The sequence below is a fragment of the Thermobrachium celere DSM 8682 genome (genome assembly GCF_000430995.1).
In the GTDB taxonomy this organism is placed as follows: Bacteria; Bacillota; Clostridia; order Clostridiales; family Caloramatoraceae; genus Thermobrachium; species Thermobrachium celere.
Window position 1 is genome coordinate 639,568 of sequence record NZ_HF952018.1, and the last position, 57,671, is coordinate 697,238.

Sequence of the window (57,671 nt, forward strand, 5' to 3'; positions counted from 1 at the left end):
TTTTGTTTTTATTGTATTGTAATTAAAAATAATTTATTTAAAGAAATTATAGTGAAAATATATTATTTTTTTCTAGGAGATATTTTGTTTATTTTTTTAATTATTTCAGCAATATCTTTAAATCCTCCTAAAAGAATTATTTCTGATAAATTATATTGAAGGAAATTAATTTTATTTTTTGTTTTTTCATAACATAAGAATTTTTGATTAAAAAGAAAAATTAGAGTAGTTTGTTTGTTTTTTAAAAAGAAATTTAGAATTGTTTAAAAAAATAGCAGCAAAACATGGAAATTTTCACATTTCACTTGGGTGGCACTTTAGTGTGTTAAAAATATTCAGAAAATTTCAAGAACAATTTAATGCTATAATATTATTAGAAAATTTCGAACATTAAGGTGGTGGTGGGTTTGCATAAAATTATAATCGATGGGGAAAATCTAACGATTGAAGATGTTATTAAGGTTGCAAGATATGGATATAGGGTTGAGATTGCAGAGGAGGCCAAAAGAAGGGTTAAGGCTGCAAGAGAGGTTGTAGATAGGTTCGTTGATGAAGGAAAAGTTGTTTATGGAATTACAACAGGATTTGGGAAGTTTTCAGATGTTGTAATATCCAAAGATGAAACAAAGAAACTTCAAAGAAATTTAATTGTATCCCACGCCTGTGGAGTAGGAGAAGAGCTCCCACAGGAGGTTGTAAGGGCAATAATGCTTCTTCGTGCAAATGCATTATCAAAAGGTTATTCAGGTGTTAGGCTTGAAACTCTAGAAACCCTTGTTGAAATGTTAAATAAAGGTGTTCATCCTGTTATATATGAAAAAGGCTCCCTTGGTGCAAGTGGGGATTTAGCACCTTTATCACATATGGTTCTTGTTATGATAGGAGAAGGTGAGGCTTATTATAACGGTGAAAGATTGTCAGGCAAGGAAGCACTAGAGAGGGCAGGAATAAAGGAAATAGAACTTGTAGAGAAGGAAGGGCTTGCACTTATTAATGGAACTCAGGTTATGACAGCAATAGGAACACTTGCAGTATATGATGCATTAATGCTTTCAAAGGCGGCAGATATTGTTGCATCTTTAACAGTTGAAGCATTAAGAGGAATAACAGATGCATATTATTATAAAGTACATGCTGTTCGTCCACAAATAGGACAACAAAAATGTGCTCAGAATTTAAATAGGATTTTGGAAGAAAGCAGAGTTACAACTAGACAAGGTGAGCTTAGAGTACAGGATGCCTATACATTAAGATGTATTCCGCAGGTACATGGAGCAAGCAAAGATGCTATTGAATATGTAAAAAAGGTTGTTGAAATTGAAATAAATTCAGCAACTGATAATCCTCTAATTTTTGCGGATGAAAACAGGGTAATTTCTGGTGGAAATTTCCATGGACAACCTATGGCACTTGCAATGGACTTTTTAGGAATTGCGGTATCGGAGCTTGCTAATATATCAGAGAGAAGAATAGAAAGACTTGTAAATTATCAGTTAAATGATCTTCCAGCCTTTTTAACCAAAAGGGGAGGTCTAAATTCAGGTTTTATGATAGCACAATATACAGCAGCATCACTTGTTTCAGAAAACAAGGTGTTAGCACATCCAGCTTCAGTTGACTCAATACCATCTTCAGCAAATCAAGAGGACCACGTCAGCATGGGTACTACAGCAGCAAGGAAGGCTAGAAGTATTATATATAATGTAAGTAAAGTTTTAGCAATTGAATACCTAGCAGCGTGCCAAGCAATTGATTTGAGGGGAATGTATGAACTTGGCCGTGGTACTAAGGTTGGTTATGAACTTTTAAGAAATCATGTTCCAGTTTTAGATGAGGACAGAATTATGTATATTGACATAAATAAGGCATCAGCTCTTTTAGAGGAGCTTGTTATAAAAGTTGAAGAAAAAATAGGAGAATTAATGTAGGGGGGTAATTTATGAGAGAAATAAGAGCACCGAGAGGTAACAAGCTAAACTGCAAGGGTTGGCAGCAGGAGGCAGTATTAAGAATGCTTATGAACAACCTTGATCCTGAGGTTGCAGAAAAGCCAGAGGATTTAATTGTATATGGAGGAAGAGGAAAGGCAGCAAGAAACTGGGAATGCTTTGATGCAATTGTAAATTCTTTAAAGAATTTAGAGGATGATGAAACACTTCTTGTTCAATCAGGAAAGCCAGTTGGTATTTTTAAGAGTCACAAGTGGGCACCAAGAGTTTTAATTTCAAACTCAATGCTTGTTCCACATTGGGCAAACTGGGAATATTTCTGGGAATTAGAACAAAAGGGGCTTACAATGTATGGTCAAATGACTGCAGGTTCTTGGATATATATTGGAACTCAAGGAATACTTCAGGGAACATATGAAACTTTAGCTGCAGTTGCAGAAAAGCACTTTGGAGGAAGCTTAAAGGGAACAATTACATTAACTGCTGGTCTTGGAGGAATGGGTGGAGCTCAACCACTTGCAGTTACTATGAATGAAGGTGTTGCACTATGTATTGAAGTTGACAGAGACAGAATTGAAAAGAGAATAAATACTAAATATCTTGATGTATATTATGAAGATATAAATGAGGCATTAAATAGAGCAATTGAAGCAAAGGAAAAGGGAGAGGCTATCTCAATTGGTGTATTAGGAAATGCGTCAGATATTCTTCCAGAGCTTGTGAAAAAGGGATTTGTTCCAGATGTTTTAACAGACCAAACATCAGCCCACGATCCACTTAATGGATATGTTCCAGGTGGAATGAAATATGAAGAGGCACTTGAACTTAGAAAGAAGAATCCAAAGGAATATATAAGACTTGCAAAGAAGAGTATGGCTCGCCATGTTGAAGCAATGCTTGAGATGCAAAGACGTGGTGCTGTAACATTCGATTATGGTAATAATATAAGACAAATGGCCTACGATGAAGGTGTAAAGGATGCCTTCAACTTCCCAGGATTTGTTCCAGCATATATAAGACCTTTATTCTGTGAAGGTAAAGGACCATTTAGATGGGCAGCACTTTCAGGTGATCCAGAGGATATTTATAGAACTGATGAGCTTGTTTTAGAACTATTCCCAGAAAATAAACATCTTGCAAGATGGATTAAGATGGCAAGAGAAAGAGTTAAGTTCCAAGGACTACCATCAAGAATCTGTTGGTTAGGATATGGAGAAAGAGCAAAGTTTGGACTTGCATTAAATGAACTTGTAAGAAAGGGAGAGCTTAAGGCACCAATTGTTATAGGACGTGACCACTTAGACTGCGGTTCAGTTGCATCACCAAGACGCGAAACAGAAGCTATGAAGGATGGTTCAGATGCAATTGCTGACTGGCCAATATTAAACGCTCTAATTAATGCTGTAAATGGTGCAACATGGGTATCAGTTCACCATGGTGGTGGTGTAGGAATAGGATACTCAATCCATGCTGGTATGGTTGTTTGTGCTGATGGAAGCGAGGAGATGGATGTAAGGCTACAAAGAGTATTAACAAGCGACCCAGGTATGGGAATATTAAGACATGCTGATGCAGGATATGATGAGGCAATCGAGTTTGCAAAAGAAAAGGGCGTAAAGATACCAATGCTTAAATAGGAGGTTATAGGATGGCTAAAATAGTTGAGTGCGTTCCAAATTTTTCAGAGGGAAGAGATAAGGAGAAGATTGAAAAGATTGTAGATGAGGTAAGAAAAGTAAAGGGAGTAAAGCTTCTTGATTATTCTTCAGATGCAGACCACAATAGAACAGTTGTAACCTTTGTTGGGGATGTTGAGGGAGTTATAGAGGCAGCCTTTAATATGACGAAGAAGGCCTGTGAGCTTATTGATATGAGAACTCATACAGGTGGACATCCAAGAATGGGGGCAATGGATGTTATACCTTTTATACCAGTAAGAGAAGTTACTATGGGGGATTGTATAGAGATAGCAAGGGCTGTTGGAAAAAGAATTGGAGAAGAGTTAAATGTTCCTGTTTATTTATATGAAGAGGCAGCAACAAGGCCAGAGAGAAAGAACTTGGCAGATGTGAGAAAGGGGCAGTACGAAGGATTTTTTGAAAAGATTAAAAATCCAGATTGGGCACCAGACTTTGGGCCAAGTGAGATGAATGAAAAGAGCGGATGTACTGCGGTTGGTGCAAGAGTTCCACTTGTTGCATTTAATGTAAATCTAAATACACCAAATATAGATATTGCAGATAAAATTGCAAAGACAGTAAGATTTATAGGTGGAGGATTAAGGTTTGTAAAGGCAATGGGAGTAAAGCTTGAGGATAGAAATATTACTCAAGTATCAATGAACCTTGTAAACTATGAAAAGACAGCAATTTATAGAGCCTTTGAAATGGTTAAAATGGAGGCGAGAAGGTACGGAGTAGAAGTTGTTGGAAGTGAGATTGTTGGGCTTGTTCCAATGAAGGCACTTGTTGATTCTTTAGAGTACTACCTACAATTAGAGAACTTTAGTATTGATCAGGTTTTAGAGCATAGGATTGCTGAATAGGGGTGGTACTTTGGATAGAATTTTACTCAAAAATGGGAGGATTGTAACTGTAAAATCAAAAGGTCCAAAATTTGGCGAGGAAATGGCGGACCTAAGTGTTATTGAGAGAGGTTATGTGGTTGTTGAGAACGGTATTATATTGGATGTTGGTAGCGGGGAAGGATTAGATTATGTAGATGAAGGAACAGAAGTTATTGATTTAGAGGGAAGGACAGTACTTCCTGGGCTTGTTGACAGCCATACACACCTTGTACACTATGGTTCAAGGGAGAATGAGTTAAAATTAAAGCTTGAAGGGGCAAGCTATTTGGATATATTAAAACAAGGCGGGGGAATTTTAAGTACGGTTAGAGCAACAAGGTCGGCAAGCTATGAAAATCTTTATAAAAAAGCATTAAAGAGTCTTGATTTGATGCTTCTTTGGGGAACAACAACCGTAGAGGCCAAGTCAGGATACGGATTGAATTTTGAAGATGAAGTAAAGTGTCTAAAGGTTGCAAAGGAGATAGAGCATCCAATTGATATAGTAAGTACTTATCTTGGAGCACATGCAATACCTGAAGAATATAAGGGGAATGTGGATGGATATATAGATTTTATGATTGAAAAGGTTATGCCCTATGTAAAAAAAGAGGGACTTGCTGAATATGTGGATGCTTTTTGTGAAGAGGGGTTTTTTGATATAGAACAAACAAGAAGGGTTTTAAAGGCAGCTAAAGAATTAGGATTTCAAGTAAAATTACATGCAGATGAAATTGAACCTATGGGTGGTGCACAGCTTGCAGCAGAGCTTGGAGCAGTTTCTGCAGAACATTTAGTAGCTGTATCAGATGAAGGGATAGATGCAATGAAGGAGGCAGGAGTTATACCTATCCTGCTTCCTGGAACTTCCTTTTATTTGAGGCTCAAAAGATATGCACCAGCAAGGGAAATGATAAGAAGAGGGCTTGCAGTAACTGTTGCATCAGATTATAACCCAGGTACATGTCCAACAGAGTCACTGCAGAGTATAATGGTATTTGCATCTTTAGGAATGGGACTTACACCACAGGAGGTAATTTCGGCGATTACAATAAATGCAGCTTATGCAATAGGACGTGGAAGTGAGGTTGGAAGTATAGAAAAGGGCAAGAAGGCAGATTTGGTTGTTATGAATGCCCTAAATGAGAACTACATCATTTACCATTTTGGAATAAATCATGTTGATATGGTAATAAAAAATGGTAAAATAGTAGTTAGAGATGGTAGACTAATTTACTAAGGGGGATTGTTATGAAGACTTATCAAAATACAATAGAAAATTTTTTAACCGACCTTGCTTCCAGTTCTCCTGCTCCAGGTGGGGGTGCAGTAGCAGCACTATCTGGTGCGCTTGCTGCAAGTTTGTCATCAATGGTAATTAATTTAACAGTAAATAAAAAGAAGTTTATGGAATATAGTGATGACATAAAGGAAAAGTTTAATCAGTATTTAGGAAAGTGTGAAGAGCTAAGAAGAGAGTTTTTAGAATATATTGATAAGGATATTGAGGCGTTTAATCTTGTTATGCAGGCCTATAAGATGCCAAAGGATACAGATGAGCAAAAGGCTGAGAGGAATAAGGCTATACAAAACGCTTTAATTGAAGCTTATAAGGTTCCATATTCAGTTGCAGAAAGTGCGTATAATATGTTTGATATTGTGGATTTTATAGCGGAATATGGAAATCAAAATGCCATAACTGATGCAGGGGTTGCAGCAATACAAATACTTGCGGCAATTGAAGCAGCCGTTTTAAATGTGAGAATAAACCTTGGTGGCATAAATGATGTGGATTTGGTAAGTGATGTTGATATGAATTGTAAGAGGCTTTTAATTGAGGCAGGGTATAAGAAGGAAGAGGTGCTTAAAAAAGTTTACAGAAAAATATAAGTGCCACCCAAGTGAAATGTGACATTATCCTAGAAATGGAAAATGTTTTTTTAAAAGTATCTACCTACTAGAAGTGTGTAGGCTTTTAAAGGTAGATACTTTTTTTGATATGCTCCCTTTATGGTAGACAGATTAAAAATGTAAAACCTGTTTACCATAGAGAGGAGTATATTTTTATGAGAAAGAAAGGCGTATACGATTTTGATATAAAACTTAAAAGTGTTGAAGAATATTTAAATAATATTAAGACAGCAAAACAAATATGTCGTGAGATTGGTGTAAATAAGAAAGTATTTTTAAATTGGGTAAGGAAATATAAAGTAGAAGGAGCAAAAGGGTTAATAATTAAAGATTCTAATAAAAAATATTCAGCAGAATTAAAAATAAAGGCTGTTGAAGATTATTTCAATAGCACTCTATCTCAATTTGAGATATGTTCAAAATATAATATTTCTTCTTATGGTGTTTTACAGAGTTGGATTAAGAAGTATAATGGTCATAAGGGGATTAAGCTCTCTAAAAAAAGGACAGGGGGAAAAACTATTATGACCAAAAAAACTACTATTTCTTTTGAGCAAAAAGTAGATATAGTTAGATATTGTGTTGAGCATAACCATAATTATAAAGAAACAGCTAAAAAATACAATGTATCATATCAACAAGTTCGTAGATGGCTTGAAAAGTATGAAAAAGGTGGAGTTGAAGCCTTACAAGATAAAAGAGGTAAGAGAAAGTCAATTAATGAAATGTCTGAAATAGAAAAATTAAAAGCAGAAAAGAAGCTATTAGAAGCTCAAAATCGCAGATTACAATTGGAGAATGAANTCTCAATTTGAGATATGTTCAAAATATAATATTTCTTCTTATGGTGTTTTACAGAGTTGGATTAAGAAGTATAATGGTCATAAGGGGATTAAGCTACTCTAAAAAAAGGACAGGGGGAAAAACTATTATGACCAAAAAAACTAACTATTTCTTTTGTAGCAAAAAGTAAGATATAGTTAGATATTGTGTTGAGCATAACCATAATTATAAAGAAACAGCTAAAAAATAACAATGTATCATATCAACAAGTTCGTAGATGGCTTGAAAAGTATGAAAAAGGTGGAGTTGAAGCCTTACAAGATAAAAGAGGTAAGAGAAAGTCAATTAATGAAATGTCTGAAATAGAAAAATTAAAAGCAGAAAAGAAGCTATTAGAAGCTCAAAATCGCAGATTACAATTGGAGAATGAATTCTTAAAAAAATTGCGAGAATTAGAAAGGGGATGGTAAATCATAGCGTTAGCTATGAAAACATTTATATTGTAATAAAAATGTTTAATGAGGAAGGTAAAGCTTCCATAAGTGAGCTTTGTGAAATTGCAGGAATACATCGTAGTAGCTATTATAAATGGTTAAAAACGAGAAAGAGTAAAAGAGAAATTGAAAATGAAAATTTAATTGAATTAATAAAAGAAGCTTATGAAGAACGTGATGGAATACTTGGCTACCGCCAAATAACTATTAAAATTAGAAGAGAACATAATTTAAAAGTAAATCATAAACGCATTTACAGATTGATGAAATTAATGGGTTTACAGTCAGTATGTCGCAGAAAAAGATATCGTTATATTAAATCTACTCCTGACATTACTGCTGAAAACATACTAAACAGAAACTTTAGAGCACAGAATACGTGTGAGAAATGGCTAACAGATGTTACTGAGCTTAGATATGGTAATGGTAAAAAGGCTTATCTTAGTGCAATATTAGATTTAGGAGACAGAAGTATAGTTTCATATGTTATTGGACACTCAAATAACAATGCACTTGTTTTTGAAACTTTTGATGTTGCAATCAAATTAAATCCAGGTGCAAAACCTCTAGTTCATAGTGACAGAGGTTTTCAATATACGAGCAAAGCATTCAGAGAAAAGCTAGATAAGGTTGGAATGAAACAAAGCATGTCGCGAGTTGGTTGCTGTTTAGATAATGCTCCAATGGAAGGTTTTTGGGGTATACTTAAGGCTGAAATGTATTACTTACGTAAATTTGAAACATTTGAGGAATTAAAAATAGCTATTAAAGATTATATCGAATATTACAATAACAAAAGATACCAAAGAAGATTAAACTGCATGTCTCCGTTAGAATATAGAAAATACCTATCCAATATAAATACATAAAAAGTGTCAATCAAACGATTGACACTTTGAAGAAGATTTACATTTTTCAACTGTCTACTTGACAGGGTGCAGTTAATTTTACTTTTTAAAGATATATATGGGAAATTTCACATTTCACCTGGGTGGCACTTTGGTGGAATATTTTTTTTAGAGAGGTAATATATTGTATTGTAGTCCAAAAGAAATAAAAATGGTGTTGGGGGGATTAGGATGTTTTATTGTACAAGCTGCAAAAGAATAGTTAAGGATGGAGGAGTTTGTGAGTTTTGTGCAAGTCAACAGTTGAAGGAGCTTAAATTAGATACTCCTGTAAATGTAGTTGGAACAAAATTAAAGGGAAGAGTATTAAAGGTTTCAGACGATAAGGTTAGGCTATTAATTAGGGATGATTCAAATAATAGATTTATTAAGGAATATAGCTATAAAGAGCTTAAAAAGATATTATAATTTAATTTAATATAGGGATTTTGAGTGCCATGAATGGTTGTTTTGTATAAGCATGTGATTTAAATAATACACAGCTTATGCATTTAATAAAACTCTTCATGGCACCTTTTATGTTTATTCCAATAAAAATTAAATACTGTCTAAAAAAATTAACAGACTGAGTACGAATTTTGGTAAAGCTGAAATTAATAACTTTGATATATTTTAAGGTAAATGTCTTGTTTATTAAAGTTTTGTGTATGTAGTATTATTCTCTCTATATAAAATATATGAAAAAGTAAAACAACAAATATTAGAGGAAAATTAAATGTGACCTTTAGGTTTATGGAATATATAAAAAGTGTCAATCGGATGATTGACACTTTTTGAGGGATTTGAATTATACAAATATTTGTTTGATAGCTTGGATTAAACTTATTTTTTGTGTTGGGGTTATCAAGACTTTAAACAAAAATAAGTTGATGGTAGAAAATTATTAATTTAATTGGAACAAAAATGGAAAATGTCACATTTCACTTGGGTGGCACTATGGGAGGGCAGTTAGGGGTTTGAATTCGTAGCCCATCTCTTGAAGTTTATCAATTATTGTTGGGAGAGCTTCTGTATTGCTCTTTGATACTGCATGTAGCAGCATTATTTCACCATTATGGCATCTATCTAGAACTCTTTGTATTGTTGTTTCAACTGGAGGTTGCTCATTAACAAGCCAATCCTTATGTGCAAAGCTCCAAAAGATTGTCTTATATCCTAGCTTTTGTGTATAGTATAGTGATAGTTCACTGTATTTTCCCATTGGTGGTCTGAAAAATTTTGGCATATCCTGTCCTGTTACTTCTTTAAAGGCAATCTCAGTATCTTCAAATTCTTTTTTGAATTTCTCAAAGTCCAAAGCTTTCTGTGGCATAGATGGATGTGTTGAGCTGTGATTTGCTACTATATGCCCTTCTTCTACCATTCTTTTTATTAACTCCTTGTTTTGTAGTATATACGGCCTTGTTACAAAGAATGCTGCTTTTACGTTTTTCTCCTTTAGAATATCAAGTATCTTACTAGTATATCCATTTTCATATCCCTCATCAAATGTTAAATATATTTCCTTTTTAGATGTGTCTCCTAAATAATAGGCATCATATTTTTTAAATAGTTCAACTATCTCCTTTGGCATGTATTGTGGTTTATGATCCTTTATAGGTGGAGGGCCGAAGTCAATTTCCTTGTTACTTAAGTTTGGTGCATTTACATTTATGTCATCTTTGGTTTGTTCGTTTGATGGTTCTTCATTATCTGTTACTGTTTCTTTGGTTTCATCTGTGCTTTGATTATCTTCTTTAGGCGTGTTTTCATTATCCTTTGGTTTATTATCTGTCTGGTTCTGATTATTTATATTTTCATTTGATGTTGTATTATTGGGTAGGTTGTTGTTAATTGACTGTCTATGAATACATGATGAAAAGATCAGCAGTAATACTAATATTACTGGAAGTATTTTCTTCATTCTGTTGCCTCCTTTAATATGTTACTAAGTATATTTTGTGCAAATTTCTGTGCTTTATCTTCAATGTTTTCAACTTTTTTAATTTCACCCATATCATTTGCTATTTCCATTATAGCAAAATAGGGAGGCAGTATAAAACCTTTGTTTACATTTAGTGCACCGATAAGCTGTTTTGCAACAGAATCACTTCCAGAATTTCCAGACACAATAACAGAAAAGAGCATTTTATCGTAAAATGGATTTCTTCTATATAGGGCAGTTATTCTATTTATTAATGCACTTAAATTTGCAGAAATTGCATCATTATAGTTTGGACAAATAAATACAACAGCATCAGCATCTTCAATGGCAGGAAATATTTCTTTAACAATTAATCCTCCATAAAAACAACTTTTTTGTTTTGAAAAGTATATGCAAGTTTTAAATGGACATCCAATGCAATCCTGTATTGTACCATTTTCTACGTGGTGTTCTGATATAGATAGTTTACTTAGGTGTTTTTTAATCATATACCACAATGTTAGGGTGTTTGATGTATCTCTATGGCTGGCATGCAGTACAGAAACTTTTGGTTTATCTTTTTTTATCATTTTAAAGTTGAAAAATCTATCAGATAGTCTACCACATAATGTATAACATATTTCTTCAAGGGGCATATCAAGGGTTTTCTGCCATGTTTTGAAGTTTAAAAATCCTTCAATTGCTTCAACAACAGGGTGGCCTAAAAAGGTACATCCTAAACTGTTGCATATAAATATAATTTGTTGAGAAAAGCTCTTTGTGTATAGTTGAGAAGAGCTTCTAATCAATATGCATGCAATAGATCCCATTAATGCATCTTTTCCTTGTAAATAGATTTTATTTAGTACTTCAAGTATATATGGACAAACCCCAATGTTATTTAGTTCAACAGCAAATACTATTTTTTTGTTCTGAAGATTTTTATGCCTTTGAGGGTTGTATTCCTCAAAGGCATTATCCTTCATAAAGGATTTTATCATGTTGTTTAATATTTCAGATTTATTCAATGAGGAGATAAGTATTGTATCACACATTAAATTCTACCAGCCTTTCATAGCTATTTTTAATTCTTTCAAATAGCTTGCTATCTAAATCTCTATAGCTTTCAATTTGCACTCCGTTCTTAGTTATTCTATTTTTTATTCCTAAGAAGGTTCCACCTAAAGAAACGGTACTATAATGCCATTCACCCTTAAGGCATGCATGTATTGAAAGGGCTCCAGATGAAAGGGCAGGAGCTATATATGGTTTAAATCCAGTTTTCCTAACTTCAATATTTGCATTCTTAGTTTGTTCAGTTAAATTTAAAGAGAGTTCATGGTTATATTTTTTTATGCTATCTGCTATAACAAGCTCACTGCCGTGGGGTCCAAAGGCCCTTCCTTCATCACCAAAATATTCAATACCTAATTTTTCTGCAAAGTATTTAGCCCTTGCATACATAACACCAAGTCCAAAACCTTTTATATTGTCAGCTGGAAAAGTATATTCTTTATTAAGTTCAACGAGAGCTTTTTTACATAGGTGGTCAACAGGGTCAGATACAATAAAGAAATATCCATTATAGTTCACTTTTTTTGCAGCTTCAACATACCTTTCTATTATTTCAGCATTTCCTTTATATTGAACAATCCTTACATCAATATCTTTTATTGATATGTCTGGAACTTGTCTTGTTATGCAGAATATAAATACGTCACAGTCAAATACTTCTTCGTATCCTATTGGTTTTACTTTAGGTAATTCAATATTATTAGGGTAGTTTATTTGGTTTAATTCGTATTCCCATCTTTTTACTTTATTTTCATCAAGATCAAAAATTCCAATTTCAGATATAATGTCATATCCTAAAAGTTTAAGTCCAATTGCAAGAGTTCCACCAACATCGCCAAGTCCAGCAATATTAACTTTGTATTTGTTTTTTATAGGACTTTGTTTGTACATATATTGCCAATCTGAAAATGTAGTGTTTATTGAAGATAGTTTTTCTTCATTAATTAATTTTCCTAAAAAACTTGAGTCTTCTTTGTATAAAATGTAATTTATGTCTTCATCATCATTTATTTGTGTAATTGAGTTTATTATCTGTTTAAATTTTGTTTTATGTTTATCGCCTTTTTTAAGGAGATAAACGTGTTCAGCATTATATAATTCTTCTTTTGATGCAGTCTCAAAGTTAAAGCTATGATTAGATATGAAAATGTCCCCGTTATATTTATATATATTCATTATATTCCTCCTACTTTAGTATTGGTTCTAGTTTTTCAAGTTGCTCAAGGTCATTTTTAAGATATACAGAAGGGGAAAGTGTTAGGTCATAGTACATAAACTTTCCATGGTCTGGATATCTAGGATAAACTAATGCATCTCCAATGTTTTGTAGCGTTAAGCTTCTTTCATTTATTGTTTCATACTCAGATTCTATTGCTTCAAGAAGCAGTTTAGCATTTTGTATACATACCTTTGATAGGTTATATATATCCTTTGTTGAAGCACCTTTTAAGAAGGTTGGAACGGCGTAGGGAAGAATTAAATTAACTGAAGGTATTAAATTTCTTTGAGGATTTTTTCCTCTAAAGAGTGTATCCCCGCCAATAAAGGGGTAGAGGGCATCTTCATAAAACCATGCTCTAAGCTTTGGGATAAAGTATGCACTGTCCACCTCTCTATTTTGTATGTCCATTATTTCTTTACCTTGGCCAGATAATATTCCCACTATAATTTTATGAACGTTTACCTTTTCATTTTTTAGTATAGGATCAATTGCCTTTATTCTATATCCCTTATGAAGTATGTCGTCTACTAATATTATTGGCCTATCAAAGCAGGCTATAGTTTTAACTTGAAGTTCAAGGCTTAAATAGTTTGGATATGGACCAATTTTAAATGTTTTAAGGTTAGGGTTAAAAAGCTTTTCGGTATGTAGAGCCTTTGTAACAGTATTTGGAATTATATTTCTTTTCAATATATTTCCATAGGGTACACACATCAATGGCCCCAATGTTCTAGGTGTAAGCTGTGTGGTTGGAACTCCATTTTCATTGCAAATCTTTTGAACAAGCTTTTTATATATTACGTCCCTTTCAAAGATCAAAACTAGATGCCCAGGATACAGCTTTGTAAGTGCGTCCTTTAGGTTTTCGCGTGTTTTATTAATTGCAAGTTTAACACTCTTTGTATTTCTGTAGGGCTCCTTTATTATTGTTTCAATATCAAGAAGTAGTGTAATTGGGTAGTTCATATTAACTGCATAGCATTTTGTAAGTATATCTTCAGATTTAACTTGAATAAATCCATTTGAGAGCAATAGCTTTTCTATATTGAAGTTTTCTCTTATGTCTATAGTGTTTTTGTATATAGCATAGTCGTAGTCCTTCTTTATGCAGAAGGATAGGGTTTCGGTTAAAATAAGTTGAGGAAGTGCATCAATTGTAGAATTTTTATCTACATAAATTCCATCAATGCATATAATTCTACCTACAGCATTTTCTCTTAGAAAGTTTGAAATCATAGTATCGTTTAGTTCAATATAAAAGGAGTTTGAACGTAACCAATGGAATGTACTAAATCCTATAATATTATCGTTTGTCTTATCAATTGCTATAAGTATTCTTGCTGATGGCTTTGAAAACAGCTTCATTATTTTTTCTTTAACTACATAGAAATTGAGTTTAAGTAATTTTGATAGTTTTTCAACAACAGCTTCTTTGTATTCCTCAATAACTTCAAAGTCAATAGGAGAGGTTGTAAGTACAGATTTATATTGAGGTTCTCTTCTGTAAAATCCATTTTCATATATATATTTTTGAACAAGTGGATCCACTAAATTGGATATATCTCTATTTTCATCTATACTTTCTCTTATTTGGGTTGAACTTATATCTTCATACTGTGGAGGAAGGTTTAATTTAATTATTTTTCCTTCTATATTATTTAAAGCCTCTTCAAATTTTTCTTGGCTATATTCATTTATACTTCTTCTTTCAAATATTATGTGATTTAAGGTATGAATAGAGTCAGCTGTTTTTTCCTTTTTATAGGCAGATGCATTAATTATAACGTCGCTTCCAACAACTATATAAACTTCATATTTTGAGAAGATGTCCTTAAGTTTTCTAATATCCTTAGGGTTTGAAATGTTTATAGGTTGTGTTTCTGGGAATATATATACGTTTCTTTCATCAGCTACAGAAAGGCTAGCAATGGTTCTTCTTATATAATTTGGCAAAGCCTTCTTAGACCAAGAAAATTCATCTATTGCAAGATATACTTCAAATCCTAAATCCCTTATCGCTCTTGCAATTTCCTTATGGCCTAAAGAGAATGGGTCAAAGGTTCCAGGCATGAATGCAATTTTATTTGGTATATCAAGTTTTATTTTTGAAATAGTGTTTTGTTCTGCTATAAATCTATAAATATGGTTTAGGGCAGCCGAATTTACAAGAAATAATAGTTCGTCCTCTTCAAATTGTCCAACTATTGTTAAAAACTTTTTTGCTATCAAATTAAATATTTCTGTTTTATCCTCTAGAGAAAGTTCCTTTGATCCAAATACAAATCTGCCTAAGCAGTTTAATGCAAACTGCCTTATCTGGTTGTTGTAGTTTATAAGTCCACTTAAAATTATTGAAATAAGCTTGTTTATTATCTTTTTATATTCTTCTTCCTTTTGAACCCCTGTTTTGTAAATGTTAATGTTTGAAAGGGCAACAGAGGAAGTTTTAAGTATTAATGATGATATTCTTGGGTTTGATGTTTTAATTTTTTCATATGAGTCATCTAAAAATTCATTAAGTTCAACGGTAGGTAGATATAGTATTATTCTTCCAAGGTAGTTTGGAATATATTTTGTAAACCTATATCCTTCCATTTCAAGGGCGCGAACAAGTTCGACTGCTATTTCATTTCTTTGATCCATTGGAAGATACTTTATTATGTTTAGAATTGATTCGCCAGCTTTATTTCTAACAGCCTCTACTGCACTAACCTTTAAAAGATTACAGAAGTGTAGAGCTGTTTGAAGCCCTCTCTCCTTTATGTTTTTTAATGCATAGTCAAGAAGTATGTCTATTTGTATCTTTTTAGTTATCCAACTTGTTGCTGTTTTAAGGTTGCTAAGGAATATATCTGTAATGTTATCTAGGTTATTAAGGTAATATCTTAGATAGTCGTTTATTACCATTTTGTCTAGGTTGATTTTTTCGGCTATACAAAGTTTAAGATAGTTTTCAGGTGCAGTTGAATTATATTTTATTTCTTTAGAGAATATATCTTTTATTTTATCTACTACATTATTTGAAGGAGTCTTCTTTTTAAGTTGAAAATAGAGAGTATCAAGTGCCATAATTCTAATGTTGTGTCTATCTGAGGATAGTCTTTTTAATATAAATTCGAAAAATACATCGTCTCCTTCATCAAGTGGAATGTATTTTGCAGCATCTAAAAGGTATATTTCCATTTCCTTTGATAGATTTTGTTTATTGTAGAATTCAACCAGTACATCCTTATACTTTAGTTGTTCATTTTCGTTTAGTTTATTAAAAATAGATTTAATAAAAATAGCAAGGCTATATCCAATCCATTCCTTAAGTGTATCTATTAATTTATGATCTGGTGAAAGCATAATGGATATGTACTTCTTAAATAGTGCTATTGAACTTATTTCAGGCTCTTCTATCTTTGCGTTTTCAGGAAGTTCCTTTCTATAGTCTTCATCAAAGGATGCAATTAATAGTCCAAGTATTTCAGCAGCTTGTCTTCTTATATCCTCTTCATTATGTACAAGTTGTTCATAAAGGAAGGATAGTGTTATTATCTTTTGCTTTTGAGTAAGGTATGTTGAATATTCTTCAATTATATCAAGGTATGCACGCAGAGATTGAGAGTCTTGAACATTCCTTGCATTTTCAAGTATTTCATTAAGTGAAAATTCACTTCTAAGTTTATGCATTAACCTTATATTGTGACTGATTGATTGATATTTTATATTTTCAATAACCTCATCTCCAAACATAAGGGCGTAACATTTTTCTTTTGAAGGTTCTGTTACTGTTCTTTCTAAATCAACGTTAATACCTAAGTCTACCAGATAGTTTTCAAAGTCCTTTAATTTTGAATAAACTTTCTTGTATCTTAATATTTTCTTTTCATCAACATTGTCAAGCTTATTTAGAATTACATCAAAGGATTCATCTAGATTATATATATACATTTCATCTTTACCATTTATTTTTTTGTTTTTTACTCTAAAGTCACTGTAGATAAGTATTAATGATTCAATAGATAGATTTTCAAGCTCAAGATCCCATGTAGAATGGTTTATGGCTATATTTCTTATGTAATTTATGTTATGTTTTTTAAACCAAACATCTGTGTAGTAATAGTGAAGATATGGTACTCTTTTAAGTTCAATTCCCTTACATCCAAATTTTCCTATGTCATGTCCTGCAGCAGCACCAGAAATTCTTCCTAAATCTATTGGAATATTTTTGCTCTTAACTTGTCTTGCTATATATAAGGACAAATAGTGAACGCCACATACATGATCTAGAGTGTTATATCCTATTATTTCTTGATTAAGTTTCATCATTTCATATATATAGTCTTCATTAAAGGCTTTAATAAAGGTTCTATATTCACTAGGGTCCTCAAGGGTGCTTTCTTCTTCAGGAGTTAGGAAGAATAAAGGATATCTGCTTTGAAAGCTACCGTCATTTGAGAGTTTTTGGAATTTTGAAAAAACTTTAAGTAGTATAAGATAGGTTTCAAATATTGCAAAGTCCTCTTCGTAAAGAGGTAAAGTTACAGCTTCGCTAAAGGATTTAGAAAGGGCATATTGATATACAGCAAATAAGAAATCATCATCTCTTTTATAGAAGCTTTTTATTATTTCTTCAAGGCATTTATAACACCTTAAACAGCTATAATCTCTTTGAACTGCTGCCTCACTTAGTTTGTTTTTAAAATCTTGGTGATTTAACATATCTATTAGACTTCTATATATATGTGAAGATGTTATTATTTTTGACTTAAGTATAAGTTCTAAAAATTCTCCAAACATAGCATCCTCCTAAATTTTTGAGTATATATTTTAATATTACAAAAAATAAGCATAAATAGTCAAATTAATTATCTTAATATGGAAAGATTTATAAGATTGTGTAATAATTTATTAAAGGAGGTGTTTTTTTATGGATTATAGTTTAGTTGATAGGAAGGAAGTTCCACAGGAGTTTAAATGGGATATAGATACTATATACCCTGATGAAGTAAATTTAAAGCAGGATATTGAAAAATTAAGAGGCATGATTGAAGAGATTAAGAATTTTAAAGGTAAGTTTAGGGATGGAGCAAAATATTTATATGAATGTCTTAAAATTAGAGATGAAGCAGGAAGGCTTTGCGATAAGATAACTGTATTTTGTTTCATGAAGAGGGATGAAGATAACAACAACACCAAAGGACAGGAACTTGCTGATATTGGAGAGAGAATATCAGTTGAGTTTGGTAGTGCTACAGCCTTTATATATCCAGAGATATTGTCGCTTGAAGAAGGGACTATTGATAGATATTTTAAAGAAGTTGAAGAATTAAAATTATATTCACATGAACTTGATGATTTAATAAGACAGAAAAAATACGTTTTATCTGATAAAGAAGAGGAGCTTTTATCAAAGACAGCAGAAATGTCTTTGGGATACGAAAATGTGTTTAAGATGCTTAGCTTTGCTGATTTAAAGTTTGATAAGATAAAGGACTCTTTAGGTAAAGAATTTGATCTTACTATAAACAATTTTTCTCAATTTATAGTTTCAAAGGATAGGGAGCTTAGAAAAAATGCCTTTTTAAGCCTTCATAGAGGTTTTATGAAGTATAAAAATACATACGGAGCACTTTTATCATCAAAGATTAAATCTGATGTTTTTTATTCTTCAGTTAGAGGATTCAGATCATCCCTTGAGGCAGCACTATTTTCTGACAATATAGATGTTAATCTATATCATAAATTGATTGATATTGTATCAGAAAATATAATTCACTTTGATGAACTTATGAAATTAAAGAAAAAGGAATTAAAACTAGATGAGTTACATCTTTATGATTTATATGTTCCTATAGTTGAAAGTGTTGATATGGAAGTAAAATATGATGAAGCAAAGGAAATGGTAAAGGAAGGATTAAATATACTAGGTGACGAATATCTAAGGGTTCTAGATGAGGCCTTTAATAATAAGTGGATAGATGTTTATAGCAATAAGGGTAAGTATTCAGGTGCATATTCTTGGGGTGCTTATGATACAAAACCATATATACTTTTAAATTACAACAACAGGCTTGATGATGTATTAACTTTAGCCCATGAACTAGGACATTCAATACATTCATATTTTTCAAGAAAAACACAACCTTATGTTTATTCAAATTATACAATCTTCTGTGCAGAAGTTGCTTCAACAACAAATGAAGTTCTTATGTATTTCTACCTAATGGATAAGCTAAAGGGAGAGGCTAGAAGATATATTATAAGTGAATTTATGGAGCTTATAAGAACAACATACTATAGACAGGTTCTCTTTGCAGAGTTTGAACTTATAACCCATACAATGGTTGAAAAGGGAGAACCACTTAATGGTGAAAAACTATCAGAGATTTGGATGAATCTATACAAAAAATACTATGGAAGAGAATGCGTAATTGATGAGGAGATAAACATAGAATGGGCAAGAATACCTCATTTTTACGATGGATACTATGTATATAAATATGCAACAGGATTAAGTGGAGGAATTAGCATTGCAAAGTCAATTTTAGATAATAAAAAGAATGTAGATAGGTATCTAAACTTCCTAAAATCAGGAGGTAGCAAATATTCACTAGAACTATTAAAGGATGCTGGGGTGGATATGCTTTCAGGCAAACCGATATCTGACACAGCAGAAGTTTTAAAGTATCTCATTAAGGAGTGCCACCCAAGTGAAATGTGACATTTTCCAAGATAAACCATATAAATTTTTAAAATACTTCATCTAGTGTAAATTATATTGTTAAGTATGAGATATAGTTTTGTCCTTAATTAACTTCAAAAAATCATACTAGAAACAAAAAAATTAAAAAATTTTTTGTGTAGATGTATAAAAATATGTGGGATGGTTAAAATTATTAATGAAAGCTCAAGGAAACCACCTTGAGATGGAAACAGTAGTTTCCATAAACAGAACCCCCCATCCCCCTTAGGGCCGAGAAACGGCCCATTTTTTTATACTTACAAATGTCAAAAAATACATAAATTTAGGTAAAATAGCTGTTAAATTATTGATAAATATGCTGATTTAATATATAATTTAATTACATTAAACTTGGGGGTGGATTTCTTGAAGCTTTTCAAAAAGGTTGCCAGTTTGATAGTTGCATTTATGATGTCTTCAAATATAGCTTTTGCAGGTATGTTAGATGGTAGAAAAATAGTGCTTGATGCTGGTCATGGTGGTAAGCAGTCAGGAGCGTATTATTATAATATAAAGGAAAAAGATTTAAATATTGCTATTATAGAAAAACTTTCCAATATTCTAAAGAATTTTGGAGCAGAAATAATATTTACAAGAAAACCAAATAATGATGTTTTTGTTGAACTTAAAGATAGAGCTAATATAGCAAATAGTAATTCTGCAGACATGTTTATAAGTGTCCATAACAATGCATCAGCGAGTGCTAAAGTAAATGGTACTGAAGTTTATTATAGTACTAATAGAGTAAATAATAAAAAGTTTGTATTGTTAAATGGAATAGCATACCAGTATTTAAGAGAGATTAAAATAAATGATGTAGATTATGTTTATTATTTAGAGGGTAATAATGAAGCAATAATAGAAAAAAGTAAAGTTAAAATTGTTTATAGATATGTTGAATTAGAAGGCAATAGATATGAATATTTAAGAGAAGAGAAAATTGATGATGTAGATTATGTTTACATTTTAGTTGATAACAAAGAGCAAAAAGTTGAAAAGAGTAAAGTTAAAATTGTAGATAGCAATGTAGCTTTTCAGGCGCTTGAAAGTATAGATTTAGCGAAACTAATAGTAAGCGGTATTTCTTCAGTAGGATTTGCTAACAAAGGTGCTAAAAATTCTAATTTTTATGTAGTTAAATATACTACAATGCCTTCTGTTTTAATAGAAGCAGGATATATGACAAATGCTGAAGAAATAAAGAAATTATCTAATCCTGATATACAAGAAAAAATAGCCTACAAAATAGCAGATGCTGTGTATAGATATTATGAAGAATATGAAAAGAGTAAAAGAAGGGCATTTGGTTTTATCAAGTCTTTAAATTTAAAGATTTCAAAAAGATTGTTATTGGTAGGACAAGCAGTTGATCTAGAACTTGAGGGGTTAGATGATACAAGTAAATATTTATACAGAGTAGAGATAAAAAGAAATGGAGAAAATGTATATTCAACAGAATATGGACAAGCAACAAAGGTAAATTATATACCAAATAAAGAAGGTATATATGATGTTACTTTTTATATTAAGTCAGTTGATTCAAGTAATGATTATGATGATAAGATAACAGGTAATTATGTTGTATGTAAAGATCCTACAATAAAAAGTTTAAATCTTTCTGGCCAAAAAGTTAATGAAAAAAATCCGGTTAGTATAAATGTTGAAGTTCAAAATGGAAGCTATGAAGGGGTAATTTATAAATTTGAAGTATATTCTGGAGAAAGGTTAATATCAACTCAAACAAATACTACAGGAGTTTTAACATATAACCCTCAAGCAGCAGGAGAGTATAGGGTTATAGCATATGTAAAAGATAAGTTAAGTGATAAAGAATATGATGATAAAAAAGAGGTAAAACTGCTTGTTGAAAAACAGGAGGAGATGTCAAGAGGTAATTCAGCTCCTCAAGAGAATAAAATACAGTTAGTTTATACAAGAACCCTAAAGAAGGGTGTAAAGGGAACAGATGTAGTGCAGCTACAACTTGCATTACAAAGACTTGGATATTATAAGGCAAAATCAACGACATTGGAATTTGATGCAAATACAGAAGCTGCAGTAAAGGCCTTTCAAAAGGCAAATAAATTAACTGCTGATGGAATAGTTGGAAAAGGTACTATTGTTAAGTTAAACAGTGCTTTGGGGGTAAGTACAGTAAATAAGAGTAATACAACAAATACAATAAATACAGCTAATACATCAAAGCCTACAATGCAGCTTGTATATAAAAGAGTATTAAGATCGGGATCAGTAGGGGAAGATGTAAGGCAACTTCAGCAGGCGTTGAAGATTTTAGGATATTTTAAATATTCAACAACTACTAAATTTAGTAGTACAACTTTAAATGCTGTGAGAGCATTTCAAAAAGCAAATAAGTTAAATGCTAATGGAATTGTAGATAAGAAAACTGTAGATAAAATCAATGAAAGATTAAGAAGTAGATAGGTATAAATAAGGTCGAAAAGTGTTTCTCTTTTCGACCTTATTTTATGCAATCTGCTATGATTTATTAAATAAATTAACATTGAAAATTGCAAAAATTTCCTTTATAATGTATATGGGGGGATGTATTATGGATAACATAGTTCCAGGAAGTTTTCAATTGATGAAGAAGATAAATACAGGACTTATTATAGATATTATAAGGCTTAAAGGTCCTATATCAAGGGCAGAGATAGCAAAGACGCTTAACTTAACTCCAGCTACAGTTACTAACATAACAGCAGAACTTATAAATAAGAATATTATAGTAGAAAGTGATTTAGGACAGTCTACCGGAGGGAGAAAGCCAATTCTCCTTAAAATAAATGCAGAGTCTTATTATATTGTATCTATACATATTGGATCAACAGGAATAAGAACAGCTATTTTAAATATGGAATCCAAAATATTAGATAAAATAACTGTAAAGACAAGACCAGAAACAACCTATGAAGAGGCAATAAAAATTATAAAGGAAAGTGTTGAAAGATTGATTACCCAAAATGAAAAGGTAAAGGGTAAGCTACTTGGTATTGGTATTGCTGCCCATGGTATTGTTGATACTGAAAAGGGTAAAATAGTTTTTTCTCCAAACTATGGATGGAAGGATAAAGATATAAGAACTGATTTGGAAAGAATGTTTGATGTTCCAGCCTTCCTAGATAGAGATGTTAGAGCTATGGCATTAAGCGAAAGTTGGTATGGTGCAGGCAAATATGTGGATCAATTTATAAGTGTAAAAATAGGATATGGTGTGGGTGTTGCACTTACAAACAATAAGCAGCAGATTAGGGGTTATACCGACGGGTTTGGAGAGTTTGGACATACAAAGATAGCCTTTGATGGTCCACTTTGTAGTTGTGGAAATAGAGGGTGCATTGAAACATTTAGCTCTGAAAAGGCTGTAGAAAGATATGCAGCAGAACTTGGTATAGATGCAGATTGTATGGCAGTGCATGAATTATCTTTAAATGGAGATGAAAGAGCAATTACAGCTATAAATAAGGCTTCTGAATATTTAGGCCTTGCGATTGCAAATTTAATTAATATTTTTAATCCTCGTCTTATTGTTTTAGGTGGAGATTTGATAGATATAAACGATTATTATTTCAATGGTGCAGTAGAAAGCGCTAAAAAATATGCACTGACTGATTTATATAAAGTATGTGAAATTAAAAGAGCAGAGTCAAAGGGAGATGCAATTATAAAGGGAGCAGCTGTTTTGGTATTGGAAAATCTGTTTGATAATATATAAGAGTTAAGTAAGCCCTATGGATGAATTTTTTAGGGAATTCATTCATAGGGCTTATATACAATTAGTTATCTTTTACTATGTATGGTTCAATCTTAATATCTAAAAAGTTAAGTTTGCCTAGGCTATTTAACTTATAGGTAGTTGAAACTGTATATTTGGGTTGGTTTTTGTTATTTACTAAAACTCCTTCGGTTATTATAGCTTTACCGTAATCTGTGTATTCTGTTGTAGAATACAATAGCTTTAAATCTAATGGTTCCTTTGATTTAATAGAGCTTTTGTAGTTTCCACAGCTAATTGTGTAGCTGTTTCCATTTTTTATAAAATTAATCTGCTCGTTAATTATTGAGGGTGACAGGACTTGTGTTATTGAATCTTTAAATGTAAATACAAAAATGTTTTCTGTTCCTTCATCCATGGTGTTTATGATAAAGTCATCACAACCATCGTCATTGATGTCTTCAACATTGCAGTAGAAATTACTGAGATTTAATTTGATATCCTGAGTTTTAATTGTTCTTTTGCTTTTAAAAATGATTTTTACTACATCACCTTCTCTTATAAGTTGAATGCTGTCAATTCTAGAATCGCCATCAAAGTCCCCGACACATGAGTAGATTATGTTGTTGTCTTCAATTTTGTTTTTTGTAAGAGTTGAAATTGTACAAGAAGATAGATTGATTAAAATTAAAAGGACTGCAAATACTTTTTTCATAATCATAACCTCCATTGTTAGTATTTGCAGTCTTTATAAAATTTATTTAATTATATTTAAATCTGTAATAGTATATTTTGGTAATTTATCTTCTACTTTTGATAGTGACATTTGAACTTTATATACTAATGCTTCATTTCCTGAATTGGATTGTACACTAGTTCTAACTAAATATGTTATGTCTGTTGGCATTCCGTCCTTGTTATATTTTATATCTGTTATCTTAGCATCCTCAAAATTGCCATTTTGAATTGTTGAAGTTAGTTTGTTGTCTATTATTTGATTAAATGCTTCTACCTCCTTCTTTTCAACATACTCAATAAAGGATGCTATAGTGTCCTTTCCTAAAGATAGATTATTGAGTGTGCTAAGTACTGGAGTTAGTTTTCCTTCCTTTGCTATGAATAGATTAAAATTCATACTGCTATTATTTCTTGATCCAAGAACTACAAAGTTATTAGATGATGCAGGATGCTTGATTAGACCATAAACTTGATATCTTCCTGAAGCCATCTTTTCAAACTTATCATTGTTGAATCTAAATATGCTCAAAATAGGTCCAGTTTTATCCTTGGATTGAATTATTATTTCTTTGACCTTATCTTTGTCAATGTCATCAACTGTCACATGCATTGGCCAATCAGGTGAATAGTAGCCTAAAGTTTTTATAGTTTTATCAGCTTCAATAATATAACCCTTTCCGTCGCTCATAGCAACGCTTAGATTATATTCTTTTGTCTTTTCATCAACATTAATAACTATGCTATCGATTTTTCCGTCGTTATTTATATCATCTTTAATTGTATATTGTGATCCTATGTGATTTAGAGTTTCATTTGTGCTTCTTCTTGTAGCAATTATAACTGCTGCGATAATGATGATAGCTAGTATAATTGCTGCCCATATCAGATGTTTCTTTTTTATTACGTAGATTCTCAGTTTCATATAATCACCTCCCACTAATATATATGTTGTAATATTAAAAAATATTTGTGGTAAAATACTAATAATAATATTTTTGTTAAAGTGGAAATCTAATACAAATAGTTGTATAATCAATATGTCAACAATTACAAATAGGAGGCGGAAGGATGAAGAGATTAATTTCATTTTTTATATCTGTGTTATTAATATTTATGTTTTCAGGTTGTGGACTTATGAATAAAAAGCAAGAAGAAAAAACAAAAATTAAATTTGCAACTTTTTATAGCCAAAAGAGTGAAGAAAAGATTGTAGAGGTTTATAAAAAAATAATAGAAGAATATAAAAAGAAAAATGATAAAGTAGAAATTGAGCTTGTTACAGAGTATGCTGATGAAAATAAGATAAAAAATGATGTTGCATCAGGAGAAGTTGATTTGATCGGATTAAAACGTGGTCAGATAATTGAATTTGCAAAGGCTGGTATGCTAACTGATTTAACACAGTTCTTTTCAGAAAAGGAGTTAGATAAAAAAATATATGATGCATCATTAGGATATGGGCTTTATAATGATAAGATATATGGTTTCAATGATATGCCACTTACAATGGAATTTTTCTATAATGTTGATCTATTTAAGAAATATAATCTTCAAGAACCTAAAACATTAAATGAGCTATTTGATGTTTGTAAGAAGCTTAAATCAAAGGGTATAGTTCCAATGGAGGTTGGAGCATTAGATAACTGGACGTTATCAATACTTTTTAGCCAAATAAATGCACAAACAACCGGATCCATTGAAGTTACAGCTAAGTATAATACTGATAAAAATGGATATCAGACATTAATGGGAATAGACAAATCCTTTGATGTATATGAAAAATTAATAAAAAATGCACTTGCAAAGGGAAGCTTGGATATAAACTATAGGCAAAGTGTAGATGATTTTATAAAGGGAAAAACAGCTATTCTTCCAGCTGGTGCATGGGCACAAAAGCTTATTGATGAAATAAAACCAGCTAATTTCAACTATTCAGTGTTTACAGAACCATTAAAATTTATTGATGAGCCTATTTCAATGTTTGCTGCAGCAGGAGGACAGACAATAGCAGTTCCTCAAAAGAGTAAGAATGCTAAGGAGGTTCAAGCCTTTTTAGAATATCTTCTTTCAGAAGAAGCACAGAAAAAATTTGTAGAGGCAGGATATATATCACCGCTTAAAAGTGCCAACAGCAATGATAATGAGATACAGGATAAGCTTTTAAATCATCTAAATTCTACAGATAAAAATAGTATACTTTTTATAGATAATATTCCTTCAAAGATGCTTGATGTTCTATCAAAGATTTTATATGACATGTTTGAAGGAAGAGTAAAGGCTAATGAAGCATGGGATAAGGTTTTGAAGATGACATATCAGCAGTAGGGGGCTGTAATAACAGCTCCTTATTTTTTTAATAAGAAAAAGGAGCTTTATTGAAGCTCCTTTTGACATTTTGGACAAACACCATAAAAGTATAGTTTATGGGTTGAAACCTTATAACTTGTATAGTTTTCTACCTCTTTGTTAAGATGCTCAAATACTGCATCTTCTATATCGTCAACCCTACCACATTTTGTGCATACGATGTGGGGATGATTTTCTACATTAGCATCGAATCTAAAGTTATCTTCTCCTACATTAAGCTCTTGAACTAAGCCTAACTCAATTAAAGTATTTACTGTCTTATAAACAGTTGCCAAGCTCATTGTAGGAAAATCAGGCTTTAATGCTTCGTATATCATTTCAGCAGAAGGATGTGATTTGGTTGACTTAAGGTATTTATATATAGCGTATCTTTGTGGGGTCAGTTTTAAGTTTTTTTCTTTAAAAAGAGCAGTTAAATTTTCCATGTTCACCATCCTTTTGTGGAAAAATATTTTCTATTAATATTTTAACTCCAAAAATAATTTAAGTCAAAGGTTTAGGCCTTTTAAATATAGTGTAAATTAGTAAAAATAACGTGCATAAGGAAAGAATTGCTGAGTATTCTCTTATAAGATTTTTAAATAGACGCAGCTTATAAAAGTTACCTGTTAAAAAGTCTAGGTTATAACAAGTATTTCCTACTAAATCCAGCATAAATTTTCCCCATTTTAACATATACTGGGTACTGATTTGGCTTTTATATGACAAAGCTGCAATATTAGTGTATTTGTTTGTAGAGCTTAAGTCAATATTTTTTGATAAAATACTTATTTGATTTTTTTTAAGATAATATTCTGCAGTGGATGTTAGGTCCTTCTGATGTTTAGAGTAATTTATTATTGAAGTATTAGAGGAACCTATGTCTTCAAACAAAATTAAGTCATAGTCATCAAAATTGTTTTGCAAAATCCTCAAGCCATATTTATTTTGATTATACCCAGATAAAAAGGCAAAAACTATCGTTCTATCTGGTTTAATGAGTTTTTGAAATTGTATTGCTCGTATAACCTCTAGCATTATGCTTGTAGGTAAAAAGTTGCCTGCAGATATATTATTAGAGTTAGTATCGAACTTATATTCACCATCATAGAAGACTGCAAATATTATAGGATTATAGAGTTTATTTTTACCTTCAATCATACCATAGACATTATATAGGTTACCCTCTTTAATTTCAGCACCTGATTTTATTTTAAATTCATATCCTTTACTTGCAAGATATTTAAGTTCATCGAAAACCCTTTGTGAAACGATAAGTTTTGTTAAACCTTCACCTGCTTGATAATAAGTTCCATTAAATAAATTTGAGTTAGAAACCAAATCATTAGTTGGTGAAGGAGATATAACTGCTGAAATTCCTATTTTTTTAAGTTTTAAGTCTATATTAAATATTTCATATAAGCTTTTATCTTTATAAATATCTGTTAACGCAATAGAGGATCTGTATTTGACTTTATCTAAATCTTCAGTATCTATTATTTGCGGAACCGAATTATATATACCAGGGGAGATTATACCCCTATAATCTTCAAAGTAGTCATCTATATATTCGTATTTTTTTACCACCTTACCATATTTAGATATTACTTCTAAAGTAGATGAGTGCTTTTTGTTTGGGATGAGTATTGAATAGTTGTGTATATAGGCATTTTCAATCTGCTTTAAACCATTTACTTTTAAGAAGTTTTGTATATAAGAAGTAGAGCTTTTTAGGTATTCTTCGTAATTTTTTGATTTAGTATGTCTTGATAAAATTGCATTGTAGTTTGCAAGGGCATATGTAGTTGAAAAGCCATCTGTTTTAAAGTTTTGACCTAGATTGGATAGTAAAATTATTATTACTAAGATAGTAATAAAAATGAAATATATTTTTTTACCCTTTAGGTCGTCCATATACAAACCTCCTAAAAATTTTGAAAATTGAAAAATATTAAAAAATAGTGTATAATTATATTAAAGAAACCGAAAGTGGTGATATTATGCTAATTTATATTTTAACACTTCTTTTACTTGGTTTTAATATACTTATATGTTGTCATTTTATATTAAATTCAATATTAAAGTCAAACTATTCTTCAGTTCTTAAGATAGATAAAAATAATATAGAGGACATTTTATAGTTTTTGAGGCTGATTTTCAGCCTTTTTATTTTTGGTAAAATATTAACAACTAATTTAAAAACTGTTAAAAAATTGGATTTGAAAATTGTATAGTTTTTGATAAAATTATTATGGAAAGGAGCGTGGGGAGCATGCTTGTAAATGACTGGAAGGAATTTTTAATCCCCTACGAACAGGCAGTTGAAGAACTAAAGATAAAGTTTAAGAGCATGAGGAAGCAGTATAGAAGCAAAAAGGAATATTCTCCAATAGAATTTGTTACTGGCAGAGTTAAAGAAGTTTCAAGCATATTGGAAAAGGCAAAAAAGCTAGATATTCCTCTAAATAAAATAGCAGAGGAAATGGAAGATATCGCAGGTATAAGAATAATGTGCCAGTTTGTTGAGGACATATATAAGGTGGTACAGTTAATTAGGCAAAGAGATGGAAAGGACTTAAAGATAGTATATGAAAAGGACTATGTTAAAAATAAAAAGGATAGTGGATATAGAAGCTATCATGTTATAATAAAGTATCCTGTTCAGACAGCAGATGGAGAAGTTGAAATTCTTGCAGAAATACAGATAAGAACACTTGCTATGAACTTTTGGGCAACTGTTGAACATTCGCTAAATTATAAGTACAAACAGAGTATACCAACAGAAATTAAAGAGAGGTTGAAAAGGGCTGCTGAACTTGCCTTTCTGTTAGATGAAGAGATGTCGGAGATTAAAGAAGAAATAATAGAAGCTCAAAAGATGTTTGAAGAAAAATCAGGTATAATATCTGATATATTAGATAATATAATTACTTTATATTCATTGGGTAAAATATCAGAATCTACAGATTACCAGGATAGATTTAATAGGCTGCTTGAATCGGGGGATATAATTGAATTTAAAAATCTATTAGATGAGCTTAAAAAGAAGGTACAGCAATATAGATTAGAACAATTTCAATTAGAAGAATAAAAGGCTAAGCTTGATGCTTAGCCTTACATTTTATCTACAACTTCAATTCCAAGTAGTGCTAGTGCATTTTTAATTACATATGTTGAAGCTTCAACAAGTTTTAGTCTTGCGGCCTTAAGGCCTGAATCTTCACATGAAAGTATTGGACATAGGTTGTAGAACTTATTAAATGCCTTTGCAACATCAATTACGTATCTTGTAACTATAGATGGTTCATATTTTTCTATAGCAAGTAGTATTGCTTCATTGAAGGATGATAATATTTTTGTAAGTTCAAATTCTTCGGATGAAGTTAATTTTGAATAATCTGGATTAACTGCGAAACCTTCTTCTTGTGCACGACGAAGTATACTTTTTGCTCTTGCATAGGAATATTGAACGTATGGTCCTGTTTCTCCGTCAAAGTTTAGTATGTCATCAAAGTTAAATATTATATCTCTTTCTCTATTGTTCTTTAAATAAGTAAATATAACTGCACCAAGTCCAACCTTTTTTGCAACCTCATCCTTGTTTTCAAGTGAAGGGTTCTTTTCTTCTATTGCTTGCTTTGCACGAGCTATTCCTTCATTTAGAAGGTCTTCTAGGAATATAACGTCTCCCTTTCTTGTTGACAGCTTTTTATCAGCAAATTTAACTAATCCAAATCCAACATGAACACAATTGTCAGCCCAGTCATATCCCATAAGTTTTAATGTAGTAAATACTTGTTTGAAGTGTAGAGATTGGTCCATTCCAACTACATATATGTTTTTGTAAAAATCGTATGTCTTCTTTCTATATATTGCAGCTGCAAGGTCGCGAGTTGCATATATTGAAGCTCCATCAGCCTTTAATATAATACATGGAGGCATGTTGTATTCATCAAGGTTTACTACTTGAGCACCTTTACTTTCTACAAGTAGGTTCTTTTCTTTTAGTTCTTCTACAACTGCATCCATTTTATCGTTGTAGAAGCTTTCGCCTGCATATGAATCAAATTTTATATTTAACATATCATATATTCTATTAAATTCCATTAAGCTAACATCCTTAATCTTTTGCCAAAGTCTAACTTCTTCTTCATTTCCATCTTCAAGGTTTTTAAAATGTTGTCTTGCAATATCTTCAAGTGATGGGTCCTTTTCAGCTTCTTCATGGAATTTAACGTATATTCTAAGTAGCTCCTTGATTGGTTCCTTTTCAAGGGCCTCTTCATCAACCCAGCGTTTATATGCAGCTATAAGTTTTCCAAATTGTGTACCCCAGTCACCAAGATGGTTAATTCCAATACATTTATATCCTTGAGAAGAAAGAATTTTATAAAGTGAGTTTCCTATAGCAGTTGAACAAAGGTGGCCAACATGGAATGGCTTTGCTATGTTTGGTGAAGAAAAGTCTATTGTTATTGTTTTGCCTTCTCCTATGTTTGAGTGACCGTAATTTTCCTTTTCAGTTAATATCTTTTCAATTATGTTTTTTGAGAAGGATGATTTATTTACAAAGAAGTTTAAGTATCCTCCAACAGTTTCAACCTTATCTAGACCTTCTTTATCTATTTTTTCTGCAAGCTCTTGAGCGATCAAATTTGGAGCTTTTCTAAATACCTTTGCTAGTTGAAAGCATGGGAAAGCAAAATCACCCATTTCAGGTTTTGGTGGTATTTCAATTAGTTTTTGAACATCATCAATATTAAGTTCAGTTGCCTTTGCTATTTTATCAGCAATTAATAATTTATAGTTCATATTTGCACCTCCGTTAAAGCTTATTTTATAAAATAAAAAACCGCCTCAAAGATAGAGGCGGTTGTCCGCGGTACCACTCTAATTGGCAAATGCCCACTCATTTTGATAACCCACACGGGTCTTACCATACTTGCGTTAAGCTTTCTGGCAGAGTCTCCAAGGCTCTTTTCTCAAAAGGTCTGTGTAGAGCTTCCACCGTCCTCTACTCGCTATAACAGATGGCTTTTGATACTCCTCCTCTTCATAGACTTTAAAATATTAAATTTTTAGCAATATTATAAGACATATTTTTAAAATAATCAAGCTTTATCTGTTAGGATTGACTTTGTTTTCTGTGCCGGATAAAAGCCTTTTTATATTGCTTCTATGTAGATATACGATGAAGAAGGATAATAGAATTAAAACCAAAAATAGTTTTATATTTCTGTATTTGTAGTAGAAGATAAAAGAAATAATAAAACAGGATGTCATAGAAGCAACCGATACATAATTGGTTACATGTTTTAGTGTTTTCCATATTATAAGTAATATAATTCCAAGTATAAAGTCTAGTGCAAATATTATTCCAAAGAAGGAAGAAACACCTTTACCACCTTTGAAGTTTGCAAATATCGGGTAACAGTGTCCAAGCAGAGCACATACTCCAACAAATGCAGCAGCTTGAAAGGATAAGAACTGCTTAGCTATAAGTACAGGTAAGAATACTTTGATTACATCAATAAATGATACTATAAATCCAGCTTTTTTACCTAAAACTCTGCCTGCATTTGTTCCACCCATATTTTTAGAGCCGTGCTCTCTTATGTCGATGTTATAAAACTTTTTTCCAATTACAACGCCTGTAGGAAATGATCCGCAAAGATAGGCTGCTATAAAAAATATTATGTTCTTCATCTTTACCTCCATTTTCAAGTAGTTTTTAATATATATATATTTTATATTAAGCTAAATAATTATGACAAGGTTGAATTTGTTTTAATTGTATATAACTAATATAAAATTATATAGTTATTATTTTTAAATAAAGAAAAATTAACTTTTTGAAGTGTGAAAAGTGTGGAAATATTTATAATTAATGGTATAATGTTTTTAATATTGTGGATTGGAGGTGTGTATTTAAATTCAAAAAATAGTTTTTTAAAAAGTAATTTAAAGGTATTGAATGTAAAATGTAAAAATTGGGGGTTAATTAAAAATGAAAAGAAGTGCATATGAGAATTTGTTTTGGGGTATGATCTTTATATTTTTTAACTTTTACATCAATATATTAAACATTTTGCCTAATTTTGTTGGATATATATTAATTTTACTAGCAGTTAATAATCTTGTTTATAGAAGAGATATATTTAACAAAATAAAGATTCCAACTATAATATTAGTTGCATTAGGTTTAAGGGATATATTTTCTCAGAATTATCAAATGGGAAATATGTTTAATACAGCTAATACAAGATGGGTTTTGAGTATATTAACTTCGTTAGAGTCTATAATATTTTTATATGTAATGTATATACTATGTGAAGGAATAGTGGATATTTTAAATGAAAAGGGAGTATATACGTTAAGTGATAATATTAAAAAGACATTTAAGATATTCATGATTTCATCTATAATTGGTATCATATACAGTCCTCTATCTATGTATCTTCCAGTGCAAATTTCGGTTATTATGCTTATTATTGCGGCATTGTATGTAGTAACAGGTGTTTATTTAGGTTATCTTTTTAAAACTGTAAAGAACTATGATAGTGAAATAGGTAATTAAGTGGAAGTGCAAATTAGTTAGTTGCCCCATGTAATGTTTTCTTCTACATGTTTAATAAATGCAAGAAAACATCACATGGGGCATTTATATAAGATTTATAATTTACATATTTTATATATTGCATCTAGTGTATATTTAACTTCTTCTTCTGTATTCATATGTCCAAAGCTAAATCTTACAGTTCCTTTAGGGAAGGTGTTTAATGTTTTATGGGCAGATGGTGCACAGTGTAGACCAACTCTTGTCATAATTCCATATTCTCTATCCAGTAAAAATGCTACTTCTGAGTTGTCTTTATTTAAAAAGTCTATTGAAACTACAGCAGCTCTATTATGAATGTTGTCATATCCAATAAGTCTTATTTCATCAATGTTTTTAATCCCATCGATAAATATTTTAGTTAAATGAAGCTCCTTTTCTCTAATTGCCTTTGTCGTTTCCTTTTCTATATATTTTAAAGATGCATTAAGTCCATAAATAACAGGTAAGCAGAGAGTTCCAGATTCAAATTTATCAGGTAGATATTCAGGTTGTTCTTCAGATTCTGAAAGGCTTCCAGTTCCACCTTCAATTAAGGGATTAATTTTTGATGAGAATTCAGGAGTTATAATAAATCCTCCAATTCCTTGGGGACCTAAGAGGCCCTTGTGTCCTGTAAAGCATAGAGCACTTAAATTTGCCCTTTTAAAATCTATATCAAAAATACCAGCAGTTTGTGCACTATCAATAACAAAGTAAATGTTATGTTTTTTAAAGATTGAGCCTAATCTTTCAATATCCTGCATTGTTCCACATACGTTTGAAGCATGGGATATAATTGCTAATTTGGTGTTTGGTCTAATTAGCTTTTCTACTTCGTCATAAATAATTTGACCATATATATCACAAGGTATCTTTGTATATTCAACTCCAATCTTTTTTAGGCTGTTTAAAGGCCTCATAACTGCATTGTGTTCCATTGAGGATACTAGGACATGGTCGCCTGCCTTTAGGAAGCCCTTTAAAATCATATTAATACTTTGAGTAATGTTCATAGTAAAAATTGTAGATAGAGGATTGTCATAATTAAACATATTACATAGAAGTTCTCTTGTTTCATAAACAACTTGTGCAGCAGAGTAGGAGTTCTCGTAACTGCCTCTTCCAACGTTACTTCCTATATTTTCAATAAAATCATATACAGCGTCAGATACGCACTTTGGTTTTGGATATGTAGTTGCAGCGTTATCTAAATATACTTTCTTCACTATATCACTCCCTTAGTCTTCATATACATATAATATTTTAACATATATTTAATATAAATTTGTAATTTTTTATAAATTATTATAAAATAAAATAAAAAGGGGTGATGTTATGAATAAGCCGTTAATTGGTATAACTTGTGATTATATGATATCAGATAAGGATTTATCTTTAGGGCAGGAGAGAAACTTTGTAGCTAAGGATTTTGTTGATGCGGTTATGGAAGCAGGTGGAGTACCAGTATTAATTCCTATTATAAATAGTGAAGAGGATATTTTAAAGATAATGGATACTCTAGATGGAATAATTCTATCAGGTGGATTTGATGTAAATCCTATTTATTATGGAGAAGAACCTTCACTACATGTAGGTTTTACTTATACACCTAGGGATTTGTGTGAACTATTCATAGTTAAGGCGGCAATAGAGAAGGATATGCCAATACTTGGTATAAGTAGGGGACAGCAGATTATAACTGTGGCCTTTGGAGGAAAACTATATCAAGATATAAGTGAGATGGAAGGAACATATGTTAATCATTTTCAAAGAGCAGGAATACATGACATTGGACATTATGTTGAAATAAAGAAGGGAACAAAACTAGCAGAGATATTTGATACAGATAGAATTTTAGTAAATAGCTTTCATCATCAAGCAGCAAAGATAGTTCCAAAGAATTTTAAAGTATCTGCATATTCATCTGATGGTGTTGTGGAGGCTATAGAGCACGATTATAAACCAATTATGGCAGTTCAATGGCATCCTGAGCTTATGGCTAAGAGACATCCTATTATGATAAGATTATTTGAGTATTTTATAAATTTATGCAAATAAAAAGGCTGGTTGAATGGAGTACCTCTGTTCAACCAGCCTTTTAATAATTAATCAGTATATGTGTTAGAAAGGATAGTTAAAGATATAGGCTCTGTTTCAATTTCTAATTCAAAACTTTTTATTGGAGTTTTGTAGATATTGTTTTTATCTACGTAGAGATACCATCTTCCCTGTGGAAGATTAAATTTAAATGGTTTATTTTGGGCATTATATATAACAATTATATCCTTAAACAAATCTCCGTTGGCATGCCCTTTTATCATGTATATGATTGTTCCCTTAGGAGAGTCTAAAAATTCAATATGATTATATATCATTTCACTTTCAAACATTCTAAATGCAGGATGCTTCTTTCTAAAGGATATTAGTTCTTTGAAATATGTGTATACATCTATGTTTTTAACCTTTAAATTCCAGTCAACTTTATTTATACTATCTGGAGAATTATAGCTATTTTCAACACCTTGTTTTGTTCTTAAAAATTCATCTCCCGAATGTATAAATGGAACACCCTGTGATGTTAAAACTATTGCATATGCTAACTTCTGCATAGCCTTTAAATCCTCAAAACTACTTTGAGGGTTAGATAAATTTAATTTATCCCAAAGAATATGGTTGTCATGACAGGATACATAGTTTATGCTTTGGCATGGAGATGTATAAAGGTATGGGAGCCCCTTTATACAATCTTTCAATGTTTCCTCTAATCCTAATGCACCACTTACAAATCCTTTTTCCTTGTATTCAAATACACTTCCCCTTACAACATTTCTTATTGTGTCATTAAAGAAACCTATTCCCTTTAGTTTATTTGAGTTTTTCTGTATTGCCCTAAATTCCTCATCAATTCCTGTTGGTATATTCCAACCTTCTCCATATAGCATTGCATATGGATTGATCTTATGTACTTCCTCCTCTAATTTCTTCATTGTTTCTATATCATGAAGTCCCATTAAATCAAATCTAAATCCATCTATATGATATTCTTTAACCCAAAACTTAACAGAATCAATTATATATCTTCTCATCATATAGTTTTCAGATGCAGTGTCGTTTCCACAGCCACTTCCATTTATAAAAGTTCCATCTAGATTTTTTCTAAAATAATATCCTGGAACTAAACCTTCAAAATGTGTATTTCTTTCTTCAAACATGTGGTTGTAAACAACATCCATATTTACCCCAATTCCTATGCTATGGAGCTTTTGGATTAGTTTTTTAAGTTCTATTATTCTTGTTTTTGGACAAAATGCATTTATAGAGTAGGAGCCTTCAGGACAATTATAGTTTTGAGGATCATATCCCCAGTTGTATTTATCAAGAGGGTATTTCTCATCAACACTTTTATAGCTAAAATCAAACATTGGCATAATCTGTAGATGTGTAACACCTAAATCCTTTATATGTGATAGACCAGTATCAAATCCATGTAGTTTTGTATTTTCTTCTATAAGTCCTAAATATTTTCCCTTTAGATTAACACAACTTGATGAGTCAATAGTAAAATCTCTAATGCTTATTTCATATATAACGGCATCAACATAGTTGTTTAACTTTACATACTGGTCATTTTCAAAACCCTCTGGGTTTGTTTTGGCTAAATCTACTATAGCTCCTCTTAATCCATTAATGCTAACTGCAGGGGTATAGGGGTCAACAACTATTTTTCTATCTTCATACACTAATGCTTCATAGTTATAGTATAAATTCTCTAAATCTCCATCTACTTTAACATAAAATACCCCTCTTTCTAATCTTTGCATTCTATATTTAATAGGTTCTTCATCTATGGATGGATTAAATCCCTTAAACAAAAGAAGGTTTATTTCCTTTGCAACAGGAGACCAAACAAAGAACTCTGTATAGTTTTTATTATATATATATCCTAAAGGACCATCATAGGCATATAGATTATTAAATTCTTCTGTTTTAAAAAGAGGAGAATAGTTAATTTTTATGATATGTCCTTCAATTGAAACAGATGATTCTTGAGTAATATCTATTATGTTTTTTAAATTTATATATAACTCATTTCCATTTAGATAGACGCTTTTAATATCATGATGCACTCTAGGTTGAAATATCTTGATTTTTGTATTTTTGTTTATTCTAATTTTATTTTCCTTCACACCATGAACTATAATTTGATTAAATCTTGACAGATAAGCATACATCATTATGACTACTCCCTTCAGAATTAAATGTCTTTTACTATTTTACAACATTTTAGCAAAAATGTAATCTACAATAATTTAACAAAATATGTATTTATACAATTAAGTATAGAAACAGGAACCAAATGTTTGCGCTATAAGGATAAATAGGTTATAATAAGGAAGGCTAACTCCCTTGTTATAACTTTATCAAAGGAAAGGAGCTGTAATATGGAAAAAAGAATGCTAGTACCAAACGAGATAGTAGACGAAGTTATTGCTGCTGGTGTAAAAAAATCAAAGCTTTCAGCATTGCAAATGATTATTCTTGGAACAATTGCAGGTGCATTTATTGCGCTAGGTGGTTATTCATCAGCTGTTGCAAGCCATTCAATTGAGAACTTTGGTGTTGCAAAGTTTTTAGCAGGAGCAATATTCCCTGTTGGACTTATGATGATTTTACTTGCTGGTGGAGAATTATTTACAAGCAATACTATGATTTTAGTTGGTGTGGTTGATGGTAAAGTAAAATTAAAAAATATGTTTAAAAATTGGTTTTATGTATATTTTGCTAACCTTTTAGGTTCAGTAATAATAGCTTACTTAATATTTGTTTCAGGTGGACTTGATGTAGATGGAGGAAAACTTGGTGCATACGCACTTAAGGTTGCAGCATATAAGGGAAGCTTACCGTTTTACAAAGCCTTTACTAGTGGAATACTTTGTAATATATTAGTTTGTGTAGCCGTTTGGATGGCATATGGGGCAAAGGATGTAATACATAAGATTTTTGCTGTATGGTTCCCTATTATGGCGTTTGTTGTTGCAGGATATGAGCACTGTATAGCAAATATGTATTATTTTTCAATAGGATTATTTGCAAAGACAAATCCAGCTTATGCCGAAATTGGACATTTTACATCTGAAAAGTTATCCCATATATCAATAGAAGCAATGGTACAGAATTTAATTCCTGCAACATTAGGTAATTTAGTGGGAGGAGCTATTTTTGTTGGATTAATGTATTACCTAGCTTTAAAGAAAATACCAGCTAAAATGGATGTAAATAGGACTTTAAATATGTAAAGTAAACAGAAGGTGCTTGCCACCTTTTGTTTACTTTTTAATTAGGGGGAATTTTATGAAGAGTTTTTCAACTGCAGCAATACTATGTGGAGGCAAAAGTTCTAGGATGGGATTTGATAAGAGTAAAATAATTATAAATGGTAAACCTTTAATTGAGGATATAGCAGAAAGGCTTAATAGTGTTTTTGATGATATAGTATTAATTACTAATGATAAAAATAAGTTCAATATTAAGTATAGGGTAGTTGAAGATGAAATAAAAGATTGTGGTCCTGCAGGTGCAATATATACAGCACTTTTAAATTCAAAATCTAAGTATGTTTTTGTGGTAGGTTGTGACATGCCATTTATTAATGTTGATTATGTAAAATTTCTAATTGAAAAAATGAGGGGGAAAAGTATAGAGTGCTTAATAACTAAAAAGGGCAATTACTATGAACCTTTGTATTCCTTTTATTCTATTGATATAAAAGATACATTTAAGAATGAAATAGAAAAGGGAAATTTTAGAATAATGGATATTATAAAAAGTTGTAAGGTTGAATTTACAAAGGATGAAGAAGTACAAATGTTTATTAATAAATATGACATGTTCACAAATTTAAATTATCTTGATGACATAAATAAAATTAAAAAATTGGGCTTTGAATATGAGAATTTAATATAGCAATTTTTTATTTTTAATCCAATTTATAGTTTAAAGGATTAAATGGAATTTAGTTACTTTGATAGGGTTGTTTAATTGATTTTATGTATTTTATATAAATTTAATTTATTTTTTTATTTTTTTGCATGCAATCGATTGCATTTTTTAAAAGTATAATGTATAATAACCATTGTAAAGCTAATTAAACGTTTAAGGAGGATAAGAAATGAATAAGACATTACCAAAAGTTGCATATTTCTGTATGGAATACGGTCTTGATACAAACTTTAAAATCTACTCAGGTGGACTTGGAATTCTAGCTGGAGATATTATTAAAGCAGCTAAGGATTTAGAGGTTCCAATGGTTGCTATAGGAATTAAGTGGAAGCAAGGTTATGTAGATCAATACATAGGACAAGATGGAAAGCCTGTAGATACTTACAGGGTATATGAATATGACTTTTTAGAAGATACTGGAGTTAAGGTTCCAGTAGAAATTAGAGATAGAAAGGTTTGGCTAAAGGTTTGGAAGTGTGAAAAGTTCAATAATGTTCCTCTATATCTACTTGATGCAGACCTAGATGAAAATGCAGATAGACTATTAACAGCTCAGTTATATGGATGGTTTGCAGAAGAAAGGGTTGCACAAGAAATAATACTAGGTGTAGGTGGAGTTAGAGCATTAAGAGAGCTTGGAATTGATGTTGATGTATACCACTTTAATGATAACCATCCAGTATTTGCTGGACTAGAGCTTATAAGAGAAAAGATGGAAGAAGGAATGAGCTTCAATGAAGCATTAGAAAAAACTAGAGAAGAAATAGTATTTACAACACATACTCCAGTTCCAGCAGGAAATGAAGTGCATCCACATAGACTACTTGAGTATATGGGGGCATATCTAAACCTAGATTATTGGCAAATGAATAGACTAGGTGGAGATCCTTTCAACATGACAGTTGCAGCTCTTAGAATGGCAAGAATAGCAAATGGTGTTGCACAACTTCATAAAGAGACTGCAAATGATATGTGGTCATTTGTTGAGGGAAGACCAGAGATAATTGGTATAACAAATGGTGTACACAACGGTACATGGCAAGATGAAAGAATTAGAAAGGCATATGAAAATGGGGAAGATCTACTTAAGGTTCACCAAGAAATTAAGAAGGAGCTTATTGAATTTGTTGAAAAGAGAACAGGTGTTAAGCTTGATGCTGACAAGCTTCTAATTGGTTTTTCAAGAAGAGCAGCTCCATATAAGAGAAGTAATCTAATATTTACTGATGAAAAGCTTATAGCACCATACCTTGAAAGTGGAAAGATCCAAATAATATTTGCAGGAAAGGCCCATCCAAATGACTATACAGGAAAGGGTATTATTGCAGATATTATTAAGTATGCTAAAAAGTATCCAAATAGCGTTGTATTCTTAGAAAACTATGATATGGAAATTGGTGCAATGCTAACTAGAGGATGCGACATATGGCTAAACAATCCTAGAAGACCACAAGAGGCATCAGGTACATCAGGAATGAAGGCGGCAATGAATGGTGTTCTAAATTGCAGTATTTTAGATGGATGGTGGCCAGAGGCTTGCAACCATGGAGTTAACGGATGGCAATTTGGAGATGGTAAGGGTGTTGACGATTTTGAAACATTAGAAGAACTAGATGCACACGATGCAAAATGCCTATATGAAGTTCTTCTAAATGAAGTTGTTCCAACATATTATGAAAACAAAACTAAGTGGGCTGAGATGATGAGAGAAAGCATTAAGTCAACACAAGAAAAGTTCTCAGCTGCAAGAATGGTAAAAGAATACTATGATTTAATGTATATAAAGAAATAAGGCCCTTTGGCCTTATTTCTTTATTTTACCCACAGGTATGAGCTTTGAAAGAATTTCTTCTTTGTTTGGATGGCAGCTATTTATCTCATCTGTTAAATCGCGGCCTGCAATAAGTCCAAAATGAACTCCATCTATCCAAGATTTACTATTTGTTACGTCGTAAATGATTCCGTCAATTGCAACGTATGCAGGTTTACCGTTTGAACCATTATAGTTTAAAAGTTCATCTAGGGTTAAATTAACTTCATTTCTCTGCTGATTAACTAAACTTTTAATCACTTCACATTTTATTTTTATAAGCTTTATCAATGGTTCTTTTAAATCTTGTTCCTCCTCCCTTAATAGATCATTATAATAGGCAATGTCGTCTATCATGTTGGTAATTATTTCTTCTCTAGCTCTAGTATCAAATGTGGGAACATCTATTTCTAAGTTTATGTTATATTGAGACAGCATTTTTGCTAAATTTAATACTGCATAGCTGTGTTCTATAAAAAGGTTTTTAACTTCCATACCTCTCTTATCATTAGTAAATAGTATGTTTGAAGTGCTTTTTTCCCTATTTATGATATTTATAAGTTCAGCTATCTTTTGAATATCCATATACACACCTCCATAAAACTTCTATCATATTAAAATATGAATTAGTTTATAAAAATAGAATAGACAAATATTTTTTGTTGAAAATTAATTATATAATATGATAATATAGGTTTTGTGCGTATTGGAGGTGTGGCTAGATGATTAGAGCAGCAGTTGAAAATTTAGATTTACTAAAAAGGATTGAAAGAATATTAAAAGGAAGAAAGAATTTAATGTTTTATGATGGAAGAAAAGATGGCTTAGAAGAAAATATAGTCTTTAAGTATTTTTATTCAAGTCCTAAAAATGCACTTGACTTTATAAATATTGATATATATGAAAAACCTATAGATTTTATCTATGGATCTATAAGTATAATTATGGATTATGATGATATATATAAAGAGTGCAGTTGTGATTATGGTAAAATTGAAGCTGAAAAAACAAATATAAGAGGTGTGGAAAAAGTAAGATTGAGCCTTCTACTTAATAGATATGGATTTGAAAATATTGAGGATGCTATAATTTTTTTTGAAGGATATATCACTAATAAGACTCTTATTTGATAAAAGGTTTTAAAAGAGCAAAATTTAAGGTGGCCAAATAAATGGCCACCTTTATTACATAGGTAAGAATACTAGACCAATTAATCCAGGACCTGAATGAACAAGTAGGGCAGGGCTTATTTGACCAATAATTATTTCTTGAATATTTCCCAGGGATTTAACCTTTTCAGCGAATTTTAAAGCTTCTTCTTTAACACATGCATGAGGTATACCTACAATGTATTTTTTATTGTTTATTACGGCCCTCAATTCATCTAACATCCTGTCTAATGCTTGATTTTTTCCCCTAGCTTTATTAAATGTATAGTATTTTCCATTTTCATCAACTGAGATTATAGGCTTTATACTTAATAAGCTTCCTATTGCAGCTGTAACACGACCAATTCTACCGCCTTTTTTTAGATATTCAAGTGTATCTACTATAAAAAATCCCTTAACCTCTTCTTTTAATTGGTTTATTCTGCTTATTATTTCATCAAATGATAGCTTTTCCTTGATCATTTTAGAAGCCTGTAGTACAAGTAAGCCTAAACCTAGAGAAAGTATTTTTGAATCTATTACTTCAATGACCATGTCACTTATTTCACTTGTAACCATTTTTACCATATTATACGTACCACTTAAACCTGAGGAGATAGTGAGAATCAAACAATGGGTATACCCATCTTGTTTTAGTTTGTTTATTTTCTCCAAAACATCGCTAGGTGATGGCATAGAAGTTTTTGGTATTTCCCTATCTAAGTTTTGGGCAACTTCTTCAGGTGTAATATTAACTCCATCCTTAAACTCTCCATTAGAGTATATTACCTGGAGAGGAATTATTTCGATGTTGTTTTCAATTAAAATTTCTTTAGGTAAATCACATGAACTGTCTGTAATTAAAGCTATTTTTTCCATAACAAACCTCCGATATTGACTTATGAATTTATTATATATTGTTTTTTAATTATTAACAATTAAATTTTGTTAATTTTTGACTAGAAGAATTAAAATAATTTTCTTTATTAGTATTATTTACATTTAATTTGGTAATAATGTAAATAAAAATGTTTGGGGTGGTGGAATAATGACAGATAAGGAAAAGTTAATTGCTTTTGAAAAATATATGAGAGAAAAGGGGATAGATGAAGATACAATAAAGTTTAATTTGCTTGTGGTTAAACTTCTTATAAACAGAGTCCTATTTTATTTTCAAGAAAGTTTAGAGACGATTGATTCATTTACCTTTGAGGAATTTACTGATATGGTAAATATGATAGATATTGAATTTGGAGGCAGAGAAGGAATACCTAAGATGTTAAACGCTATGCTTGAATTAACAGAATTTTTAAAGGTTAATAAGTTTATAAAGGGTGGAAAAATAGCACACTATAAAAGGATGTTTAGCAATGTTGAATACTATTTAGAAAAATATGATAGACTTACAGGAAAAAGGGATGATACAAAAGAATTTATAAAAGAAATAACAACAAACAGCTTTAGTAAGTTTGTTATAAAGAACTGTGAGTATGTAAATAACTATGATTTTAAAACAATGATCCTTCTTGAAAAAATACTAAATGATATTCCACTTGAGGCATATGAAAAGAATGAAGAGACAGATCTTTTTATGAAATTTTTAATTCAAAATAATTTAATCACTATAGAAAAAAATACATTAGAGGTAACTAAGAAAGGAAGAGCACTATCAAGGCTTGATATTGATGATAGGTATGCAGGAATACTTTATTTAATGCTTTTTAAAACAAATTGGGCAAGCATAGTGGATAATATTAACTTTGATATTACAAAGATAAGAGATATTTTAATAAGTATTTTTAGTAAAAAGACAGAAGTAAAAATAAATGTAAATGAAATGATTAAAATTGACGAAAAGAATAGTATAGTTGAAATTGCCAGTGATAGATTTAGACTTGCAAGCATTGAAGCTATGACAAAAGGTGGATGCATATTAGACTTATGTTTTGTAAATATGGGTTTAGTTGAAATAAAAGCTGTTAATGGATGCTTAATATACAGAGCAACAGAGCTTGGGAAGAAAGTATTTGAAAGCTTATACAAAGATATGATAAGTGATATAAAGTATAATATAGAAATAATAAATAATGCTATAAGGGATAAAAATTATGACAGAGCAGAAAAGAAGATTTTTGAGTATTTAATGATATATGGAGGCAACAATATAGTTTGGGATTATCTAGCTCAACTTCTTATATTTAACAAAAAATATGATGAAGCATATATTGTACTTAAAAATGCCTATGAAAATTCATCTAAAAGAGGAAATGCAGTAAGGACAATTCTTTATCATTTGGTGCTAGTGGCAAGAAAACTAAAGCTAAAGGAAGAAGTTGAATTTTATGAGGGTAAGCTTAGTAATTTTAAATAGAGGATAAGCATTTTAAGAGTATATTAAAGAAAAAAGGCGAATAATATACAAAATTATGAATATTTTAAAAAAATATAAATTGTTAAATTGGTATTTTTTTTATATTATATAATTAAAGAATGGGGGTTATGGAGGTGGGTTATGAATAAAATAAAAACTATTGATGAAGTAATGGAGTTTATTAAAGATGGCCAAACAATAATGTTTGGAGGATTTTTAGCTGTAGGAACAGCAGAGAATATTGTAGATGCAATTGTTAAGAAGGGTGTTAAGGATTTAACAATAATTTGCAACGATACAGCCTTTGTAGATAAAGGTGTTGGAAAGCTTGTTGCAAATAAACAAGTTAAAAAGGTAATTGTGTCCCACATAGGTACAAATCCAGAAACAGGAAGACAAATGAATGCTGGAGAGATTGAAGTAGAACTTGTACCACAAGGTACACTAGCAGAAAGAATAAGAGCCTATGGTGCAGGGCTTGGTGGAGTATTAACACCAACAGGTTTAGGAACAGTTGTAGAAGAAGGAAAAACAATTATTGAGGTAGACGGAAAGAAGTATCTACTTGAAAAGCCACTTAAGGCAGATGTAGCTATAATAAAAGGAAGCAAAGTAGATAAAAAAGGTAATGTATGGTACTCAAAAACCACAAGAAACTTCAATCCAATTATGGCTATGGCTGCAGATTTAGTAATTGTTGAGGCAGAAGAGATTGTTGAGGTTGGGGAAATAGAGCCTGAGAATGTGGTTACTCCCCACATTTTAGTTGACTATATAGTTAAGGGGGGAGAAAGATGATTGATAAAAATCTAGTTAGGGAAATAATAGCAAAAAGGGTTGCTAAGGAATTTAAGGATGGAGATGTTGTAAATTTAGGAATAGGTCTTCCAACAGAGGTTGCAAACTACATAGACAAAGATGTTGAGGTTATACTTCAATCAGAAAACGGATTTATAGGATTAGGTCCTGCTCCAGAAGAGGGAAAAGAGGATAAAGACCTTGTAAATGCAGGTGGGAAATACGTAACTATGATGCCAGGAGGGGCATGTTTTGATAGTGCTATGTCATTTGCAATAATTAGGGGTGGACATGTAGATGCAACAGTGCTTGGTGCTCTTCAAGTAGATGAGGAAGGAAACCTTGCTAACTGGATGATACCAGGAAAAATGGTTCCTGGAATGGGTGGAGCAATGGATTTAGTAGTTGGTGCTAAAAAGGTTATTGTTGCAATGGAGCATACGGCAAAGGGCGCTCCAAAGATATTAAAGAGATGTACTTTACCTCTTACTGCAGCAAAGGAAGTGAATTTGATTGTAACTGAAATGGGAGTTATAGAGGTAACTGATAAGGGACTTGTTTTAAAGGAGATTGCTCCAAATACTACTGTTGAAGAGGTAATAGCAGCAACTGAAGCTAATTTAATTATATCTGAAGATTTAAAGGTAATGGAATTATAGTTTTAAAGGTGCCACAAATATTAACTATTTGTGGCACCTTTTTGGTTTACTTAGGAATAGGACACATATTTTGTGTAAAAACTAAAATGGGGTGATTATATGTTAAGGAAGAAGAAGCTAGAGAGTAATATAATAGGAATAGGTAGAAATAAGGATGAAAAGGCAGCTTTAAGGGAGGCATTAGGATATCTTCCAATTCAAAGTCTAATAGATAATACAACTACAGTTACTGTTATTGCAAACCTTGTCAATGTAAATCCTCCCAATAAAGGGGTAGTTGTTGGGGGAGAAACATTAAGGGAGCTTATAAGATATATAAAATCAAAAAATCCAAAGAGATTTGTTGTATCAGGAGGGGCAGGAGGGGCTAATACATTAGATGTATTGAAATCTAATGGATATGACAAGATATTAAATGAGGAACAGGTGGAATTTATTGATTTAAACTTTGGTGAATATTTTGATCTAGAATTAGAACACAGCATTGTAAAAAGCACTAAGGTAAATAAAATTATTAAAGAATCTGATGTTATAATTTCATTTACACAGCTTAAGGTTCATGAAGAGGCTACAATGTCTGCATCGATAAAAAACATGGCATTATCCATTCCACCTGCAGAGATACATGGATATCCTAAAAAGTCATTAGGAATTCATGAGGATCTTCATGGATTTATTTACGCTATGGCAAAGGCTGTTCCAATTGATCTAGCTATAGTTAGTTTAAGTCCTGCAATGATTGGTACTGGTCCATCAAAGGGAGTAGCAGTCCATACTGATATGCTTGTAGCTGGAGTTGATGCAGTTGCTGTAGATACAATTTGTGCAAGGCTTTTAGGTTTTAGACCTCAAGCAATAAATTATCTTTTTAGACTAATTAGGGATGGAGTAGGGCAAGGTAATTTGGATAATATAGATGTAAAGGGAGTAAAACTTATTGATGCAGAAAAGGCCTTTTCTAAGATTGCATATGGAAGTGAGTTTGCAATTGATGAGTAAAATTTATGAATATTATGTTTTGAGAATTTTTAAAGCCCCATGAAACTCTTCATGGGGCTTTTATATATTTATTTTTTATTAGCAGTGTATATTTTTACTTATAATTCTTTGTATATTCGTTAAGCAACCTTTGTTTTAATCCCCATACCTTAGTTGATAGGTCAACGTAGTATTTATGAGGATTTTCAAAGCGTAGTATTTCTTCCCATAGAGTTTCTAGTTGACTTTTAGCGAATTCGCGTATTTCTTTTACATTTGGAGATTTGTAAACAAGTTTTCCTTTGTCAAATATTTTGACAAGAAGAGGTTTTGCATAGAAGTTAGTTACTGTCTTTCTTTTCCATGTGAAAATAGGGTCAAATATCTCAAGGGGTTTTGTTTCATCTATTGTTTCATCATGGAAGGTTATAAGGTCAGCTATTGCTTTATTTGTTTCTTTATCAAACAGTCTATATATTTGTTTAAAACCTGGGTTTGTAATCTTTTCTTCATTTTCGCTTATTTTGATTTTAGGTATTATTTTACCATTTTCTTCAACCGCTACTAATTTATATACTCCACCAAAAACAGGCTCTGACTTTGCTGTAATTAATCTTTCACCAACTCCAAAACCATCTATCTTTGCTCCCTGTCTTAATACATCTTTTATTATATATTCATCAAGTGCATTGGAAACTATTATCTGACAGTCAGGAAATCCAGCTTCATCCAGCATCTGTCTAGCCTTTTCTGAAAGGTATTTTATATCACCACTATCAATTCTAATTCCTCTTGGTCTTATACCCTTTGGAAGAAGCTCTTCTTTAAAAACTTTAATAGCATTTGGTATTCCTGATTTTAAAACGTTATAGGTATCAACTAAAAGGAGGCAGTTTTCAGGATAAGTTCTTGCCCATGCTCTAAAGGCTTCAAGCTCTGAATCAAAAAGCTGTACCCAGCTGTGGGCCATTGTACCAACTGCAGGAATTCCAAACATTTTTTCAGCAATTGTACAAGCACTAGCTGAACATCCTCCAATATATGCAGCACGAGCTCCAAAAATAGCACCATCATATCCCTGTGCTCTTCTTGAGCCAAATTCTAGAACAGATCTTCCTTCAGCAGCCCTTACAATTCTATTTGCCTTTGTTGCAATTAGTGTTTGATGATTTATTGTTAAAAGCACCATTGTTTCAATAAATTGTGCTTGCATTATAGGACCTCTAACTACAATTAGAGGTTCATTGGGGAATACTGGTGTTCCTTCAGGAATAGCATAAACGTCACATTTAAACTCAAAGTTTTTTAAATACTCAATGAATTCTTCGCTGAATATATTTTTACTTCTTAGGTATTCTATGTCATCATCTGAAAATCTTAAGTTCTTCAGATATTCAATAAGTTGCTGTAACCCAGCTACTATACAATACCCCCCATTATCTGGAACCCTTCTAAAATACATATCAAAATAGGCTATCTTTTCTCCAACTCCATTTTTAAAATAACCATTTGCCATTGTTAGTTCATAAAAGTCTACTAGCAAAGATAGGTTTCTATCTTCCTTCCAGTCAAATGTTAAGGACATTTACCTTGCTCCTTTCAACAAAATGTAGTAAAATCTTTACGCATAATATAATTTTATTACTTATTGTAAATTAGTACAAGTATAATAAAATTAACATTTTTAGGATGGTGATTTTATTGGCTTCAATATCTGATGTAAAAAGAAGACTTCCAGGAGAATTTATAGAATTTATATATGAAGAGTTTTCAGCAGGTACAGCTGATAAGATGCTTTATTCCTTTATGGGAGATAGGTATACTACTTTAAGAGTAAATACAATAAAATACGATATAAATAGTTTGATGGAATATTTTAAAAAGGAAAATATAAAGTTTGATAGAGTACCATGGTATAAAGATGCTCTAATCATAAAGAATGCAGATGAAAAGGATTTAGAGAAGCTTGATGTATATAAGAATGGATATATATACATACAGAGCTTACCTAGTATGATTCCTCCACTTGTTTTAGATCCAAAGCAGGGAGAGAAAATACTAGATATGACAGCAGCTCCAGGCAGTAAAACGACACAAATGGCTGCTATGATGAATAATGAAGGATATATTCTAGCAAATGAGCTTGATAAGATAAGATGTGAAAGGTTAAAATATAATGTGGAGCTTCAAGGAGCCAAAATAGTTGAAGTTATAAATGGAAGAGGAGAGCAATTAGGAGAAAAATATAAAGAGGAGTTTGATAGGGTTCTTTTAGATGCGCCCTGTAGTGGAGAAGGTAGATTTAATATAAATGATGTAAAATCATATAGGTTTTGGTCAGTTAAAGAGGTAAACAGGCTTTCAAATCTACAGAAAAAATTATTAGTAAGTGCCTTTAAGGCTTTAAAAAAAGGTGGAATTTTAGTATATTCAACATGCACATTAAATAAAAAGGAAAATGAAGAGGTAGTTAATTGGGCTTTAAATAATTTAGATTTAGAAATAATGGATATTGATTTAAAAATAAATGGTGCTATTCAGGCTTTTAGTGAGGGATTTAATAAAAGTATAAGCAAAGCTATTAGAGTGTTACCATCAAAGGAATTAGAAGGGTTCTTTGTTTGTAAATTTAAAAAGAAATAGATGGAGGAGTTAGATGCTAAAGAAGGTACAGCTACTAGATGCGGCAGTAGTTAGAGATGATTTATATAACATAGTAAAGACAGAGGGTTATATTGCAGATGAGGTTATAGAAGATTTAACCTCTATAATAGATGTATTTGAAGAAATAAAGATGGTTCAAAGAATTTCAAGTGAAAGGCTTATTGCAGATTTAATTGCAAAGTATTTTAACAAAAGTTCATCATACATTAATTTGCTTATTAAATTTTTAAAGGAACAGGGTTTAATAGATTTAGAACATGAAGTAAAAATTACTTCAAAGGGAAAACTTTTAAAATATCTTGATAGGTATTATTTATCAACTGAAATTTTACGTTTTGTTTTGTTAAATTTAAATTGGGAAGAGTGCTTTAGGTCAAGAGATATTTTATTAAATTTAGATTCAAGAAGATATGTATTTGCTATGGTTTCTCAAACAAATTCAAAATTAGTAGAAGATATGAGTAAACTTAAAGAAAATAAAGTCTATAACAGTTCCTATTTTGGAGCAATAACTAATATAAACTCAAGTTCTGGTTTTAAAAAGGTAGTAGAAGAGTGTTTTGTAAAACTTAATTTGGGTTATGTTAAGAAAGATTTTTTCATACCAAACAATTTTGGGATGAAAGTTTTTAGATATTTAAGTAGAGATCTACTTGACCAGTATAATAGATTATTAGATGAATGTTGGGATTATTATGACAGGGGCAATTTTGAACAGGCCTTTGATATTGCAAGTAGCATAATAAAGGTACTTTTATTTGTTCCAGAAGCTTATAATGTATTAGGTTGCGTTTATATTAAGATGGGAGATATAGAAAAGGCAAGGGATATGTTTAATTTTGCTATAGAGGTATATGAAAAAACTAGCTTTGGAGATATTGATGCTGATTCATATATATCTTTATACTACAATTTGGGCCTTTCGTATTATTATATGAATGATAATTTTAAAGCCCTTAAAATATTTAAAACTATTAAAAAGAGCATACCATATAAAATCGATAATTTAGATGAACTAATTGAAGGAATAAAGGCTTTTACATTAATAAGGCCTTCAAACTAATGACAGTTTGAAGGCCTTATTGTTATATTCTGAATTTATTAATTTGTTCTTTTAGCTTATTAGATATAGCTTCAAGCTCTTTAGCATAATTGTGTATTATGTTTATTCCTTCAGATTGTGAAACTGTTGATGATGCAACTTCATCTGTAATTTGAACTGTATCTTCTATTGATTGACTTATTGTGTTTATTACTGCAGACATTTGTTCAGCTGAAGCAGATTGTTCTTCAGCAGCTGCAGCAACTTCTTCAATGTGTTTGTTTAATATATTTATTTGATTTTGTATAGTTGTAAGGGCAATTTTTAACTCTTCAGTTGCTTTGCTACCTTCTTCTACCAAATTTATTTCATTTTTTGTTGTCTCAACAGCAGCTTCAACCTTTAGTTGTATATTTTCTATCAATTTACCAATGTTTTTTGCCGCATTGCTACTTCCTTCAGCAAGCTTTCTAACTTCATCTGCAACTACTGCAAAACCTCTGCCTGCTTCACCAGCACGTGCAGCTTCTATTGCAGCATTTAGTGCTAATAGGTTTGTTTGAGAAGCAATATCTGTAATGGTCTTTACAATTATATCTATTTGCTTTGAAGCCTCATAAAGTTCAGTTACAACTTCCATAACTTCTGTTGCTGATTTCTTTATCTTTTCCATTGCATGTGTTGTATTCTCTACAGTTTTATAGCTGTTGCTTGCAGCTAAAACAGCCTCTTCACTGTTATCCTTTACCTTTAAAACAGACTCTGCTACAAGTTGAGCATTTGAAGCTATCTCTTCAATTCCTGCATTTGCTTCTTGAATGCTTGCTGCATTTGTTTGAGTAGTTGATGCAATGTTTTCCATAGATTTAGTTATAGTATCGATAGCTTTTACGCTGTTTTCTGTTGAAATATTAATATCGTTTGATGCATTTAGTAGCTGTGAGCTTGTTGCAGCAATTTCTGTAATAATTTGTCTTTGAACACTTACAAGGTTTAATAGGCTTCTTTGAATTATTCCTAGTTCATCATCTCTATCTATTTTAACATCTACAGATAGGTCTCCCTCTGCAATAGATTTAATATTCTCTACTAATTTGTTTATAGGAGTCGTGATATATCTTACAATTAGTACTCCTAAAAATACTGATAGCGCTGCAATTATAACAACTAGAATTGATGTGGTTAATAAAGTACTTCTATAGGCCCTTTCATATTCATCTTGGGATAGGGTTGCAACAAGTATCCAACCTGTTTTTTGTGAAGTTGCTATACCCATTATTTTTTCAATTCCCTTAAAGTTATACTTTATATTTCCGCTTTTTTGTTCAATTAACTTTTTACCCCAATCATATTTTTCAGCAAGATTTATTCCAACAACTGATTTATCTGGATGAACTAGTACTGAACCATTTGAAAGAACTATAGAAGCATATCCTTTTTCTCCAACCTTTGTCTTTGAAACAACTTCTGCTAATGTTGTCATGTTTATATCTTCAGCAACTACTGCTGTCTTTCCATTAGCAAGTTTAATTGCCTTTGCAACAGTTACAACTATTTGTCCTGTTGCAGCGTCGTTGTATGGATCAGTTACAATTATTTTTCCAAAATTAGCTTCAGCAGTTTTATACCATGGACGAGTTGTTGGATCATAGCCTTCAGGAAGCTGTTCCTTAGGAAACATTATCATTTGTTTATCTTGAGTACCAATGTAGGCATATAAAACAGTTGGGTCAGATGATTGTATTGATTCTAAATTTGTGTAAATATTGTTTATGTCGAAATTAGCAGCAGAACAAATTTTGATTATACTTTCTACTTGCTTTTCATATTTTTCAATAAACTGATCAACATAGGCTGCCTTTTCTGTTGCTATTTGTGATGTCAATTCATTAACTTTGCCTTCAATTACTTTTCCAAATTTAAAAATAGTAAATGTAGAAGTTATTAATATAGGGATAATTGCAATTAAAGAGATAATTGGAATTAACTTAAAACTAAGTTTTTTGTTTTTCTTCATCCATAACACCTCACGACTCTTTTTTTTTAAATTTCGATAATAAAATCCATAGACTTGAGTATTAATACAAAATTTTAATAATTAAATTAATTATGATGAAAAAATGTGTAGAATTTAGTAAAATATAAATAGCGAATAAAATAGGAGGGACTTAAATGAACTTAATTGAGCAAATATATAATGTAAATGATGCAGTAAATAATAAGGCTATAGACAAAAAAGGATTTTTGGTATCTTTAAATTATAAAAACTATGAGTTTTTATATAGAAGTCTAAAAAACAAAAACAATTCTGTATATATAGATAATCAAAATGAGGTTAGTTTTGTTATAAAGCTTAACAAAATAGTTGATATAAAAGAAATTTTATACTATAAAAAATCTATTGATGTGAAAATGGATTTAGAGGGCCCAGTTATAGAGCTTATAGTTGATGGACTTAGTAGTTATGAATTTTTATTTAATTTGAATGATAGATTTGGAGTTATAGCTTTAAAAAGTTTTTTAACCAATAAGCAGGTAAATGTTCATTTTGTAGTAGAAACAGCAGGAATACTGCAGAAATTCTACTCTTCATTAATGCCAATTGATGATAAAGTTATAGAGAGGGTAGAGTATGTTTTAAAATGTTTAAATGAGTATTGTTATCCTAAGATAGAAGAAGATGTTTTACAAAAAGAATCTGTAATTTTTGAGGTAGAATCAGATTATGAAATTCTGAATGATTTAATAAACATAATCGAAGCACTGCAGAAGTGGAATAGTAAAGATATTTTTTCTATTGTTGTTGATAAGGATGATAAATTTAAGATACATTTTGTTGGAGAGTTTAAGAACAAAAATTATTTTAAAACACAACTTGAGAAAAATTACAGTATAAAGGAGTATAATGGATTTTCAAAGGGTAAAAAGTTTTTAAAATATGATAGAGGGATGATTTATTTCTATATTTAAAATATGTGCCATAAACTATGGGTTTATGGCACTTAAATTTTAAGAAAGTATAGAATCAATTTCTTCTTCATAGATTGTTTCCTTCTCTAAAAGCTCATTTGCAAGTCTATGAAGTTTATCTAAATTGTTGTTAATTAGATCCATTACTTCTTCATAAAGTGTTTTTACAATGCTATTTGCTGTATCAACTATATGCTTCATATCGATATAGGAATTCTCTTGTATAACAGAATAGCTAAGAAGTCCTGAAGTTTCAAACATACCATAGTCTTTAATCATGCTTATTATAATTTCAGTAACCCTTTGAATATCATTTGAGGCACCGGTTGTTATATTGTCTTTTCCAAATATAACTTCTTCTGCAGCTCTACCAGCAAGATATACTTTTATTGTGTCAAGGAGCATCTTTTTGGTTTGATAATTTGCATCCTTTGGAACAGTTAATGTATATCCACCTGCTCCCTTTGTGCTTGGAATTATAGTTATTTTTCTTATGCTTGAGCTGTTTGTAAGCTTTGCAACCAATGCATGTCCAGCTTCATGATATGCCGTAATTTTTCTATCAGTTTCAGAGAATACATCTTTGTTTTTCTTTTCTGCACCTGCTATTACTATTGATAGAGCTTTGTCAAGGTGCTTCATTGTTATATATTCAGAGTTTTCTTTAGCAGCAAGTATAGAGGCTTCGTTCACAAGATTTTCTAGTTTTGCACCAGAAAAATATACAGTAGACTTTGCAATTTTACTAATATCTACATCATCGGCAAGTGGCTTGTCCTTTAAATATAGTTCAAGTATTCTCTGCCTATCCTTTACATCAGGAAGATTAACTTCTATGTGTCTGTCAAATCTCCCAGGTCTTAAAAGTGCTTCGTCAAGAATATCAAGTCTATTTGTTGCAGCAATTACTACAATACCATCACTACTTTTAAATCCTGACATTTCGGAAAGCAGGGCATTTAATGTTTGGTCTCTTTCATCAGATCCACTATCTGCCCTCATTGAACGTTTTTTACCTATTGCGTCAATTTCGTCAATGAAAATAACTGCTTTCCCCTTTTCCTTTGCCTTTTTAAATAGATCTCTAATTCTACCTGCACCAACTCCAACATATATTTGTACAAAGTCTGAACCATTTACTGCAAAAAAAGGTACATTGGCCTCTGTTGCAAGTGCCTTTGCCATAAGTGTCTTACCGGTTCCAGGAGGACCATATAAGATTACTCCTCTTGGCATTCTAGCTTTAAACTTTGCATATTTTTCAGGCGTTTTAATAAAGTCAACTAATTCTTTTATGCTCTCCTTTGCTTCTTCGTTACCAGCTATATTTTCAAATGTTATACCAGTATCAGTTACTGCATCAACTTCAATTGAGGATAGCTTAAAGGCTCCCCCTTTACTTTTTGAATTCTTTGTTGTTAAATATATTAAAGCAGATACAAGTGATGATGCAATAATTATAAGTATTATTGTTTCAGCTTTAGAGGATGCACTTCTTTCATGTACTTTTACACCATTTAATAGTAGAGTTTCCTTTAAGTTTAGAGAACGAGGGTTTTCGGTTGTTAATATACTTCCATCCTTTAATTTAAACTCCATCGCTTCTCTGTTTGTAATATATACATCTGTCACATTGCCTTTTTGAACTTCTTCTATGAAGTCTTTGTACATAATTTCAGAGTGAGGTCTTGAATTTTTAAATGAGAAGAAAGCAATAATTAAAACAAAAACTAAAAGGAGTATTGGAATTAATATATTTTTATTTTTTAATCTATTCATTATATCCCCCCTTAAACAAGTTTGCATAACATAAATATACATATAATTTTTAATTTTGTAAAATAAATTGTAAGTTATTTACCATGTTAATTTGAGGAATGGAGGTTATAATATGAAGGAAGTAACAATATATACAGATGGTGGTTGTAGAGGCAATGGCAAAGAGGCTGCTGTTGGTGGATATGGTTGTGTATTAATATATAAGGATAAGATAAAGGAGATAAAAAAGGGGTTTGAAAATACAACAAATAATATTATGGAATTAACTGCAGTAATTGATGCTTTAAGTATGCTTAAGGAACCATGTAAGGTTAAGCTACACAGTGATTCGGCCTATGTTGTGAATGCTTTTAATCAAGGTTGGATAGAAAAATGGCAGAAGAATGGATGGAAGAATAGTAATAAAGAGCCTGTAAAAAATAAAGAACTGTGGGAAAAGCTAATAGAACTGACAAAAATACATGATGTTGAATTTATTAAGGTAAAGGGACATAGTGATGATTATTACAATAACCGTTGTGATGAGCTAGCAAACTTGGCAATGGATGAAGTAGAAAAGAATATGTTAAACAAATAACGATATGTAATATACAATAGATAAAATATTAATCGAAATATGATGAATATATTATAATAAATGTCGCACATTGAAAGAAAAAAATATTTTACAACTCCATATTGCAATTTTTAATGCAAAAGCGTAAAATAATATTGAAGTAAATTTTAGGGGGCAGGAATATGGAGTTGCAAAGTTATTTACAAAAAATAGGAATTATTAATCCTAAAAATATCTTTTATAATCTATCTGTGGGCAAGCTAGTAGAGCATGCTCTTTTAAAGAATGAGGGAGTATTATCAGAAACAGGGGCGATTACTATAACAACAGGGGAATATACAGGTAGATCGCCAGAAGACAGATTTATAGTTGATACTGAAAATGTTCATGATTTTATTTATTGGGGAAAAGTAAACAAGCCAATTTCAGTTGAAGTGTTTAATAAAATTTATGGAAGGTTAATGGCGTATTTAGAGAATAGAGATATTTATATTTTTGATGGATACGCTGGAGCAGATGAGAGATTTGGGCTAAAGGTTCGTTTTATAAATGAAATGGCGGTTCAAAATTTATTTGTACATCAGCTTTTTATAAGAAGGAATGATTTAAAGGATTTTGAACCAGATTTTACTGTTATTGCAGTTCCAAACTTCAAGGCACAGCCAATTATAGATGGTACAAATTCAGAGGCGTTTGTTATTATAAATTTTGAAAAGAGAATGATTATAATTGGAGGAACAAAATACTGTGGAGAAATAAAAAAATCTGTCTTTTCTGTTTTAAATTATATTTTGCCTCAAAAGAATGTTCTTCCAATGCACTGCTCAGCAAACGTTGGACGTGATGGAGATGTTGCATTATTCTTTGGACTATCAGGAACAGGAAAAACAACACTTTCTGCTGATGGTAATAGATTTTTAATTGGTGATGATGAACATGGCTGGTCAAGTGAAGGTGTTTTTAACTTTGAGGGTGGATGTTATGCAAAGTGTATTGGGCTTGAAAAGGAAAAGGAACCTCAAATTTATAATGCAATAAAGTTCGGAACTATACTTGAAAATGTGGTGCTAGATGAAAATAGAATTCCTGACTATAAGGATGCTTCATTAACTGAAAATACAAGGGCAGGTTATCCTATTGAATATATAGATAATGCACTTTTAGAAGGAAAAGCAGGGCATCCAAAAACCATAATATTTTTAACAGCAGATGCCTTTGGAGTTCTGCCTCCTATATCAAAATTAACAAAAGAGCAGGCAATGTATCATTTTATGTCAGGTTATACTAGTAAGCTTGCAGGAACAGAAAGAGGAATTAAAGAGCCTAAGGCAACATTTTCAGCTTGTTTTGGAGAACCATTTATGCCTTTAAGTCCATTAAAGTATGCTAAAATGCTTGGTGAAAAAATAGAAGAACACAATGTTAGAGTGTTTTTAGTAAATACAGGTTGGATAGGTGGCCCATATGGAATAGGGCATAGAATAAACTTAAAATATACAAGGAGAATGGTTGAAGCGGCTATAAATGGTGAACTTGATAATGTCAAATATGAAGTACATCCAATATTTAATTTGAATATGCCTACATTTATAGATGGAGTTCCATCAGAAATTTTAAATCCAATTAATACATGGAATAATAAAGAGGAATATATAAAAAGTGCAGAGGATTTAGCAAGAAGATTTGATGAAAACTTTAAAAGATTTGATGGGAATAGTGAGATTTTTAATTTTTAAAGTATTTCATATAATTATATGAAAGTTTAATTATTATAAATTAACCCCATGTGAGGATTACTTCTATTTAAAAATCCTTGCATGGGGTATTTTTTAGTATCATTAAAATAGAATTGTTCATTAAATATTTGTTGTTGTATAATTGAATTAATTAATATATTTGGGGTGATTTGATGAGAATAAATAGAATAAATAGAGCAAG

48 protein-coding genes and 1 other annotated feature (1 of these 49 running past the window's edge) are annotated in these 57,671 nt (G+C 31.2%); of the genes, 31 read left to right on the forward strand and 17 right to left on the reverse strand.

The genetic code is table 11. The features are described from left to right. The first annotated feature begins 407 nt into the window (after positions 1 to 407). The 9 genes from hutH (at position 408) to TCEL_RS03615 (ending at position 9,019) form a co-directional block, all read left to right on the forward strand. Entirely contained in the window at positions 408 to 1,928 is a 1,521-nt protein-coding gene (hutH, locus tag TCEL_RS03575) for a histidine ammonia-lyase (RefSeq protein ID WP_018661207.1), read from the forward strand. An 11-nt stretch (positions 1,929 to 1,939) separates the two neighbouring features. After that, positions 1,940 to 3,586: a urocanate hydratase gene (gene hutU / locus TCEL_RS03580; RefSeq protein WP_018661208.1), complete on the forward strand. Its 1,647-nt coding sequence runs from the start codon at positions 1,940 to 1,942 to the stop codon at positions 3,584 to 3,586. 11 nt (positions 3,587 to 3,597) lie between these two features. After that, positions 3,598 to 4,494, forward strand: a complete 897-nt coding sequence (ftcD, locus tag TCEL_RS03585; RefSeq protein WP_018661210.1) for a glutamate formimidoyltransferase — start codon at positions 3,598 to 3,600, stop codon at positions 4,492 to 4,494. Between the two features lie 10 nt (positions 4,495 to 4,504). Next, a complete protein-coding gene (gene hutI / locus TCEL_RS03590) occupies positions 4,505 to 5,755 on the forward strand; it encodes an imidazolonepropionase (protein ID WP_018661212.1) in 1,251 nt (416 codons plus the stop codon). A gap of 11 nt (positions 5,756 to 5,766) precedes the next feature. After that, entirely contained in the window at positions 5,767 to 6,405 is a 639-nt protein-coding gene (locus tag TCEL_RS03595; protein ID WP_018661214.1) for a cyclodeaminase/cyclohydrolase family protein, read from the forward strand. Between the two features lie 176 nt (positions 6,406 to 6,581). Next, entirely contained in the window at positions 6,582 to 7,241 is a 660-nt protein-coding gene (locus tag TCEL_RS03600; protein WP_018661215.1) for a helix-turn-helix domain-containing protein, read from the forward strand. Positions 7,242 to 7,418: 177 nt separating this feature from the next. Beyond that, positions 7,419 to 7,679 (forward strand): helix-turn-helix domain-containing protein, encoded by a 261-nt coding sequence (locus tag TCEL_RS03605; protein WP_018661217.1) that lies wholly within the window; start codon positions 7,419 to 7,421, stop codon positions 7,677 to 7,679. Next, the gene (locus tag TCEL_RS03610) at positions 7,673 to 8,572 is read left to right on the forward strand and encodes an IS3 family transposase (RefSeq protein ID WP_018661219.1); all 900 of its coding nucleotides are present in this window, start codon (positions 7,673 to 7,675) and stop codon (positions 8,570 to 8,572) included. The genes TCEL_RS03605 and TCEL_RS03610 overlap by 7 nt, the downstream gene beginning before the upstream one ends. Positions 8,573 to 8,782: 210 nt before the next feature. Further along, positions 8,783 to 9,019, forward strand: coding sequence for a hypothetical protein (locus tag TCEL_RS03615; RefSeq protein ID WP_018661221.1), 237 nt, complete (start codon positions 8,783 to 8,785; stop codon positions 9,017 to 9,019). A 526-nt stretch (positions 9,020 to 9,545) separates the two neighbouring features. Here the strand turns inward: TCEL_RS03615 and pdaA are convergent. From pdaA to TCEL_RS03635, 4 genes are read right to left on the reverse strand one after another with little or no spacing between them, the layout of a single operon-like run. Next, entirely contained in the window at positions 9,546 to 10,514 is a 969-nt protein-coding gene (gene pdaA / locus TCEL_RS03620) for a delta-lactam-biosynthetic de-N-acetylase (protein ID WP_018661223.1), read from the reverse strand. Next, positions 10,511 to 11,569, reverse strand: a complete 1,059-nt coding sequence (locus TCEL_RS03625) for a flavodoxin family protein (protein WP_018661224.1) — start codon at positions 11,567 to 11,569, stop codon at positions 10,511 to 10,513. Before TCEL_RS03625 ends, pdaA begins: the two co-directional genes overlap by 4 nt. Next, positions 11,562 to 12,764, reverse strand: a complete 1,203-nt coding sequence (locus tag TCEL_RS03630; RefSeq protein ID WP_018661226.1) for a lactate/malate family dehydrogenase — start codon at positions 12,762 to 12,764, stop codon at positions 11,562 to 11,564. Before TCEL_RS03630 ends, TCEL_RS03625 begins: the two co-directional genes overlap by 8 nt. Before the next feature lie 10 nt (positions 12,765 to 12,774). After that, complete coding sequence (locus TCEL_RS03635; RefSeq protein ID WP_018661228.1) at positions 12,775 to 17,595, reverse strand: nicotinate-nicotinamide nucleotide adenylyltransferase; 4,821 nt, start codon at positions 17,593 to 17,595, stop codon at positions 12,775 to 12,777. Positions 17,596 to 17,725: 130 nt separating this feature from the next. On the opposite strand from TCEL_RS03635, the gene pepF reads away from it, so the two are divergent. The 3 genes from pepF (at position 17,726) to TCEL_RS03650 (ending at position 23,276) form a co-directional block, all read left to right on the forward strand. Continuing rightward, positions 17,726 to 19,519, forward strand: a complete 1,794-nt coding sequence (pepF, locus tag TCEL_RS03640) for an oligoendopeptidase F (protein WP_018661230.1) — start codon at positions 17,726 to 17,728, stop codon at positions 19,517 to 19,519. Between the two features lie 387 nt (positions 19,520 to 19,906). After that, entirely contained in the window at positions 19,907 to 21,985 is a 2,079-nt protein-coding gene (locus tag TCEL_RS12755) for an N-acetylmuramoyl-L-alanine amidase (protein ID WP_018661232.1), read from the forward strand. Positions 21,986 to 22,112: 127 nt separating this feature from the next. Beyond that, positions 22,113 to 23,276 (forward strand): ROK family transcriptional regulator, encoded by a 1,164-nt coding sequence (locus TCEL_RS03650; protein WP_018661235.1) that lies wholly within the window; start codon positions 22,113 to 22,115, stop codon positions 23,274 to 23,276. A gap of 61 nt (positions 23,277 to 23,337) precedes the next feature. Here the strand turns inward: TCEL_RS03650 and TCEL_RS03655 are convergent, their stop codons facing one another. Further along, positions 23,338 to 24,006, reverse strand: coding sequence for a hypothetical protein (locus TCEL_RS03655; protein WP_198010641.1), 669 nt, complete (start codon positions 24,004 to 24,006; stop codon positions 23,338 to 23,340). A 27-nt stretch (positions 24,007 to 24,033) separates the two neighbouring features. After that, complete coding sequence (locus TCEL_RS03660) at positions 24,034 to 24,936, reverse strand: FG-GAP repeat domain-containing protein (RefSeq protein WP_018661240.1); 903 nt, start codon at positions 24,934 to 24,936, stop codon at positions 24,034 to 24,036. A gap of 146 nt (positions 24,937 to 25,082) precedes the next feature. On the opposite strand from TCEL_RS03660, the gene TCEL_RS03665 reads away from it, so the two are divergent. Next, positions 25,083 to 26,339 (forward strand): ABC transporter substrate-binding protein, encoded by a 1,257-nt coding sequence (locus tag TCEL_RS03665; protein ID WP_018661241.1) that lies wholly within the window; start codon positions 25,083 to 25,085, stop codon positions 26,337 to 26,339. A gap of 47 nt (positions 26,340 to 26,386) precedes the next feature. Here TCEL_RS03665 and perR read toward each other — a convergent pair whose 3' ends face one another. Beyond that, the gene (gene perR, locus TCEL_RS03670; RefSeq protein ID WP_018661243.1) at positions 26,387 to 26,806 is read right to left on the reverse strand and encodes a transcriptional regulator PerR; all 420 of its coding nucleotides are present in this window, start codon (positions 26,804 to 26,806) and stop codon (positions 26,387 to 26,389) included. A 58-nt stretch (positions 26,807 to 26,864) separates the two neighbouring features. Then, complete coding sequence (locus TCEL_RS03675) at positions 26,865 to 28,274, reverse strand: zinc-binding metallopeptidase family protein (RefSeq protein WP_018661244.1); 1,410 nt, start codon at positions 28,272 to 28,274, stop codon at positions 26,865 to 26,867. 86 nt (positions 28,275 to 28,360) lie between these two features. Between TCEL_RS03675 and TCEL_RS13425 the strand changes: the two genes are divergently transcribed. Together TCEL_RS13425 and yjbM are read left to right on the forward strand one after the other, a co-directional pair. After that, a complete protein-coding gene (locus TCEL_RS13425; protein ID WP_018661246.1) occupies positions 28,361 to 28,501 on the forward strand; it encodes a hypothetical protein in 141 nt (46 codons plus the stop codon). Positions 28,502 to 28,632: 131 nt separating this feature from the next. Beyond that, positions 28,633 to 29,451 carry a GTP diphosphokinase gene (gene yjbM, locus TCEL_RS03680; RefSeq protein ID WP_018661248.1) on the forward strand — a complete coding sequence of 273 codons (819 nt, stop codon included), beginning with the start codon at positions 28,633 to 28,635 and terminating at the stop codon, positions 29,449 to 29,451. 23 nt (positions 29,452 to 29,474) lie between these two features. Here yjbM and argS read toward each other — a convergent pair whose 3' ends face one another. Together argS and plsY are read right to left on the reverse strand one after the other, a co-directional pair. Next, on the reverse strand, positions 29,475 to 31,172 hold the full coding sequence (gene argS, locus TCEL_RS03685) for an arginine--tRNA ligase (RefSeq protein WP_018661250.1): 1,698 nt from the start codon (positions 31,170 to 31,172) through the stop codon (positions 29,475 to 29,477). A gap of 50 nt (positions 31,173 to 31,222) precedes the next feature. Beyond that, positions 31,223 to 31,426, reverse strand: a binding site (T-box leader). Positions 31,427 to 31,478: 52 nt separating this feature from the next. Beyond that, positions 31,479 to 32,066, reverse strand: coding sequence for a glycerol-3-phosphate 1-O-acyltransferase PlsY (gene plsY, locus TCEL_RS03690; protein WP_018661252.1), 588 nt, complete (start codon positions 32,064 to 32,066; stop codon positions 31,479 to 31,481). A gap of 301 nt (positions 32,067 to 32,367) precedes the next feature. Between plsY and TCEL_RS03695 the strand changes: the two genes are divergently transcribed. Then, a complete protein-coding gene (locus TCEL_RS03695) occupies positions 32,368 to 32,937 on the forward strand; it encodes a hypothetical protein (protein WP_018661256.1) in 570 nt (189 codons plus the stop codon). 95 nt (positions 32,938 to 33,032) lie between these two features. Here the strand turns inward: TCEL_RS03695 and TCEL_RS03700 are convergent, their stop codons facing one another. Continuing rightward, on the reverse strand, positions 33,033 to 34,184 hold the full coding sequence (locus TCEL_RS03700) for an aminotransferase class V-fold PLP-dependent enzyme (protein WP_018661258.1): 1,152 nt from the start codon (positions 34,182 to 34,184) through the stop codon (positions 33,033 to 33,035). Between the two features lie 109 nt (positions 34,185 to 34,293). Here TCEL_RS03700 and TCEL_RS03705 point away from each other — a divergent pair, with 109 nt between their 5' ends. Next, the gene (locus tag TCEL_RS03705; protein ID WP_018661260.1) at positions 34,294 to 35,016 is read left to right on the forward strand and encodes a gamma-glutamyl-gamma-aminobutyrate hydrolase family protein; all 723 of its coding nucleotides are present in this window, start codon (positions 34,294 to 34,296) and stop codon (positions 35,014 to 35,016) included. A 47-nt stretch (positions 35,017 to 35,063) separates the two neighbouring features. Here the strand turns inward: TCEL_RS03705 and pulA are convergent, their stop codons facing one another. Continuing rightward, on the reverse strand, positions 35,064 to 37,193 hold the full coding sequence (pulA, locus tag TCEL_RS03710) for a type I pullulanase (RefSeq protein WP_018661262.1): 2,130 nt from the start codon (positions 37,191 to 37,193) through the stop codon (positions 35,064 to 35,066). Positions 37,194 to 37,400: 207 nt separating this feature from the next. Between pulA and TCEL_RS03715 the strand changes: the two genes are divergently transcribed. The 3 genes from TCEL_RS03715 to glgP all read left to right on the forward strand — a co-directional run bounded on the left by TCEL_RS03715 (position 37,401) and on the right by glgP (position 40,750). Then, positions 37,401 to 38,255, forward strand: a complete 855-nt coding sequence (locus TCEL_RS03715) for a formate/nitrite transporter family protein (protein WP_018661264.1) — start codon at positions 37,401 to 37,403, stop codon at positions 38,253 to 38,255. Positions 38,256 to 38,310: 55 nt separating this feature from the next. Beyond that, positions 38,311 to 38,922 carry a molybdenum cofactor guanylyltransferase gene (locus TCEL_RS03720; RefSeq protein ID WP_018661266.1) on the forward strand — a complete coding sequence of 204 codons (612 nt, stop codon included), beginning with the start codon at positions 38,311 to 38,313 and terminating at the stop codon, positions 38,920 to 38,922. A gap of 205 nt (positions 38,923 to 39,127) precedes the next feature. Further along, positions 39,128 to 40,750: an alpha-glucan family phosphorylase gene (glgP, locus tag TCEL_RS03725; RefSeq protein WP_018661269.1), complete on the forward strand. Its 1,623-nt coding sequence runs from the start codon at positions 39,128 to 39,130 to the stop codon at positions 40,748 to 40,750. Positions 40,751 to 40,762: 12 nt separating this feature from the next. Here glgP and TCEL_RS14055 read toward each other — a convergent pair whose 3' ends face one another. Continuing rightward, complete coding sequence (locus tag TCEL_RS14055; RefSeq protein ID WP_018661272.1) at positions 40,763 to 41,353, reverse strand: cytochrome b5 domain-containing protein; 591 nt, start codon at positions 41,351 to 41,353, stop codon at positions 40,763 to 40,765. Positions 41,354 to 41,490: 137 nt separating this feature from the next. Between TCEL_RS14055 and TCEL_RS03735 the strand changes: the two genes are divergently transcribed. Continuing rightward, a complete protein-coding gene (locus tag TCEL_RS03735) occupies positions 41,491 to 41,898 on the forward strand; it encodes a hypothetical protein (protein ID WP_018661274.1) in 408 nt (135 codons plus the stop codon). 54 nt (positions 41,899 to 41,952) lie between these two features. Here the strand turns inward: TCEL_RS03735 and TCEL_RS03740 are convergent, their stop codons facing one another. After that, a complete protein-coding gene (locus tag TCEL_RS03740; RefSeq protein ID WP_040683736.1) occupies positions 41,953 to 42,795 on the reverse strand; it encodes a DegV family protein in 843 nt (280 codons plus the stop codon). Between the two features lie 169 nt (positions 42,796 to 42,964). On the opposite strand from TCEL_RS03740, the gene TCEL_RS03745 reads away from it, so the two are divergent. The 4 genes from TCEL_RS03745 (at position 42,965) to TCEL_RS03760 (ending at position 46,743) form a co-directional block, all read left to right on the forward strand. Next, positions 42,965 to 44,287, forward strand: coding sequence for a tetratricopeptide repeat protein (locus tag TCEL_RS03745; protein WP_018661280.1), 1,323 nt, complete (start codon positions 42,965 to 42,967; stop codon positions 44,285 to 44,287). A gap of 141 nt (positions 44,288 to 44,428) precedes the next feature. Beyond that, on the forward strand, positions 44,429 to 45,085 hold the full coding sequence (atoD, locus tag TCEL_RS03750; protein WP_018661283.1) for an acetate CoA-transferase subunit alpha: 657 nt from the start codon (positions 44,429 to 44,431) through the stop codon (positions 45,083 to 45,085). Continuing rightward, positions 45,082 to 45,744 carry a CoA transferase subunit B gene (locus TCEL_RS03755; protein WP_018661285.1) on the forward strand — a complete coding sequence of 221 codons (663 nt, stop codon included), beginning with the start codon at positions 45,082 to 45,084 and terminating at the stop codon, positions 45,742 to 45,744. The genes atoD and TCEL_RS03755 overlap by 4 nt, the downstream gene beginning before the upstream one ends. A gap of 99 nt (positions 45,745 to 45,843) precedes the next feature. Continuing rightward, positions 45,844 to 46,743 (forward strand): DUF362 domain-containing protein, encoded by a 900-nt coding sequence (locus tag TCEL_RS03760; protein ID WP_018661287.1) that lies wholly within the window; start codon positions 45,844 to 45,846, stop codon positions 46,741 to 46,743. Positions 46,744 to 46,837: 94 nt separating this feature from the next. Here TCEL_RS03760 and TCEL_RS03765 read toward each other — a convergent pair whose 3' ends face one another. Then, positions 46,838 to 48,307, reverse strand: coding sequence for a nicotinate phosphoribosyltransferase (locus TCEL_RS03765; protein ID WP_018661289.1), 1,470 nt, complete (start codon positions 48,305 to 48,307; stop codon positions 46,838 to 46,840). Positions 48,308 to 48,423: 116 nt separating this feature from the next. Between TCEL_RS03765 and TCEL_RS03770 the strand changes: the two genes are divergently transcribed. Next, positions 48,424 to 49,365, forward strand: a complete 942-nt coding sequence (locus TCEL_RS03770; RefSeq protein WP_018661292.1) for an RsmB/NOP family class I SAM-dependent RNA methyltransferase — start codon at positions 48,424 to 48,426, stop codon at positions 49,363 to 49,365. Positions 49,366 to 49,378: 13 nt separating this feature from the next. After that, complete coding sequence (locus tag TCEL_RS03775; RefSeq protein WP_018661294.1) at positions 49,379 to 50,449, forward strand: tetratricopeptide repeat protein; 1,071 nt, start codon at positions 49,379 to 49,381, stop codon at positions 50,447 to 50,449. Between the two features lie 22 nt (positions 50,450 to 50,471). Here the strand turns inward: TCEL_RS03775 and TCEL_RS03780 are convergent, their stop codons facing one another. Continuing rightward, complete coding sequence (locus tag TCEL_RS03780) at positions 50,472 to 52,445, reverse strand: methyl-accepting chemotaxis protein (RefSeq protein WP_018661297.1); 1,974 nt, start codon at positions 52,443 to 52,445, stop codon at positions 50,472 to 50,474. Positions 52,446 to 52,600: 155 nt separating this feature from the next. On the opposite strand from TCEL_RS03780, the gene TCEL_RS03785 reads away from it, so the two are divergent. Beyond that, positions 52,601 to 53,398: a hypothetical protein gene (locus TCEL_RS03785; protein ID WP_018661299.1), complete on the forward strand. Its 798-nt coding sequence runs from the start codon at positions 52,601 to 52,603 to the stop codon at positions 53,396 to 53,398. 39 nt (positions 53,399 to 53,437) lie between these two features. Here TCEL_RS03785 and ftsH read toward each other — a convergent pair whose 3' ends face one another. Continuing rightward, on the reverse strand, positions 53,438 to 55,177 hold the full coding sequence (ftsH, locus tag TCEL_RS03790) for an ATP-dependent zinc metalloprotease FtsH (RefSeq protein ID WP_018661300.1): 1,740 nt from the start codon (positions 55,175 to 55,177) through the stop codon (positions 53,438 to 53,440). Between the two features lie 112 nt (positions 55,178 to 55,289). On the opposite strand from ftsH, the gene rnhA reads away from it, so the two are divergent. The 3 genes from rnhA to TCEL_RS03805 form a co-directional block, all read left to right on the forward strand. Continuing rightward, positions 55,290 to 55,754 carry a ribonuclease HI gene (rnhA, locus tag TCEL_RS03795; protein ID WP_018661302.1) on the forward strand — a complete coding sequence of 155 codons (465 nt, stop codon included), beginning with the start codon at positions 55,290 to 55,292 and terminating at the stop codon, positions 55,752 to 55,754. Between the two features lie 161 nt (positions 55,755 to 55,915). Continuing rightward, positions 55,916 to 57,469 (forward strand): phosphoenolpyruvate carboxykinase (ATP), encoded by a 1,554-nt coding sequence (pckA, locus tag TCEL_RS03800; protein ID WP_018661304.1) that lies wholly within the window; start codon positions 55,916 to 55,918, stop codon positions 57,467 to 57,469. Positions 57,470 to 57,642: 173 nt separating this feature from the next. Further along, positions 57,643 to 57,671, forward strand: the 5' portion of a protein-coding gene (locus TCEL_RS03805; RefSeq protein ID WP_018661306.1) for a YaaR family protein. It continues 397 nt past the right edge of the window; the window shows 29 of its 426 coding nt (coding positions 1-29); it begins with the start codon at positions 57,643 to 57,645; the stop codon falls past the right edge of the window.

Bases quoted from the DNA above. Each gene is read 5' to 3' on its own strand.
- hutU (WP_018661208.1), top strand. From the start codon at position 1,940: ATGAGAGAAATAAGAGCACCGAGAGGTAACAAGCTAAACTGCAAGGGT.
- ftcD (WP_018661210.1), top strand. From the start codon at position 3,598: ATGGCTAAAATAGTTGAGTGCGTTCCAAATTTTTCAGAGGGAAGAGAT.
- TCEL_RS03595 (WP_018661214.1), top strand. From the start codon at position 5,767: ATGAAGACTTATCAAAATACAATAGAAAATTTTTTAACCGACCTTGCT.
- TCEL_RS03610 (WP_018661219.1), top strand. From the start codon at position 7,673: ATGGTAAATCATAGCGTTAGCTATGAAAACATTTATATTGTAATAAAA.
- TCEL_RS03615 (WP_018661221.1), top strand. From the start codon at position 8,783: ATGTTTTATTGTACAAGCTGCAAAAGAATAGTTAAGGATGGAGGAGTT.
- pdaA (WP_018661223.1), bottom strand. From the start codon at position 10,514: ATGAAGAAAATACTTCCAGTAATATTAGTATTACTGCTGATCTTTTCA.
- TCEL_RS03625 (WP_018661224.1), bottom strand. From the start codon at position 11,569: ATGTGTGATACAATACTTATCTCCTCATTGAATAAATCTGAAATATTA.
- TCEL_RS03630 (WP_018661226.1), bottom strand. From the start codon at position 12,764: ATGAATATATATAAATATAACGGGGACATTTTCATATCTAATCATAGC.
- TCEL_RS03635 (WP_018661228.1), bottom strand. From the start codon at position 17,595: ATGTTTGGAGAATTTTTAGAACTTATACTTAAGTCAAAAATAATAACA.
- pepF (WP_018661230.1), top strand. From the start codon at position 17,726: ATGGATTATAGTTTAGTTGATAGGAAGGAAGTTCCACAGGAGTTTAAA.
- TCEL_RS03650 (WP_018661235.1), top strand. From the start codon at position 22,113: ATGGATAACATAGTTCCAGGAAGTTTTCAATTGATGAAGAAGATAAAT.
- TCEL_RS03655 (WP_198010641.1), bottom strand. From the start codon at position 24,006: ATGGAGGTTATGATTATGAAAAAAGTATTTGCAGTCCTTTTAATTTTA.
- TCEL_RS03660 (WP_018661240.1), bottom strand. From the start codon at position 24,936: ATGAAACTGAGAATCTACGTAATAAAAAAGAAACATCTGATATGGGCA.
- TCEL_RS03665 (WP_018661241.1), top strand. From the start codon at position 25,083: ATGAAGAGATTAATTTCATTTTTTATATCTGTGTTATTAATATTTATG.
- perR (WP_018661243.1), bottom strand. From the start codon at position 26,806: ATGGAAAATTTAACTGCTCTTTTTAAAGAAAAAAACTTAAAACTGACC.
- TCEL_RS03675 (WP_018661244.1), bottom strand. From the start codon at position 28,274: ATGGACGACCTAAAGGGTAAAAAAATATATTTCATTTTTATTACTATC.
- TCEL_RS13425 (WP_018661246.1), top strand. From the start codon at position 28,361: ATGCTAATTTATATTTTAACACTTCTTTTACTTGGTTTTAATATACTT.
- yjbM (WP_018661248.1), top strand. From the start codon at position 28,633: ATGCTTGTAAATGACTGGAAGGAATTTTTAATCCCCTACGAACAGGCA.
- argS (WP_018661250.1), bottom strand. From the start codon at position 31,172: ATGAACTATAAATTATTAATTGCTGATAAAATAGCAAAGGCAACTGAA.
- plsY (WP_018661252.1), bottom strand. From the start codon at position 32,066: ATGAAGAACATAATATTTTTTATAGCAGCCTATCTTTGCGGATCATTT.
- TCEL_RS03695 (WP_018661256.1), top strand. From the start codon at position 32,368: ATGAAAAGAAGTGCATATGAGAATTTGTTTTGGGGTATGATCTTTATA.
- TCEL_RS03705 (WP_018661260.1), top strand. From the start codon at position 34,294: ATGAATAAGCCGTTAATTGGTATAACTTGTGATTATATGATATCAGAT.
- pulA (WP_018661262.1), bottom strand. From the start codon at position 37,193: ATGATGTATGCTTATCTGTCAAGATTTAATCAAATTATAGTTCATGGT.
- TCEL_RS03715 (WP_018661264.1), top strand. From the start codon at position 37,401: ATGGAAAAAAGAATGCTAGTACCAAACGAGATAGTAGACGAAGTTATT.
- TCEL_RS03720 (WP_018661266.1), top strand. From the start codon at position 38,311: ATGAAGAGTTTTTCAACTGCAGCAATACTATGTGGAGGCAAAAGTTCT.
- glgP (WP_018661269.1), top strand. From the start codon at position 39,128: ATGAATAAGACATTACCAAAAGTTGCATATTTCTGTATGGAATACGGT.
- TCEL_RS14055 (WP_018661272.1), bottom strand. From the start codon at position 41,353: ATGGATATTCAAAAGATAGCTGAACTTATAAATATCATAAATAGGGAA.
- TCEL_RS03735 (WP_018661274.1), top strand. From the start codon at position 41,491: ATGATTAGAGCAGCAGTTGAAAATTTAGATTTACTAAAAAGGATTGAA.
- TCEL_RS03740 (WP_040683736.1), bottom strand. From the start codon at position 42,795: ATGGAAAAAATAGCTTTAATTACAGACAGTTCATGTGATTTACCTAAA.
- TCEL_RS03745 (WP_018661280.1), top strand. From the start codon at position 42,965: ATGACAGATAAGGAAAAGTTAATTGCTTTTGAAAAATATATGAGAGAA.
- atoD (WP_018661283.1), top strand. From the start codon at position 44,429: ATGAATAAAATAAAAACTATTGATGAAGTAATGGAGTTTATTAAAGAT.
- TCEL_RS03755 (WP_018661285.1), top strand. From the start codon at position 45,082: ATGATTGATAAAAATCTAGTTAGGGAAATAATAGCAAAAAGGGTTGCT.
- TCEL_RS03760 (WP_018661287.1), top strand. From the start codon at position 45,844: ATGTTAAGGAAGAAGAAGCTAGAGAGTAATATAATAGGAATAGGTAGA.
- TCEL_RS03765 (WP_018661289.1), bottom strand. From the start codon at position 48,307: ATGTCCTTAACATTTGACTGGAAGGAAGATAGAAACCTATCTTTGCTA.
- TCEL_RS03775 (WP_018661294.1), top strand. From the start codon at position 49,379: ATGCTAAAGAAGGTACAGCTACTAGATGCGGCAGTAGTTAGAGATGAT.
- TCEL_RS03780 (WP_018661297.1), bottom strand. From the start codon at position 52,445: ATGAAGAAAAACAAAAAACTTAGTTTTAAGTTAATTCCAATTATCTCT.
- TCEL_RS03785 (WP_018661299.1), top strand. From the start codon at position 52,601: ATGAACTTAATTGAGCAAATATATAATGTAAATGATGCAGTAAATAAT.
- ftsH (WP_018661300.1), bottom strand. From the start codon at position 55,177: ATGAATAGATTAAAAAATAAAAATATATTAATTCCAATACTCCTTTTA.
- rnhA (WP_018661302.1), top strand. From the start codon at position 55,290: ATGAAGGAAGTAACAATATATACAGATGGTGGTTGTAGAGGCAATGGC.
- pckA (WP_018661304.1), top strand. From the start codon at position 55,916: ATGGAGTTGCAAAGTTATTTACAAAAAATAGGAATTATTAATCCTAAA.